Origin of the sequence: Paracoccus aerius, from assembly GCF_014656455.1 — a bacterium.
Classification (GTDB): domain Bacteria; phylum Pseudomonadota; class Alphaproteobacteria; order Rhodobacterales; family Rhodobacteraceae; genus Paracoccus; species Paracoccus aerius.
This window is the reverse complement of sequence record NZ_BNCL01000003.1, coordinates 1-54,788: the sequence shown is the minus strand read 5'-3', so window position 1 is coordinate 54,788 and position 54,788 is coordinate 1. Positions and strand designations below refer to the sequence as shown.

The 54,788-nt window shown below is 67.1% G+C and carries 60 protein-coding genes (1 of these 60 running past the window's edge); 25 read left to right on the top strand and 35 right to left on the bottom strand.

What is annotated here, in order from left to right:
• From ettA to IE224_RS04400, 10 genes are all read right to left on the bottom strand, one after another.
• Positions 1–479 carry the start of an energy-dependent translational throttle protein EttA gene (gene ettA / locus IE224_RS04445; RefSeq protein WP_167621131.1) on the bottom strand. It extends 1,177 nt beyond the left edge of the window, so only the first 479 of its 1,656 coding nucleotides appear in the window; it begins with the start codon at positions 477–479; its stop codon lies off the left edge, out of view.
• Between the two features lie 57 nt (positions 480–536).
• The gene (locus IE224_RS04440; RefSeq protein WP_229849243.1) at positions 537–1,403 is read right to left on the bottom strand and encodes a sulfotransferase family protein; all 867 of its coding nucleotides are present in this window, start codon (positions 1,401–1,403) and stop codon (positions 537–539) included.
• Positions 1,400–2,035 carry an MT-A70 family methyltransferase gene (locus IE224_RS04435; RefSeq protein ID WP_191308373.1) on the bottom strand — a complete coding sequence of 212 codons (636 nt, stop codon included), beginning with the start codon at positions 2,033–2,035 and terminating at the stop codon, positions 1,400–1,402. Before IE224_RS04435 ends, IE224_RS04440 begins: the two co-directional genes overlap by 4 nt.
• An 83-nt stretch (positions 2,036–2,118) precedes the next feature.
• Positions 2,119–3,495: a 30S ribosomal protein S12 methylthiotransferase RimO gene (rimO, locus tag IE224_RS04430; RefSeq protein WP_191308719.1), complete on the bottom strand. Its 1,377-nt coding sequence runs from the start codon at positions 3,493–3,495 to the stop codon at positions 2,119–2,121.
• Positions 3,496–4,256: 761 nt separating this feature from the next.
• The gene (locus tag IE224_RS04425) at positions 4,257–5,027 is read right to left on the bottom strand and encodes an ABC transporter permease (RefSeq protein WP_191308371.1); all 771 of its coding nucleotides are present in this window, start codon (positions 5,025–5,027) and stop codon (positions 4,257–4,259) included.
• Positions 5,024–5,965 (bottom strand): ABC transporter ATP-binding protein, encoded by a 942-nt coding sequence (locus IE224_RS04420; protein WP_167621127.1) that lies wholly within the window; start codon positions 5,963–5,965, stop codon positions 5,024–5,026. Before IE224_RS04420 ends, IE224_RS04425 begins: the two co-directional genes overlap by 4 nt.
• A complete protein-coding gene (locus IE224_RS04415) occupies positions 5,962–7,155 on the bottom strand; it encodes an MFS transporter (RefSeq protein WP_191308369.1) in 1,194 nt (397 codons plus the stop codon). Before IE224_RS04415 ends, IE224_RS04420 begins: the two co-directional genes overlap by 4 nt.
• Positions 7,155–7,739 (bottom strand): NADPH-dependent FMN reductase, encoded by a 585-nt coding sequence (locus tag IE224_RS04410; RefSeq protein ID WP_191308367.1) that lies wholly within the window; start codon positions 7,737–7,739, stop codon positions 7,155–7,157. The genes IE224_RS04415 and IE224_RS04410 overlap by 1 nt, the downstream gene beginning before the upstream one ends.
• Positions 7,740–7,917: 178 nt before the next feature.
• Positions 7,918–8,253 (bottom strand): hypothetical protein, encoded by a 336-nt coding sequence (locus IE224_RS04405; protein WP_191308365.1) that lies wholly within the window; start codon positions 8,251–8,253, stop codon positions 7,918–7,920.
• 14 nt (positions 8,254–8,267) lie between these two features.
• Positions 8,268–9,536, bottom strand: a complete 1,269-nt coding sequence (locus IE224_RS04400; protein ID WP_191308363.1) for a 4-aminobutyrate--2-oxoglutarate transaminase — start codon at positions 9,534–9,536, stop codon at positions 8,268–8,270.
• A gap of 120 nt (positions 9,537–9,656) precedes the next feature.
• Here IE224_RS04400 and IE224_RS04395 point away from each other — a divergent pair, with 120 nt between their 5' ends.
• Together IE224_RS04395 and IE224_RS04390 are read left to right on the top strand one after the other, a co-directional pair.
• Positions 9,657–10,076, top strand: a complete 420-nt coding sequence (locus IE224_RS04395; RefSeq protein WP_191308361.1) for an META domain-containing protein — start codon at positions 9,657–9,659, stop codon at positions 10,074–10,076.
• A 5-nt stretch (positions 10,077–10,081) separates the two neighbouring features.
• Positions 10,082–10,807: a rhomboid family intramembrane serine protease gene (locus tag IE224_RS04390; RefSeq protein ID WP_167621121.1), complete on the top strand. Its 726-nt coding sequence runs from the start codon at positions 10,082–10,084 to the stop codon at positions 10,805–10,807.
• Here the strand turns inward: IE224_RS04390 and mnmC2 are convergent.
• Positions 10,804–11,475 (bottom strand): tRNA (5-methylaminomethyl-2-thiouridine)(34)-methyltransferase MnmC2, encoded by a 672-nt coding sequence (mnmC2, locus tag IE224_RS04385; protein WP_191308359.1) that lies wholly within the window; start codon positions 11,473–11,475, stop codon positions 10,804–10,806. The genes IE224_RS04390 and mnmC2 overlap by 4 nt on opposite strands.
• On the opposite strand from mnmC2, the gene IE224_RS04380 reads away from it, so the two are divergent.
• Positions 11,474–12,532, top strand: coding sequence for an NAD(P)/FAD-dependent oxidoreductase (locus tag IE224_RS04380; protein WP_191308357.1), 1,059 nt, complete (start codon positions 11,474–11,476; stop codon positions 12,530–12,532). The genes mnmC2 and IE224_RS04380 overlap by 2 nt on opposite strands.
• A 126-nt stretch (positions 12,533–12,658) precedes the next feature.
• Here the strand turns inward: IE224_RS04380 and IE224_RS04375 are convergent, their stop codons facing one another.
• A complete protein-coding gene (locus IE224_RS04375) occupies positions 12,659–13,180 on the bottom strand; it encodes an NnrU family protein (RefSeq protein WP_167621118.1) in 522 nt (173 codons plus the stop codon).
• A 68-nt stretch (positions 13,181–13,248) separates the two neighbouring features.
• Between IE224_RS04375 and IE224_RS04370 the strand changes: the two genes are divergently transcribed.
• Complete coding sequence (locus IE224_RS04370; RefSeq protein WP_191308355.1) at positions 13,249–13,812, top strand: DUF4202 domain-containing protein; 564 nt, start codon at positions 13,249–13,251, stop codon at positions 13,810–13,812.
• Positions 13,813–13,820: 8 nt separating this feature from the next.
• Positions 13,821–14,504, top strand: coding sequence for a CbiX/SirB N-terminal domain-containing protein (locus IE224_RS04365; RefSeq protein WP_229849242.1), 684 nt, complete (start codon positions 13,821–13,823; stop codon positions 14,502–14,504).
• On the opposite strand, the gene IE224_RS04360 is transcribed toward IE224_RS04365, so the two are convergent.
• Positions 14,499–15,212 (bottom strand): GNAT family N-acetyltransferase, encoded by a 714-nt coding sequence (locus IE224_RS04360; protein ID WP_191308350.1) that lies wholly within the window; start codon positions 15,210–15,212, stop codon positions 14,499–14,501. The genes IE224_RS04365 and IE224_RS04360 overlap by 6 nt on opposite strands.
• Positions 15,212–15,952 (bottom strand): competence/damage-inducible protein A, encoded by a 741-nt coding sequence (locus tag IE224_RS04355; protein ID WP_191308348.1) that lies wholly within the window; start codon positions 15,950–15,952, stop codon positions 15,212–15,214. Before IE224_RS04355 ends, IE224_RS04360 begins: the two co-directional genes overlap by 1 nt.
• A 106-nt stretch (positions 15,953–16,058) precedes the next feature.
• On the opposite strand from IE224_RS04355, the gene map reads away from it, so the two are divergent.
• Positions 16,059–16,856, top strand: coding sequence for a type I methionyl aminopeptidase (map, locus tag IE224_RS04350; RefSeq protein ID WP_167621113.1), 798 nt, complete (start codon positions 16,059–16,061; stop codon positions 16,854–16,856).
• A gap of 13 nt (positions 16,857–16,869) precedes the next feature.
• Here map and IE224_RS04345 read toward each other — a convergent pair whose 3' ends face one another.
• Genes IE224_RS04345 through kynU form a run of 4 tightly spaced genes read right to left on the bottom strand, consistent with a single transcriptional unit; the run spans position 16,870 to position 23,328 of the window.
• A complete protein-coding gene (locus tag IE224_RS04345) occupies positions 16,870–19,920 on the bottom strand; it encodes an efflux RND transporter permease subunit (RefSeq protein WP_191308346.1) in 3,051 nt (1,016 codons plus the stop codon).
• Positions 19,917–21,017, bottom strand: a complete 1,101-nt coding sequence (locus IE224_RS04340; RefSeq protein WP_191308344.1) for an efflux RND transporter periplasmic adaptor subunit — start codon at positions 21,015–21,017, stop codon at positions 19,917–19,919. The genes IE224_RS04345 and IE224_RS04340 overlap by 4 nt, the downstream gene beginning before the upstream one ends.
• A complete protein-coding gene (locus IE224_RS04335) occupies positions 21,014–22,081 on the bottom strand; it encodes an efflux RND transporter periplasmic adaptor subunit (RefSeq protein WP_191308342.1) in 1,068 nt (355 codons plus the stop codon). Before IE224_RS04335 ends, IE224_RS04340 begins: the two co-directional genes overlap by 4 nt.
• Before the next feature lie 59 nt (positions 22,082–22,140).
• A complete protein-coding gene (kynU, locus tag IE224_RS04330; RefSeq protein ID WP_191308340.1) occupies positions 22,141–23,328 on the bottom strand; it encodes a kynureninase in 1,188 nt (395 codons plus the stop codon).
• Positions 23,329–23,389: 61 nt separating this feature from the next.
• Between kynU and IE224_RS04325 the strand changes: the two genes are divergently transcribed.
• Positions 23,390–24,181, top strand: coding sequence for a hormone-sensitive lipase (locus IE224_RS04325; RefSeq protein ID WP_191308338.1), 792 nt, complete (start codon positions 23,390–23,392; stop codon positions 24,179–24,181).
• On the opposite strand, the gene IE224_RS04320 is transcribed toward IE224_RS04325, so the two are convergent.
• Positions 24,171–24,641, bottom strand: a complete 471-nt coding sequence (locus tag IE224_RS04320; protein ID WP_191308336.1) for a YbaK/EbsC family protein — start codon at positions 24,639–24,641, stop codon at positions 24,171–24,173. The two genes, IE224_RS04325 and IE224_RS04320, sit on opposite strands and share 11 nt — an antisense overlap.
• Before the next feature lie 118 nt (positions 24,642–24,759).
• On the opposite strand from IE224_RS04320, the gene IE224_RS04315 reads away from it, so the two are divergent.
• From IE224_RS04315 to IE224_RS04305, 3 genes are all read left to right on the top strand, one after another.
• Positions 24,760–25,098 carry a DUF8846 family protein gene (locus IE224_RS04315; RefSeq protein ID WP_167621106.1) on the top strand — a complete coding sequence of 113 codons (339 nt, stop codon included), beginning with the start codon at positions 24,760–24,762 and terminating at the stop codon, positions 25,096–25,098.
• Positions 25,099–25,182: 84 nt separating this feature from the next.
• Positions 25,183–26,439 carry a lytic murein transglycosylase gene (locus tag IE224_RS04310; RefSeq protein ID WP_167621105.1) on the top strand — a complete coding sequence of 419 codons (1,257 nt, stop codon included), beginning with the start codon at positions 25,183–25,185 and terminating at the stop codon, positions 26,437–26,439.
• Between the two features lie 158 nt (positions 26,440–26,597).
• Complete coding sequence (locus tag IE224_RS04305) at positions 26,598–27,590, top strand: calcium/sodium antiporter (RefSeq protein ID WP_167621104.1); 993 nt, start codon at positions 26,598–26,600, stop codon at positions 27,588–27,590.
• Positions 27,591–27,656: 66 nt separating this feature from the next.
• On the opposite strand, the gene IE224_RS04300 is transcribed toward IE224_RS04305, so the two are convergent.
• The 6 genes from IE224_RS04300 to rsfS all read right to left on the bottom strand — a co-directional run bounded on the left by IE224_RS04300 (position 27,657) and on the right by rsfS (position 33,315).
• Entirely contained in the window at positions 27,657–28,148 is a 492-nt protein-coding gene (locus IE224_RS04300) for an RNA pyrophosphohydrolase (protein ID WP_229849241.1), read from the bottom strand.
• Positions 28,141–29,571 (bottom strand): S41 family peptidase, encoded by a 1,431-nt coding sequence (locus IE224_RS04295; RefSeq protein WP_167621102.1) that lies wholly within the window; start codon positions 29,569–29,571, stop codon positions 28,141–28,143. Before IE224_RS04295 ends, IE224_RS04300 begins: the two co-directional genes overlap by 8 nt.
• 17 nt (positions 29,572–29,588) lie before the next feature.
• Positions 29,589–30,761 (bottom strand): murein hydrolase activator EnvC family protein, encoded by a 1,173-nt coding sequence (locus IE224_RS04290; RefSeq protein ID WP_167621101.1) that lies wholly within the window; start codon positions 30,759–30,761, stop codon positions 29,589–29,591.
• Positions 30,758–32,275, bottom strand: coding sequence for a 2,3-bisphosphoglycerate-independent phosphoglycerate mutase (gpmI, locus tag IE224_RS04285; protein ID WP_191308334.1), 1,518 nt, complete (start codon positions 32,273–32,275; stop codon positions 30,758–30,760). The genes IE224_RS04290 and gpmI overlap by 4 nt, the downstream gene beginning before the upstream one ends.
• Before the next feature lie 193 nt (positions 32,276–32,468).
• Entirely contained in the window at positions 32,469–32,936 is a 468-nt protein-coding gene (gene rlmH / locus IE224_RS04280; protein ID WP_191308332.1) for a 23S rRNA (pseudouridine(1915)-N(3))-methyltransferase RlmH, read from the bottom strand.
• Between the two features lie 13 nt (positions 32,937–32,949).
• Positions 32,950–33,315 carry a ribosome silencing factor gene (rsfS, locus tag IE224_RS04275; protein ID WP_167623345.1) on the bottom strand — a complete coding sequence of 122 codons (366 nt, stop codon included), beginning with the start codon at positions 33,313–33,315 and terminating at the stop codon, positions 32,950–32,952.
• Positions 33,316–33,759: 444 nt separating this feature from the next.
• On the opposite strand from rsfS, the gene leuC reads away from it, so the two are divergent.
• On the top strand, positions 33,760–35,196 hold the full coding sequence (gene leuC, locus IE224_RS04270; RefSeq protein WP_191308330.1) for a 3-isopropylmalate dehydratase large subunit: 1,437 nt from the start codon (positions 33,760–33,762) through the stop codon (positions 35,194–35,196).
• Between the two features lie 40 nt (positions 35,197–35,236).
• Here leuC and IE224_RS04265 read toward each other — a convergent pair whose 3' ends face one another.
• Positions 35,237–35,839 (bottom strand): hypothetical protein, encoded by a 603-nt coding sequence (locus tag IE224_RS04265; protein WP_191308328.1) that lies wholly within the window; start codon positions 35,837–35,839, stop codon positions 35,237–35,239.
• Between the two features lie 71 nt (positions 35,840–35,910).
• Between IE224_RS04265 and leuD the strand changes: the two genes are divergently transcribed.
• On the top strand, positions 35,911–36,516 hold the full coding sequence (gene leuD / locus IE224_RS04260; protein ID WP_191308326.1) for a 3-isopropylmalate dehydratase small subunit: 606 nt from the start codon (positions 35,911–35,913) through the stop codon (positions 36,514–36,516).
• A gap of 95 nt (positions 36,517–36,611) precedes the next feature.
• Here leuD and IE224_RS04255 read toward each other — a convergent pair whose 3' ends face one another.
• From IE224_RS04255 to IE224_RS04235, 5 genes are all read right to left on the bottom strand, one after another.
• Positions 36,612–37,718: a site-specific DNA-methyltransferase gene (locus IE224_RS04255; protein WP_229849240.1), complete on the bottom strand. Its 1,107-nt coding sequence runs from the start codon at positions 37,716–37,718 to the stop codon at positions 36,612–36,614.
• A 117-nt stretch (positions 37,719–37,835) separates the two neighbouring features.
• Positions 37,836–38,468 (bottom strand): ribonuclease HII, encoded by a 633-nt coding sequence (gene rnhB, locus IE224_RS04250; RefSeq protein ID WP_167621094.1) that lies wholly within the window; start codon positions 38,466–38,468, stop codon positions 37,836–37,838.
• The gene (locus tag IE224_RS04245; RefSeq protein ID WP_191308322.1) at positions 38,465–38,944 is read right to left on the bottom strand and encodes an ureidoglycolate lyase; all 480 of its coding nucleotides are present in this window, start codon (positions 38,942–38,944) and stop codon (positions 38,465–38,467) included. Before IE224_RS04245 ends, rnhB begins: the two co-directional genes overlap by 4 nt.
• A 22-nt stretch (positions 38,945–38,966) precedes the next feature.
• Positions 38,967–40,676, bottom strand: a complete 1,710-nt coding sequence (locus IE224_RS04240; RefSeq protein WP_191308320.1) for a glycosyl transferase family 90 — start codon at positions 40,674–40,676, stop codon at positions 38,967–38,969.
• On the bottom strand, positions 40,673–41,878 hold the full coding sequence (locus IE224_RS04235) for an MFS transporter (RefSeq protein ID WP_229849239.1): 1,206 nt from the start codon (positions 41,876–41,878) through the stop codon (positions 40,673–40,675). The genes IE224_RS04240 and IE224_RS04235 overlap by 4 nt, the downstream gene beginning before the upstream one ends.
• 199 nt (positions 41,879–42,077) lie before the next feature.
• Here IE224_RS04235 and hutC point away from each other — a divergent pair, with 199 nt between their 5' ends.
• Positions 42,078–42,833: a histidine utilization transcriptional repressor HutC gene (gene hutC / locus IE224_RS04230; RefSeq protein WP_167621090.1), complete on the top strand. Its 756-nt coding sequence runs from the start codon at positions 42,078–42,080 to the stop codon at positions 42,831–42,833.
• Here hutC and IE224_RS04225 read toward each other — a convergent pair.
• Complete coding sequence (locus tag IE224_RS04225) at positions 42,830–44,077, bottom strand: TRAP transporter large permease subunit (RefSeq protein ID WP_202380104.1); 1,248 nt, start codon at positions 44,075–44,077, stop codon at positions 42,830–42,832. The genes hutC and IE224_RS04225 overlap by 4 nt on opposite strands.
• Before the next feature lie 186 nt (positions 44,078–44,263).
• On the opposite strand from IE224_RS04225, the gene IE224_RS04220 reads away from it, so the two are divergent.
• Together IE224_RS04220 and IE224_RS04215 are read left to right on the top strand one after the other, a co-directional pair.
• Complete coding sequence (locus IE224_RS04220) at positions 44,264–45,556, top strand: L,D-transpeptidase family protein (RefSeq protein WP_191308316.1); 1,293 nt, start codon at positions 44,264–44,266, stop codon at positions 45,554–45,556.
• A complete protein-coding gene (locus IE224_RS04215) occupies positions 45,553–46,386 on the top strand; it encodes an extensin-like domain-containing protein (RefSeq protein WP_191308314.1) in 834 nt (277 codons plus the stop codon). The genes IE224_RS04220 and IE224_RS04215 overlap by 4 nt, the downstream gene beginning before the upstream one ends.
• A gap of 10 nt (positions 46,387–46,396) precedes the next feature.
• Here the strand turns inward: IE224_RS04215 and IE224_RS04210 are convergent, their stop codons facing one another.
• Both IE224_RS04210 and IE224_RS04205 read right to left on the bottom strand, forming a co-directional pair.
• Positions 46,397–47,128, bottom strand: coding sequence for a Crp/Fnr family transcriptional regulator (locus tag IE224_RS04210; protein ID WP_167621086.1), 732 nt, complete (start codon positions 47,126–47,128; stop codon positions 46,397–46,399).
• A 110-nt stretch (positions 47,129–47,238) separates the two neighbouring features.
• Positions 47,239–48,573, bottom strand: coding sequence for a FliI/YscN family ATPase (locus IE224_RS04205; RefSeq protein WP_373305505.1), 1,335 nt, complete (start codon positions 48,571–48,573; stop codon positions 47,239–47,241).
• Between the two features lie 85 nt (positions 48,574–48,658).
• Between IE224_RS04205 and IE224_RS04200 the strand changes: the two genes are divergently transcribed.
• The 10 genes from IE224_RS04200 (at position 48,659) to IE224_RS04155 (ending at position 54,294) form a co-directional block, all read left to right on the top strand.
• Positions 48,659–49,045: a FlgB family protein gene (locus tag IE224_RS04200; protein WP_191308310.1), complete on the top strand. Its 387-nt coding sequence runs from the start codon at positions 48,659–48,661 to the stop codon at positions 49,043–49,045.
• Complete coding sequence (flgC, locus tag IE224_RS04195) at positions 49,045–49,437, top strand: flagellar basal body rod protein FlgC (RefSeq protein WP_167621083.1); 393 nt, start codon at positions 49,045–49,047, stop codon at positions 49,435–49,437. The genes IE224_RS04200 and flgC overlap by 1 nt, the downstream gene beginning before the upstream one ends.
• Positions 49,438–49,448: 11 nt before the next feature.
• The gene (gene fliE / locus IE224_RS04190) at positions 49,449–49,733 is read left to right on the top strand and encodes a flagellar hook-basal body complex protein FliE (RefSeq protein WP_167621082.1); all 285 of its coding nucleotides are present in this window, start codon (positions 49,449–49,451) and stop codon (positions 49,731–49,733) included.
• Between the two features lie 3 nt (positions 49,734–49,736).
• Positions 49,737–50,003: a flagellar biosynthetic protein FliQ gene (locus IE224_RS04185; RefSeq protein WP_167621081.1), complete on the top strand. Its 267-nt coding sequence runs from the start codon at positions 49,737–49,739 to the stop codon at positions 50,001–50,003.
• Between the two features lie 3 nt (positions 50,004–50,006).
• Positions 50,007–50,723 (top strand): flagellar hook-basal body complex protein, encoded by a 717-nt coding sequence (locus IE224_RS04180; protein ID WP_191308308.1) that lies wholly within the window; start codon positions 50,007–50,009, stop codon positions 50,721–50,723.
• 11 nt (positions 50,724–50,734) lie between these two features.
• Complete coding sequence (flgG, locus tag IE224_RS04175) at positions 50,735–51,520, top strand: flagellar basal-body rod protein FlgG (RefSeq protein WP_191308306.1); 786 nt, start codon at positions 50,735–50,737, stop codon at positions 51,518–51,520.
• Positions 51,520–51,933: a flagellar basal body P-ring formation chaperone FlgA gene (flgA, locus tag IE224_RS04170; protein ID WP_191308304.1), complete on the top strand. Its 414-nt coding sequence runs from the start codon at positions 51,520–51,522 to the stop codon at positions 51,931–51,933. The genes flgG and flgA overlap by 1 nt, the downstream gene beginning before the upstream one ends.
• Before the next feature lie 9 nt (positions 51,934–51,942).
• Complete coding sequence (gene flgH, locus IE224_RS04165; protein WP_191308302.1) at positions 51,943–52,668, top strand: flagellar basal body L-ring protein FlgH; 726 nt, start codon at positions 51,943–51,945, stop codon at positions 52,666–52,668.
• 8 nt (positions 52,669–52,676) lie between these two features.
• Entirely contained in the window at positions 52,677–53,258 is a 582-nt protein-coding gene (locus tag IE224_RS04160; RefSeq protein ID WP_191308300.1) for a hypothetical protein, read from the top strand.
• Between the two features lie 61 nt (positions 53,259–53,319).
• Complete coding sequence (locus IE224_RS04155; protein ID WP_191308298.1) at positions 53,320–54,294, top strand: glycosyltransferase; 975 nt, start codon at positions 53,320–53,322, stop codon at positions 54,292–54,294.
• On the opposite strand, the gene IE224_RS04150 is transcribed toward IE224_RS04155, so the two are convergent.
• Positions 54,264–54,788, bottom strand: a 525-nt coding sequence (locus tag IE224_RS04150) for a sugar nucleotidyltransferase (RefSeq protein WP_268246533.1), incomplete at its 5' end; no start/stop codon positions are given. The two genes, IE224_RS04155 and IE224_RS04150, sit on opposite strands and share 31 nt — an antisense overlap.

Here is a 54,788-nt window from a genome sequence, read left to right as displayed (position 1 = left end):
GACAGCGTTTCGACATCGGCGTCGTCGGGCGGGCAGCGCAGCGCCTCCATCGCGATATCGACCTGGTTGTCCAGTTCCCAAAGGTTCTCGGCGTCGATCTCGTCCTGGAGACGCGCCATCTCGTCGGCGGTCTCGTCGGAATAGTTCATCGCCAGTTCGTTATAGCGGTCCAGCTTGGCCTGCTTGGCCTTGACGCCCTCCATGACGTTGCCGCGCACGTTCAGCTGCGGATCCAGCCAGGGCTCCTGGGACAGATAGCCGACCTTGGCGCCCTTGGCAGCCCAGGCCTCGCCCTGGAAATCCTTGTCGAGGCCGGCCATCACCTTGAGAAGGGTGGATTTACCGGCGCCGTTCACGCCCACCACGCCGATCTTGACGCCCGGCAGGAAGTTCAGGTGGATGTTCTCGAACACCTTCTTGCCGCCGGGATAGGTCTTGGACACGCCGTCCATGTGGTAGACGAACTGATAGGACGCCATCGGAATCTCCTGCAAACTTTGGGTGCTATTTAGGGGAAAGCGCGGCGCTGCGAAAGGTCAGCGCGTCCGGGCCACGAAATCCGCGCCCAGGTGGTCGGCCAGAAAGGCCAGTTGCGGGGCCATGCGGTCCTCTAGCGCGGCAACAGCCTCGGGCGGCGGCTGGACGGGATTGCGGCTGGCGAAGACCTTTTCGGCGATGTTGGAATACAGCCAGGGCCCGATGCCCAGGTAAGCCTCGACCGTATCCATCACCCCTTGCGGGTCGCGGGCGATGCGGCCGAAGGGCAGGACCAGCATGTCAGGATATCGCGCCTGCCAGCGGGGAAGGTAGGTGGCGTAGTCGCCGCGGTCGTAAAGCACCGGGTTGTCGATTTCCGCCATCCAGTCGGCCAGCGTTTCTGGGCGGCGCCTCTCTCGCGCGAGGTTCATGCGCAGTTGCGACACGGCGCGGTCGACCGGGTGGCGGATCAGGTAGATGACACGGGCCTTGGGCAGGAAGCCCGCGACATGATCCACGCCCTCGTCCGGCAGGGTCGAATATTCCGGCGTGAAGTCCATCGGCATCGCGACAGGCGGCGCCGGGGCGAAGACGCGCTTGTACCACTGGTTGTGGAACATCTTCCCGCGCGTGACGCCGTTCAGATAGACATCCAGTTCCGGCGGAACCGGGATGCCGCGTTTCGCGTGGCGGTCGCGGATTTCCTGGGGCTTCTGGCGGTAATGCCAGTCGATCCATCTGCGATGCTCGGGGATGAACAGGTGGTTGAAATACTGCACCTCCTTGAACGGAGGGATCCAGATCTGCGGGTGCTGGCCCAGCATCTGCGCCAGCCAGCTTGTTCCCGCCTTTTGCGCGCCGATGCATAGCGCGCCCGGCTTGCGCGGCTGGCCCGCGGGATCCATGACTGTGCCCAGGCTGCTCACGGCGCCTTCACCAGGCTGCTTTGCGAGTGGTTGGAATAGGTGGGCCAGTCGGGCCGGTAATCCTCGGCCTGGTTGCCCCAGACAGTCCAGTTCTTGCGCGGCCCGCGGGCGAACATTTCAAGCCGGGGACCCCAGGAACAGGCCTCGATCAGGTCATATTGCTCATCCGGCTTGCGCGAGTGCTCGCGTTTGCGGGTGGCGATGATGTTTTCCTGGCTGCGGCCAGGATCCAGCGTGCGCACATCCTTGCCGCGCGTGCCGAACAGCAGGATCTCGGTCACGTTGCGGAAATAGAAGCCCACGCCGCGCCGGTCGGGGCCGCCGTCCTTGCGGGTCTTGTACCAGATCAGGTTCGACTTGTAGGTGAAGCCCCAGGCGTCCATCACCCTCAGCCCCTCGGGCAGCAGGGCGTTGGGAACCCAGAGGTACAGGTGGGCCCGGGCGTCGGCGACGGCCTTGACCGGCAGGTCGCAGATCTCGTCCAGGGTCATCGTCGGGTAACGCGACAGGCGCTTGTGCTCGGGGGCCATCTTGCCGGTGCGGTTCTGGAACTGCCAGGGCGGGTCGGCCAGGACCGTGCCGAACCGGGCCGCGCCTGCGGTCGCCAGAAGATCATCGGACGCGCTTGTCAAACCGGCCTCCGGTCAGGGTTTCGCTGTTCCCGATACCCTTTAGCGGACAGATCCGACCGCCGCCACCGCCAAGGTGGCAGCCTCTACAGGCGGCCCCACAGGTCGTATTCGCCCGCCTCGTCCACCGTCACCGTCACGATGTCGCCCGGCTTCAGGGTCTCGAAGCCTTCGTCGATGAACAGGTTGCCGTCGATTTCCGGCGCGTCGGCCTTGGTGCGGCAAGTGGCGCCGTCGCCGTCCACGCTGTCCACGATCACCTCTAGGCGCGTCCCGACCTTGGTGGCCAGCTTGGCTTCGGAAATGGCCTGGGCCTTTTCCATGAAGCGGTCGAAGCGGTCCTGCTTCACGTCCGCAGGCACATGGTCGGGCAGGTCGTTGGCCCGCGCGCCCTTGACGTTTTCATACTGGAAGGCACCGACGCGATCCAGTTGCGCCTCGTCCAGCCAGTCCAGCAGGGTCTGGAACTCGGCCTCGGTCTCGCCCGGATAGCCGACGATGAAGGTGGAGCGCAGGGTCATGTCGGGGCAGATCGCACGCCAGGCGGCGATTTCATCCAGGGTCCTGGCGGCGGCGGCGGGCCGGGCCATGCGGCGCAGCACATCCGGGTGGGCGTGCTGGAGGGGGATGTCCAGATAGGGCAGCACCAGCCCTTCCGCCATCAGCGGGATCAGGTCGCGCACATGGGGATAGGGATAGACATAATGCAGCCGCACCCAGGCCCCCAGCGATCCCAGATCGCGCGCCAGATCGGTGATATGGGCGCGGTGGCCCCGGTCCGTCGCGTGCCGCAGGTCAAGCCCATAGGCACTGGTGTCCTGCGAGATGACCAGCAACTCCCTGACGCCCGCCTGCACCAGCTTTTCCGCCTCGCGGACGATGGCATGGGCCGGGCGGCTGACCAGGCGGCCGCGCATGTCGGGGATGATGCAGAACTTGCACTTGTGGTTGCAGCCTTCCGAAATCTTCAGATAGCTGTAATGGCGCGGCGTCAGGCTGACGCCCGATGCGGGCAGCAGGTCGATGAAGGGATCGGGCTGCGGGGGCACGGCGGCATGGACCGCGTCCAGCACGGCCTCGTATTGGTGCGGCCCGGTGACGGCCAGCACCTTGGGATGGGCGCCGGTGATGTATTCGGGTTCCGCCCCCAGGCAGCCGGTGACCAGGACCTTGCCGTTCTCGCGCAGCGCCTCGCCGATGGCGTCCAGGCTTTCCGCCTTGGCGCTGTCCAGGAAGCCGCAGGTGTTCACGATCACCGCGTCCGCGCCCTTGTAGTCGGGGCTGATCGCATAGCCCTCGGCCCGCAGGCGGGTCAGGATGCGTTCGCTGTCCACAAGCGCCTTGGGGCAGCCGAGGCTGACCATGCCGATGGTCGGCTGGCCTTCGCGGCGCCCCAAAAGGCTGTCATCGGAAATGCGGGCGCGGGCCAGGTCGGGGCGCAGGTCGGGCGGGTTCATGTGCATCCGCCGCAAATAGGTGATTCGGTGCGATCAGAAAAGAGGAGAGACGGCCCCGTCCCCACAATCGCGCGATCAAGCAAGTCCGTGCTTTTCATGAACCCCGGCCGTCCCCATCATCAGGGCCATGAAGAAGATCGGCGGATGGATCGTGATCGGCTTGGTTCTGGGCTCGATGGTGCTGGCGGATATCGTGATGGCGCAACCCGCGGGCCTGGGCTGACGTTGGAAGGCCAGGCGGCGGATCGCACCGTCGCCTGAACGTGATTTTCCCCTGCGCGACCAATCGGCAAGATGGCCCCATGACACGATTTCGCCTGATCCTGACCCTTGCCGCGGCTCTGATGGCCGTGGCCCCCGCCGCCAGCCACGCCAATATCGTCGAGCGCGGGCGCTTCATCGATGTGGAAAACCACCGCGGCGGCAATGTGCTGCAGATGGTGCAGTTGCGCGAACGCCTTGCCCGGTCGGGCAAGACGGTCCGGATCCGGGGATACTGCCGGTCGGCCTGCACGATCCTGACGACCATGCCCAATGCCTGCTTGGGACCGAAGGCGCGCATCGGCTTCCACGCGCCGCGCCTGCCCAACACGCAGATCATCCCGCCCTATGTGGACCAGATCATGGGCAACTATTACCGGGGCGGGATCCGCGACCGCTGGTTCGGCGGCTGGAACCGGTCGATCGACATGAACATCATCAGCGCCCGCGAATATGTCCGGCTGGATCGCCAAGCCCGCATCTGCGACAGCCTGGTGCGGCAGGGTTCACTCGCGCAGCCGCCAGCCCGTCGCGAAGATCCAGCGGATCGCCGCGCAGCAGACCGCGATCATCAGCGCGACCGCGACCAGCGACACGCCGACCGGCACATCCGCAAGGCCGAAAAAGGACCAGCGAAAGCCCGACACAAGGTAAAGGACCGGGTTCAGCTTGGCGACGCCTTCCCAGAATGGCGGCAGCATGTCCGCCGAGTAGAACGCGCCGCCCAGAAACACCAGGGGCGTGATCACCATCATCGGCACGATCTGCAACTGCTCGAAGCTCTTCGCCCATAGCCCGATGATGAAGCCCAGAAGGCTGAAGCCCAGGGCGGTCAGGACCAGGAAGGCCAGCATCCAGAGCGGATGCAGGATATGGACGCCCACGAAGAAGAAGGAGGTCAGCAGGATCACCAGGGCGATCAGCACCGCCTTGGCCGCGGCCGCGCCCACGAAGCCCAGCGTCACCTCGATCCAGCCCACGGGCGAGACCAGGTATTCATAGATCGTGCCGCTGAACTTGGGGAAGTAGATGCCGAAGCTCGCGTTGCTGACCGATTGCTGCAGGATCGTCAGCATCATCAGGCCGGGCACGATGAAGGCGCCGTATTCCACGCCCTCGACCGACTGGATTCGTCCGCCGATGGCCGCGCCGAAGACCACGAAATACAGGACCGTGGACACGACCGGCGACAGCAGGGACTGCATGATCGTGCGGAAGAACCGCGTCATCTCGTGATGAAAGATCGCCCAGACTCCGGGCCAGTTGACACCGTTCATGCTGTCACCTCCTGACGCGGTTCGGCGACCAGCGTCATGAACACTTCCTCAAGGCTGGATTGCCGCGTGGACACGTCGCGCACCATGATCCCCTGCCCCGCCAGATCGCCCAGCAGCCGCGCGATGCCGGTCCGGTCGGCACGCGTGTCATATTCATAGGCCAGCGACCGCCCGTCCGCCGACAGCCGCAGCCCGCGATCGGACAGCGCGTCGGGAATGGCCGCCAGGGGCTCGATCAGTTCGACCGTCAGGGTCTTCTTGCCGAACTCGCCCATCAGGTCGGCCGTGGGCCTGACCAGCAGAAGCTGGCCCTTGTTGATGACGCCGACGCGGTCGGCCATTTCCTCGGCCTCTTCCAGGTAATGGGTGGTCAGGATGATGGTCACGCCCTCGCGGCGAAGCTGGTCCACGACCTCCCACATCTCGCGGCGCAGGGCAACATCGACCCCGGCGGTGGGTTCGTCCAGGAACAGCACCTTCGGCCGGTGCGACAGCGCCTTGGCGATCAGCACGCGCCGCTTCATGCCGCCCGACAATTCGCGCGTCATGGCGTCGCGCTTGTCCCACAGGGCAAGGCTGCGCAGCACCTGTTCGACATAGGCCTCGTCCGGCGCCTCGCCGTAAAGGCCGCGGGTGAAGCGGACGCAGTTGATGACCTTCTCGAAGGGCTCAAGCGCGATTTCCTGAGGGACAAGCCCGATCAGCTTACGGGCCGCGCGCCAGTCGGTGCGGATGTCGTGCCCGCCCACGCGGACCGTTCCGCCGGTCGGCACCACCAGTCCGCAGATGACCGAGATCAGCGTCGTCTTGCCCGCCCCGTTCGGTCCCAGAAGGGCGATGATTTCCCCTTCGTGGATATCCAGCGACACGTCGCTCAGGGCCTTGGTGCCGCTGTCATACTGCTTGGAGAGGTTCTCGATCTGGATGATCGCACTCATTCCGAAATCCTTTTCACTTGCAACGCCGGGGCTTGGCGCCGCAGCATCGCGACAAGCGCCAGGGCCAGGATGACGAAGCCCGCCGCCCCGGCCAGAAACGCCCCCGGATAACCCAGATGGGCCACCAGCGGCGTCGATGCCAGAGGCGACAGGAACTGCCCCAGAAAAATGGCCGAGGTGATCAGTCCCGACACCAGCCCGCGATAGCGCGCAGGCGACGCGTTCAGCGCGGCGGTGATGAAGGTGGGGATGCAGAAGCCCAGGCCCGCGCCGATCAGCGCGGCGCCCGCCATGGCGATCGCCAGCGACTGCGCCAGGGCGATGGCCGCAAAGCCAAGGGCCAGCAAGGCATAGCCCGTGACCGGCGTGGCGATCCGCCCCAGCCGGATCAGCCCCGACACGACCGACATCACCGCGGCCGAGGCCATCATCGCCCCCATCACCGCCCCCGCATGGCGCGGATCGTCTAGCCCGATGCCCCCCAGGTGATAGGGCAGTTGCGTGGGCACGGCATAGAAGATCACGAAGGTCAGACCGGCCGCGCCCGCCATGACGCCCGCGACCATCCGCCAGCCGGGATCGGCGGGCAGGTCCGGCAGCACACAATGCTCGCGCCCGCCCAAGCGCGGCGGCTCGGGCAGGATCCGCCACAGCAGCGGAAACAGCGGCACCGCAAGCGCATAGATCGCAAAGGGCAGCCGGGGATCGCTTGCCGCCAGGGCGCCTGCGGCCGTCACGAAAAGAAGACCGCCCAGATTGGTCGAGGCCATCTGGTATCCCATCAGGCGCCCGCGCGCCGGGCCGTCGAAGTAATCCCCGATCAGCGCCGCCTGCGCGGTCATGATCAGCGCAACCCCCAGGCCAAGCGCCAGGCGGCTGGCCAGGATCGCCTCGATCGTGGGCAGATACAGCCCCGCCGTTCCCGCCACGGCATAGATCACCAGCCCCCACAGAAGCGGGCGGCGGCGCCCCAGCCGGTCGGTCAGCACCCCCGCCAGCGGCGCGACAACGGCCACCAGCAGCGAAGGCGCCGTGATCAGCAGGCGGGTGATGGTCGGGGCCAGCGGGTCATCGGCGAAGGCGGCCTCCAGCCCCGGAAGCGAGGGGGTGATCGTTGCGTTCGACATCACCGTCAGCATCGCCGTCAGCATCAGCCCCCAGCTGCGCGGGTCGGACAGCAGCCGGTCCATCAGCCGTCATCCCGGGGATCATAGGGCTTGGCATGGCGCGCATGGGCCAGGGCATCGGCCCACCAGTCCAGCCGATGCGCAAAGACCGCCATCGCGGCTTCGGCGGCGGCCGCGTCATTGGCATCGGTGATATGGCCCAGTTCGTCGAACTTGCGCCAGGGCGAGGTGAAGCTGACCGTGTCGCGCAAGGCGACCGTGTGCAGTTCAGCCAGGATGATGCGCAATGCCTCGAGCGCGCGCAACCCGCCCGAGATGCCGCCATAGCCGATCAGCCCCACGGGCCGCGCCCACCATTCGGCAGTGACCGAATCGATCAGCGTCTTCAGGGGGCCCGGCTCGGCGTGATTGTATTCGGGCGTCACGATGACGAAGCCGTCGAGGTCCGCCATCCGGTCGCGCAGGCGCTGGATGGCCGCAGGATCGCCCGTCTGCACCGGCAGCAGGCCAGGATCGGCAGGGTCGATGGTGCGCGTGGCAAAGCCGTGGTGTTCCAGCTGGCGGATCACCCAGAAGGCCACGCGGTCGTTGATGCGCCCTTCCCGGATCGACCCCAGGATCACCCCGATGCATTTGCGTTCCGCCATAAAGCTGTTCCTTGCGTTCCTGATCGGGCTGCGCCCTAAAGACAATCGCCCTTGGTCAAGAACAAGGCGAAAATGCCTGCCCGCACTCTGGCAGGCAGGAGCGTTTGCATCGCCTGCTTGCCGGACCGCTGCGGTGGGTACAACCCCATCCTACAGATAGGACTTTGGATCAGAGTTCTTATGGCCACTCTCGGCGGTCGCGGCGAGAGAAAATCCAGATCCCAAGCCGCATGAATGCGGCACTCAGCCCGCCGATGACCAGAGGTGCAGAAAGGAACGTCATAAGAGCATAGCTGATGTCGCCAGCTGGGTCGTCACGTGATGCGTGCGCTGCCCAGATCAGTGCCAACCCCAACCCTAGTTGCACCACCGCCATGATTGACAACCATCCGCCGCAAAAGCGGTCGGGCAGGAACATCGCAACAACCCCCGTGAGCATCGTCAGACCCAAGGCAGCAACCACGATGAACATGATGTCCGGGTCTGCAAGCATATCCCGGATGATGCCCGCCATGCACCCGATCCCACCTACCCCCGCGCCGCCAGCAGGCTTTCGTCCAGGATGTCCAGCGCCTCCTCGAAGACCGCGTCCGGGATCGTCAGCGGCGCCAGGAAGCGAACCACGTTGCCGTAGACGCCGCAGGTCAGCAGGATCAGGCCGCGCTTCAGCGCCTCCTCGCACACCTTGTTGGTGAAGTCGGGGTTGGGGCTGTCGCTGCCGGGCAGGTTGAACTCGACCGCGTTCATGAAGCCGGGGCCGCGGATGTCGGCGATCTGGGGGATCTGGTCGCGCGCTGCCGCCAGCCGCTGCTTCAGCCGCTGGCCCAGGCGGGTGGCGCGGTCGCAAAGGCCTTCTTCCTCGATCACGTCCAGGACGGCATGGGCCGCCGCCACGCCCAGCGGGTTGCCGGCATAGGTGCCGCCGAGGCCGCCGGGATGGGGGCTGTCCATCACGGCGGCCCGGCCGGTCACGGCGCTGATGGGCAACCCGCCGCCAAGCCCCTTGGCCATCGTCACTAGGTCGGCGGCGACGCCGTGATGCTCCATCGCGAACAGCTTGCCGGTGCGGGCAAAGCCGGTCTGCACCTCGTCCGCGATCAAAAGCATCCCGTGGTGGTCGCACAGCGCACGCAGTTCCGCCATGAAGCCCTGCGGCACCTCGTAGAACCCGCCTTCGCCCTGCACGGGTTCCACGATGATGGCGGCCACGCGCGCCGGTTCCAGATCGGCCTTGAACAGTTGTTGCAGCGCCTTCAGCGCGTCTTCCTTGGACACGCCGTGCAAGGGGTTCGGGAAGGGCAGGTGCCAGACATCGGGCATCATCGGCCCGAAGCCCGCCTTGTAGGGCTGCACCTTGCCGGTCAGCGCCATGCCCATGAAGGTGCGCCCGTGAAACCCGCCCGCAAAGCTGACGATGCCGGGGCGGCCGGTATAATGGCGGGCGATCTTGATGGCGTTTTCCACCGCCTCGGCGCCGGTGGTGGCGAAGATCGTCTTCTTTTCGAAATCGCCCGGGACCAGGCTGTTCAGCCGTTCCGCAAGAGCGACATAGTTCTCGTATGGCACGACCTGGTGGCAGGTATGGGTGAAGCGGTCCAGCTGCGCCTTTACAGCCTCGACCACCTTGGGGTGGCGGTGGCCGGTGTTCACCACCGCGATCCCAGCGGCAAAGTCGATATAGCGGTTGCCGTCCTTGTCCCAGATCTCGGCGTTCTCGGCACGCTCGGCATAGATCTGCGTCGTCATGCCCACCCCGCGAGAGATCGCGGCATTCTTGCGGTCGGTCATGGTGGTCATCGGATTGGCTCTCCCCTTGATTCGGCAGGATGCTAGCGCAGCACCGATGCGCCGAACAGGTCCAGCCTTGCGCCGCCTGCCCCGCCGCGCGATGCTGCCCCACCGATCCAGGAGGTCCCGATGCTGTCCCGCACCCTTGCCGTTCTTGCCGCCACCGCCTCGCTTGCCGCCTGCCAGGACGCAGGCGAACGGTCGGTGTCCATGCTGCGGCCCGGCAGCAGCTTCACCGTGGCGCGCATCGATGGCACCCCCGCCCCCGCCGGCGTCACCCTGGACGTGGGCGAGAGCGGCCGCGTCACCGGCCGCGCGCCCTGCAACCGCTACAGCGGGCAGCTGACCCAAAGCGGCGGCGCGATGACCGTGAGCGGCACCGTGATGACCCGCATGGCCTGCGCAGAGCCTGACCGCATGATGGCCGAGACCCGCTTCGGCATGGCCCTGGGCAGCATCACCGCCGCCCGCCGCAGCGCCGACGGCATCGCCTTGATCGACCCCGAGGGGCGGGAACGCATCGGCCTGATCCCCAACGCGGGCGGCTGAGGCCCGTGTTCCCGATCCGCGATCACAACCCCTCGCAGCAGCGCCCCTTGGTCACCTATGGCCTGATCGCGGCCAATATCGCGATGTTCCTTCTGACCCTGCCGGTCGTGCAGGGCGGAGAATGGCTGTGGGTGCGGCTGGCGCTTTATCCGCTGGCGGTGGTCAACGGGGAACTGATGTGGGGGCTTCTGACCCACATGTTCCTGCATGGCGGGATCATGCATATCCTGGGCAACATGCTGTTCCTGTACATCTTCGGCGACAACCTCGAGGAACAACTGGGTCACATGGGCTTCCTGGTCTTCTACCTGGCCGCGGGACTGTTCGCCGCCGCGGCCCAGATCGTGGCCGAGCCGCTGTCCCCCATCCCGATGGTCGGCGCGTCCGGCGCAATCGCGGGCGTGATGGGGGGCTATCTGCTGCTGTTCCCGCGCGCCAAGGTCGATATCCTTGCGATCTTCATCGTCTTCTTCAAGATCTTCACCCTGCCCGCCTGGGTCGTGCTGGGGGTCTGGCTGGCGATCCAGCTGTTCGGCGGCTACACAACGCCCGGCGATACGGGCGGCGTGGCCTATTGGGCCCATGCGGGCGGCTTTCTGGCCGGCGCGATTCTGGCCCTGCCGCGCTTCCTGCACCTGGGCGGGCCCGGCTTCTGGGCGCGCACCCACGGCTGCCCCCCGCATCCCGAGGCCGTCTATGGCCCCAGCCGCATCCCGCGCGTGGGTCGCTAGGGCTTTCGCCCCAGGCTCATGTGCCGCTTGCGGCCAAAGCCGGGGCGGCGGCTGACCTCGAACCCGGCCTCGGCCAGGGCGCGGCGCACGCCGCCTGCGGCGGTATAGGTGGCGAATGTGCCCCCCGCAGCGGTGCAGCGCCCGACATGGGCCATGATCTCGTCCCGCCACATCTCGTGGTTCTTGGCGGGGGAAAAGCCGTCCAGGAACCAGGCATCCGCCCTGCCCTGCCAGTCCGGCAAGGTCTGCGCGACATCTCCGATCACCAGCCGCAGCCGGACCTGGCCCACCTGGATCTCATCGCCCCCCCAGCCTGCGCGAAGCCGGGCGGCAAGGTCCGCCAGTTCGGGAAAGGCGGCATGGGCCTGTTCAAGCTGCGCGTTGCTCATCGGCCAGGCCTCGAAGCTGGTCATCGTCACCGGAACCGCCGCCACCTGCGCCAGGGCCAGGCAGTTCAGCCCGGTCCCGAAGCCCAGTTCCGCCACGTGAAAGCCGGGCCGCAGCCGCCCGGGCAGGTCGTTGCCGTCAAGGAACACGTGGCGCGTCTCGGCCAGCCCGCCGCCCAGGCTGAAATAGGGATCGTCAAAGCGGGTGGACACGGGGACGCCACCCTCGCGCCATTCAAGCTGCGGGTGGCGGGCGGGGTCGGGATCGGGTAACGCGCTCATGCCCGCAGCTAGGGGAAAGGGACATGCCTTGACAAGCGTCACGATCATCGGCGGCGGCATCTTCGGCCTGAGCTGCGCGTGGGAGATGACCCGCCGCGGTGCGCGCGTCCGCCTGATCGAGGCGCGGCGGATCGGCGCCGGATCATCCGGCGGCCATGTCGGCGCGCTTGCCCCCCATGCGCCGGAAAACTGGAATCCCAAGAAGGCCTTCCAATTGGACAGCCTGCTGATGGCCTCCGGCTTCTGGGCAGGGGTCGAAGAGGCCGCGAACCTGCCCACCGGCTACGGACGCACGGGCCGGCTGCAACCCGTGGCCGATGCCGCTGCCGCGGACCGCCTGGCCGATCGCATCGCCGCCGCGGCGCAACGCTGGCCCGAAGACTGCGCCATGCGGCTGACCGACGCCCCGGTTGGCGCCCTCGTGCCAGACAGCCCCTCGGGCCTGTGGCTCTTCGACGGGCTGACCGCCCGCCTGGCGCCCCGAGCCGCTGGTGCGGCCCTTGCCCAAGCCATCCGCAACAGGGGCGGAGAGATCGTCGAGGGTCAGGCTCCAGGCGACCCCGCAGGCCCGGTCCTCTGGACGACCGGGACGGAGGGGCTTGCGGATCTGTCGCGCGATCTTGGGCAACCCATCGGAAAGGGCGTCAAGGGCCAGTCGGCGCTGCTGCGATACGCCGCGCCAGACGCGCCGCAAATCTTTGCCGAGGCGCTGCATATCGTGCCCCATGCCGACGGCACGGTGGCTGTCGGCTCGACCTCAGAGAACGTCTACGACCATCTCGACCCGGACGACCAGATCGACGGGCTGATCGCCAAGGCCCGCGCGATCTGCCCGCAACTGCGCGACGCCCCGGTGATCGACCGCTGGGCGGGCGCCCGGCCCCGCGCGCGCAGCCGCGCCCCGATCCTGGGGTCCTGGCCCGGCCGCCCGGGCCATTACGTCGCCAACGGCGGCTTCAAGATCGGCTTCGGCATGGCGCCCAAGATCGCGCAGGTAATGGCCGACCTGATCCTGGACGGCCAGGACGCAATCCCCGACGGATTCCGCCTGACCTGATTCACTTTGGTCCAAATATCCTCGGGGCTTCCGAGCGCCCGGAAAAAGGTCCAGTGGATCTTCTTCAGCAAGAAAGGGTCTGGCAGGCCGGGGTGCAGGCAAAGCGCCCCCGGTTATCGATTGCCGTCAGGCAGGCAACGGCGACACGCCGATCAGCAGCGGATGCAGATGCAGCAGCGCCGCCCAGACCAGCACCGCCAGCAGGATCCGCCGCCATGTGACCCGGAACACCTTTGGCAGCCCTGACCGCGCCAGCCCCGACACCGCAAAGACCCCCATCCCGCCGAAGAAGACCGCATGGGCCAGATCGCCATTGGCCACCAGATGCGCGCCGGCCCAAAGGGCGAAGGCCGTCACCAGCCCCGACATGCCGCGGGACAGCGCGGCAAGCAGGATCGCCGCCGGCATGGCCATGTTGACCAGCCAGCGGCTCCAGCCCGGCTGGTCCCACAGGTGGACGTAAGGCGCCCGCCCCGCCGCCAGGATCAGCCAGAACAAAAGCCCGATCGACAAAAGGCTGAATGCGGCCAGGTATCCCCGCCGCCCCAGCCGGGCCACCAGCCGGGCTCGCGGGCCGGGCAGCATGGGGACCAGGTGCGCGCCCAGAAAACAGGCCCATGCGGCCGCGTATTCGATCCATCCGGTCATGCAGGGCGATCTAGCCGCTTGCAGGCCGGTGCGCCAGCGGGTGAAACTGCGGCAAAAGGGACAACACCATGACCACACGCCTTGACCATGCCTTCCAGGCCATCGACGCCGCCAATGCCCGGGATCCGAACCTGGACGACGGGAAGCCTGCGAACCTGCTTTACGGGCAGCGGATGACGGAACAGCAGCAGCACCTTTTCCCCCAGGCCTCGGACGCGTTGCGCATCGCTTGCCGGGGCCAGCATATCGAACGCTGGCTTCTGCCGCGCGACGCCTATCCGATGGACCGGGCGGGCTATCTGCAATGGCGCCAGGAACAGGGCCGCCGCCATGCCGACCGCATTGCGGGGATCATGGCCTACGCGGGCTATGGCCAGGACGACATCGATCAGGCGCGCAGGATGCTGACCAAGCAGGGGCTCAAGCGCGACGATCAGGTGCAGGCCCTGGAAGACGTGATCTGCTTCACCTTCATCCGCTGGTACCTGGGCGACTTCATGGCCGCCATCCCCGACGAGAAGATGGACCGCATCATCCAGAAGACCGCCGCCAAGATGTCACCCGAAGGCCGCGCCCGGGCCTTGGAGGAGTTTCCCATGGCCGAGGCCCTGGCCCGGCATTTCCGCCAATGACGCGTCCCGTGACCAGCAGGGCCGTCATCGTGTCTCACGGCCAGCCCGGAGATCCCGGCCCCCAGCAGCAGGCCATCGAGGATCTGGCCGCCCGCGTCAGCGCCTGCGACCCCGGCTGCGCCGTCGCGGGCGCGACACTGGCCATGCCCGGCGCGCTTGCGGCGGTGGCCGGCGACGACAGCCTGATCTATCCGATGTTCATGGCCGAAGGCTGGTTCACGCGGTCCGAGTTGCCCCGCCGGCTGGCCCAGGCCGGCGCGGGCGGGGCGCGGGTGCTTCGGCCCTTCGGCACCGATCCCGCGCTGCCCGGTCTGATCGTGGCCCAGGCCCATGCGGCGGCGGCGGCGCAGGGCTGGGCGCCGGGGGACACGACGCTGCTGCTGTCGGCGCATGGGTCGCAGCGGTCGCAGGCGTCCTTTACCATCACCACCGCGCTTGCGGATCAGATCGCCCCGCATTTCGCGCGGGTGGTGACCGGCTTCGTGGAACAGGAACCCTTCTTGGCCGATGCCGCCCAGGGGCTGGACCATGCGGTCAGCCTGCCGTTCTTCGCGCTTCGGGCGGAACATGTGCTGGACGACCTGCCCCAGGCGCTGGATCAGGCGGGCTTTACCGGCCCGCGCCTGGACCCCATCGGCCTTGCGCCCGAGGTTCCCGCCCTGATCGCCGCCAGCATCCGCGCCGCGCTATAGGTCCTTGGCGTAATAGGCATATCCGGCGACCTCGGTGAACCCCAGCCGGTCATAGGTGGCCCTGGCACCGCCATTGGCCCGGCTGACGGCCAGGCCGATCCAGGTCGCCCCGTGGTCCGCTGCCCATTGGGCCGCCTGGCGCATCAGCCATCCGGCAAGTCCCCGGCGGCGGAAGGCGGGCAGCACCTCGACCGCATGGACCATCGCCACATCGCCCGCGATCGCCGCAAAGGCCGCGCCCGCGGCGCGGTCGTCGATGCGGCCCAGGATCGCGGTCTTTGGGGCGGGCACCCGATCCATCACCGCCTGCCGCATCGGACCGATGTTGCCCGCCGCCCAGATGTCCCGCTGGATCGCCAGGGGCGGCCAGATCGCGAAGGTGGTCAAATAGGGGATCGGCTGCCCGGTCAGGGCGGCGACAGGGGCCTGCATGATCGCGGTCGGTGTCTCGCGGCGGTAACCTGCGTCCTGAAGCGCGTCCGCCAGGCCGTCGTCGGTGTCTGGGACGCGGAACATCGGCTGCTGCCGCCAGCGGCGATGGATGGCCTCGACCGCCGGAATGTCGCCCTTGGTCCAGCGGCCAACGGCTCGCGCCGAACTGACCCGGCCGCCCGCCCCAAGCCCGCGCCCCACGCGAAATCCGCCTGCATCGGCATATTCGGCGGCGGGCCAGGTATCCTCGAAGGCCCGGGCCAGGGCGGCATCCATCACAGGGCCAGCCGCTGCTTCAACACCGTCATGGCCTGATCGACCCGCGCCGCATCCAGACCGCGCACCACAAGGTTCGTGCCCCAGCCGGTCGGATCCTGGAAGGGATAGGAGCCGAGCGACAGGTCGGGAAACTCAGCCGCGACCGCGCGCAGATCCTCGGCCACGTCGCTTTCGCCGCGCCGCACCTCGACGCTTTGGGATTGGACGGGGCGGCCTGCAGACAGGCGCGGGATCAGCCAGTCCACCATGCCCCGGAACACCTCGGGGACGCCCGCCATCACATGGGTATTGCCGATGGAAAAGCCCGGCGCGGCGGACACGGCATTCTGGATCAGCGTGGCGCCCAGGGGAACGCGAGCCATGCGCAGCCGGTTCTCGGTCAGCTCGACCCCCATGCGGTCGCAGCGGGCCTGCAGCAGGGCGCGCGCCTCGGGGTGGATCTCCAGCACCGTGCCATGCGCATCGGCCACCGCATCGGCGGTGATGTCGTCATGCGTCGGGCCGATCCCGCCCGAGGTGAACAGCAGATCGTAATCCCCGCCCAGGCTGCCATCAAGCGCCCGCACCGCCGCCACGATCCGGTCGTGATCGTCAGACACCACGCGGATTTCGCGCAGGTCGAAGCCGGTGGCGGACAGCACCTGCGCCAGGTGATGCGCGTTTCCTTCGCGCGTGCGGCCTGACAGGATTTCGTCCCCGATCACCAGGATCGCCGCCGTCGGATTGTCGGATTGCATTGCCCCGCCCCCTGAAACCTGTATTGCCACGCATCTATGCGCAGGTGCAGGGCTGGAACAAGGGACCGCGCGGGACTATCTATGCCCCCAGATGAAAGGATCACCGATGGACCAGAGCCACATCACCAAGGAAGGCATCCGCATCCACGCACGCGAGGATTTCGACGGGATGCACAAGGCAGGGGCCGTGGCATCGCAGATCCTGGACGAGGTAGGCCCGCTGGTCCAGCCGGGCGTCACCACCGGCGCCCTTGACGATTTCATCACCCGCCGGGTTGCGGAACTGGGCGCCACCTCGGCCACCATCGGCTATCGCGGCTACGAACATGCAAGCTGCATCAGCGTGAACCATGTCGTCTGCCACGGCATCCCGGGCGACAAGGTGCTGTCGAACGGCGACATCCTGAACATCGACGTGACGGTGATCCTGGATGGCTGGTATGGGGATACCAGCCGGATGTACGTGGCCGGCAAGGCATCGATCAAGGCCAAGCGGCTGATCCAGGTGACCCATGACGCGCTGATGAAGGGGATCGAGGCCGTGCGCCCCGGCGCGACCTTTGGCGATATCGGCGCGGCGATCCAGTCTTACGCCGAAGGGCGCGGGATGTCGGTGGTGCGCGACTTCTGCGGCCACGGGCTGGGCCGGGTCTTCCACGCGCCGCCCAACGTGCTGCATTTCGGCCGCCCCGGCAAAGGCCCGAAGCTCGAAGAAGGCATGTTCTTCACCATCGAGCCGATGATCAACCTGGGTCGGCCAGAAACCAAGGTCCTGGCCGACGACTGGACCGCGGTGACCCGCGACAAGTCGCTGTCGGCGCAGTTCGAACATTCCATCGGCGTGACGGCAGACGGGGCCGAGATCTTCACCCTCTCGGACAAGTTCTTCCCCGAATTGGACTGACCGGCCCTTCCGGTCAGCCCCGGCCGTCCGGCTCCGGCTTGACCCGCATTACCGCGCAATACAGCGCCGGCACGAAGACCAGCGTGATCAGCGTGCCTGCGATGATGCCGCCCATCATCGAGAATGCCATCGGCCCCCAGAACACCTGGCGCGAGATGGGGATCAGCGCCAGCGAGGCCGCCGCCGCCGTCAGCAGGATCGGACGGGCGCGGCTGTCCGACGCCTCGAACACGGCCTGCCACTGGCTGCGGCCCTTGTGCAGCAGTTCCTGGATCTCGTGGACCAGGATGACCGAGTTGCGGATCAGGATGCCGATCAGCGCCAGGATGCCCAGGATCGCGACAAAGCCCATCGGCACGCCGAAGGGCACCAGCACCGCGACCACGCCGATCAGGCCCAGGGGTGCTGCGGCAAAGACGATCAGCGACAAGCGGAAGCTTTGCATCTGCGCCATGACCAGGAAGGCCATGATCAGCAGCATGACCGGCACCACGGCCGCGATCGGTTCCTGGCTGTCGGCCGAAGTCTCGACCGTGCCGCCCACCGTGATCGTCACCTCCGAGGGCAGGCTCGCCTGGAACTCGGCCACCGCGGGGGCAAGCGCGCTGACCAAGGTGGCGGGCTGGTCCCTGGTCGCCACGTCGGCCTTGACGGTGACGGTGGGAAGTCCGTTGCGCTGCGCGATCAGCGGCTGTTCGGTCGCATAGTCCAGCGACACGACCGAGGACAGCGGCGTCCCCTCGCCATTCGGCAGCCGCAGTTCCAGGTTGCGGATCGATTCGATCGAGGTGCGGTCCTCGGCCTGCCCCCGCCCGACCACGTCGATCAGGAAGATGTCGTCGCGCAACTGGGTGATGACTTGGCCCGAGAACAGCGCCGACAGCGTGTCGGCCACGTCCTGGCTGGTCAGGCCCAGCCGCCGCACCTGGTCCTGGTCGATCTGCAGCCGCACCACGCGCGCAGGCTCGTTCCAGTCCATCGAGATGCCGCGCAGCCGGGGTTCGCGGGCCAGCACCGCCGCCAGGCGGCGGGCCGTGTCCCGCGCGACATCCGCATCAGGGGCGCTGACGCGGTATTGCACCGGCTTGCCGACCGGCGGCCCGATTTCCAGGTTCTTCACATAGATGTCCACGCCCGGAAACTCGCGCGCCGCCTTGTCCATCAGCAGCGCCTTAAGCCGGTCGCGCGCCGCAAGGTCGGGCGTCTGGATCACGATCTGGCCCATATAGGGTCCGGGCGTCGGCACATCCATCGCCAGCACGAAGCGCGGCGCGCCGGTGCCCACATAGGATGTCCAGAACAGCACGTCCTCGTTCCCTGCCAGGACCTGTTCCAGCCGGTCCATGTCCTCGCGGGTCCGGGCGATCGAGGTGTTCTGGCGTTCGACGATATCGACCAGAACCTCGGTCCGGTCCGATGTGGGGAAGAACTGCTGCTCGACGAAACGCATTCCCCAGACGGACAGCGCGAACAACGCCAGCGTGACGGCGATCACGATCCACTTGAAGCGCATCGACCACAGCAGCAGCCCGTGGAAGCGGCGGCGCAGCCAGCCAGGCTTGGGCTGATGGTGGGCGTCGTAGCGGCGCAGGAAGGTCACCCCCAGAAGCGGCGCGAACAGCACGGCCACAATCCAGGACACCACCAGCGACACGGCGATCACCACGAACAGCGAAAAGGTGAACTCGCCCGCGGCCGAGCTGTTCAACCCAATCGGGATGAAGCCCGCGACCGTCACCAGCGTCCCCGTCAGCATCGGGAATGCGATCGAGGTCCAGGCATAGCTGGCGGCCTTTTCCAGCGTTTCGCCGATCTCGAGCCGGGATATCATCGTCTCGATCGCGATCATCGCATCATCGACCAGCAGCCCAAGCGCGATGATCAGCGCCCCCAGCGAAATGCGCTGCAGGGTGATGCCGTAAAGATCCAGGATCACGAAGGTTATGGCCAGGCACAACGGGATGGTCATGGTCACCACCATGCCTGCGCGCAGGCCCAGGCTGATAAAGCTGACCACAAGGACGATGATCACGGCCTCGGCCAGGGCCGTGACGAAATGGCCCACGGCATCCTCGACGACATGAGGCTGGTCGGCAACCTTGGCCATCTCGATCCCCACGGGCAGTTCAGCGGCCACGCGCGACATCAGCGCGTCCAGATCCTTGCCGAATTCAAGGATATTCTCGCCTTCGCGCATCCCGACCTGAAGGCCGATGGCGGGCTTGCCGTTATATCGGAACAGCGATTGCGGCGGATCCTGATAGCCGCGCCGCACGCTTGCCACGTCGCCCAGGTTGAAGAACCGCTCGCCCACGCGCAGGTTCACGGCGGCGATGGATTCAGCGTCGTCGAACTGCCCGCCCACGCGGACCAGCACCTGTTCCGGCCCCGCCTGGATCACCCCCGACGGCACGATCGCGTTCTGCTGGGCCAGCGTCGCCACGACCTGCTGCTGGTTCAGCCCCAGGGCTGCCAGCCGCGCGGCCGAGAATTCAAGGTAGATCTGCTCGGACTGCTCTCCCAGAAGCTCGGTCCGGCCGGCGGCGTCCAGGGCGGCCACCTGCTTGCGGATGCGTTCGACCCGGTCGCGCAATTCGCGGGGGCTGTAGCCGTCGGCGGTGAAGGCATAGATGTTGCCGAAGACGTCGCCGAAATCGTCGTTGAACTGGAAGCCCGCGAATTCCTGCGGAAATTCGGGTCGAATATCCGACATCATCTCGCGCACGCGCCTCCAGATGTCGGGCACCTGCGGGCCGCGCGTGGTGGGCAGCAGTTCCAGATAGACGACCGCCTGCCCCGGCATGGTCACGGACCGGGTGAAGTAAAGCTCGTCCAGTTCCTCGAGCTTGGTTTCGATCCGGGTGGTGACCTGCTTCAGCGTTTCCTCGACCGTGGCGCCGGGCAGGGCCGCGCTGATCACCATGATCTTGATGGTGAAGTTCGGGTCCTCCTCGCGACCCAGGTTGTTATAGCTGATCGTTCCCGCCACCAGCGAGATGATCAGCAGGAACCACACGAAACTGCGGTGGTTCAGCGCCCAGTCCGACAGGTTGAAGCCCTTCAAGGCTGGACCCTTTCCCCGACGGCCTGGCCGTCGGACAGCGAATTGACGCCCCGGATCACGACCTCGTCGCCCGGGTTCAACCCCTGGGACACGAGGACGCGCCCGTCGAAATCGGCGGCGGGGGTGATCGGCACGGCCTCGACATGGGCCGCTTCGCCATTGCGCAGCACGCGCCAGACATGGGGGGCGCCGTCACGTTGGAAGATGGCCGATGACGACAGCATCAGCGCAGGCTCGCTGGCGGTCCCCAGCCGGGCACGGATCAGGGCGCCCAGCCGGAAGGGCGCGTCGGGCGGCAGCGTCAGGTAAAGCCGCCGGGTGCGGGTGGCGCTGTCGGCGGTGGGGTCGATCCGGTCCAGCGTGGCGCGGACCTGCCGGTTCGGGTCCGAAAGCTGCCAGATCGTGAAGACCGCGTCCGCCGGCAGCCCCGCAAGCGCGGGTTCGGGAAGGTCGATCAGCGCCTCCCGCTGGTCCTCGGCCGAAAGCTGCAGGACGGGCGTGCCCGCCCCCAGCACGCTGCCCGGCGCCTCGTAGACGGCGCTGACGACGCCCGCGAAGGGCGCGGTCATGCGGGCATAGCTTTGCGCATCACGGGCCTGGACCAGTTCCGACTGGGCCTGCTCGGCCCCTGCCTCGGCAGCTGCGGCGGCACGTTGGGCCTGTTCCAACTGGGCGGCCGTGGCGACGTTGCGGGCGGCAAGCGCCTGCGTGCGTTCCAGCGTCAGGCGCGCGGTGTCGCGCTGAACCTCGGCCGCAGCCAGGGCGGCCTCGGCGGCGCGGGTGGTGGCGGCCAGATCCTCGGACGCGAGGTTGGCCAGCACGTCGCCCCGTTCGACCCGGTCGCCCAGGTCGACAGGGCGCGAGACCATCCGGCCCAGCGTCTGGAAGGCCATCGTCACCTGCGTCTTCGACGCAACCACCCCCGGCACCCACCGCGCGTCCTGTCCGCGATCCTCGACGATCTCGGACACGATGGGGCGGACGGGTCCGCCTTCCTCGGCGTGGCCTTCGAGACCAAGCCAATCAGGCAGGCTCAGTGACTGCGCCTGCAAGGGCAGGACCAGCACCGGAAGGATCAGGGCAAGGGCGCGGATCACGGCAGCACCTCGGCCCGCTGGACCTGGCGGCCGGGATAAAGAAGCTGGGATCCCGCCCCGACCACCACGTCGCCGGCCTCGATCCCCTTGGACAGATAGACCACGCCGTTCGAGAAATGCGCGATGCCCACCGGCACCAGGCTGACCCGGTTGTCCCCATCCACGCGCCACACCGCCGGCTGGTCGCCGTCGCGCATCAGCGCCGTCCAGGGCACCGCGATGCCCCGATCGACCGACAGGTCCACATGACCCCGCACCGCCGCACCCAGCAAGGCGGTATCGGCGGGCACGTCGGCGATCGCGACGCGCAAGGTGACCGTGCCCGTCGCGGGATCCACGAGGGGCGAGATTTCGGTGACCGTGCCCTGCATCTCGGGCCGGTCGATGTCGATGGTTTCCAGCCGCACGGCCTGGCCCATCGCGCTGTGCAGCCGGGGGTGGTCGGGCGCGTCGAACACGGCCTCCAGCCCGTCAAGCGCGGCCAGCGTCAGCACCACCTGCGCCGCGCCGACCACCTGCCCCGGAGCCATGTCGCGAGAGGTCACGACCCCATCCTCGGGCGCGCGCAGAACGGTGTCCTGGACCGCACGGCGGGCCTGTTCAAGCCCGCTTTCCGCACGCTCGACAGTGCCCTGCGCTTCGGACAAGGCCCGCAGGGCATCATCCCGCGCGGCGCGGGTGCCGACGCCCCGTGACAACAGCGCCTCGGCCCGGTCGCTGGCCTGCCGGGCCTGCGAAAGACCCGCCTGTGCCGCGGCCAGCCCCGCCTCGGCCACCCGCAGCGCCTGGTCCTGCTGGACCGAATCCAGCCGCGCCAATTCCTGGCCCTGGCGGACCCGGTCGCCCCTGTCGACCAGCACGCCGGTCACGCGCCCGGGCTGGCGAAAGCTCATCTGCACGCTGTCTGTCGCGGTGATGCTGCCCGACAGTTGCAGGTCAAGCGCGACGGGCCTTTCCTCGGCCGATACCATCTCGACGCGCAGCAGGTCATCCTGCGCGGCCGCGGGGGGGACCGGCAGACAGGCAAGAAGGAACCAGGAAAGCAGCCGCACGCGCATCGTCATGACCCAACCGGACGCAATATATCTGGTTCACAACAGTCCATGATGGAAGCCCCATCTCCCTACGTCACGGCGGCTCTTTGATGAAACCTTTCGTCATTCCAGCTGCCGTCGCGCAGAATCCGGGCCAGCCCGTCCACCGCCCGCTCGACATCGTCCAGGTCGTTGTAAAGGGGTGCAAAGCCGAAGCGCAGCACGTCGGGGGCGCGGAAATCGCCAACGATCCCCGCGGCGATCAGCGCCTGCATCACCGCATAGCCCTGCGGATGGCAGAAGCTGACCTGCGACCCGCGCAGGGCCGGATCGCGCGGGGAATTGAGCGTCACGTCGGGGCAGCTTGCCTCGACCCCGGCGATGAAGGCCTGGGTCAGCACGATCGACCGGGCGCGCAGGTCCGCCAGGCTGACATCGTCCCAGACATCCAGGGCCGCGTCGAGCGCGGCCAGCGCGATCACCGGCGGCGTGCCCACCCGCATCCGCTCCACCCCGGTAGCGGGGCGATAGTCGGGATCAAAGGCGAAGGGCGCGTCATGGCCCATCCAGCCCTGCAGGATCGGCTGGGCCGCATCGGCATGGCGGGGATGGGTCCAGATGAAGGCCGGCGCACCCGGCCCGCCATTCAGGTATTTATAGGTGCAGCCCACCGCGAAATCGGCATCGGCCGCGGTCAGGTCCACATCGACCGCCCCCGCCGAATGGGCCAGATCCCACAGCGCCAGGGCGCCCGCGTCATGCGCCCTGGCGGTCAGCGCGTCCATGTCGTGGCGGCGACCGGTGCGGTAATCGACCTCGGTCAGCATCAGCACGGCCAGGTCGTCGGTGATGGCGGCCTCGACGGCCTCGGGCGCGACCACGCGCAACTCGGCCCCCAAGGAATGGGCAAGGCCTTGCGCCACATAAAGGTCGGACGGGAAATTGCCGCTGTCGGACAGGATCACCCGCCGGCCGGGACGCAGCGCCAGGGCCGCGCTGAGGGCCTGGAACACCTTGATCGACAGCGTGTCCCCCATCACCACCTGCCCCGGCCCCGCGCCGATCAGCCGCGCGATCCGGTCGCCGACCTTGCGCGGCTGGACATACCAGCCCGCCTTGTTCCAGCCGGTGATCAGCATCTCGGACCATTCATCCGCCATCATCCGGGCCACCCGGTCGCGCGCGGCGACCGGCATCGGCCCCAGCGAATTGCCGTCCAGGTAGGTGATCCCCTGGGGCAGGTGGAAGGCGCGGCGGGTGGCGGTAAAATCGGTCATGGCTCTCTCCATCTTGACCGCAGGCTAGCAGCAGCCTTTTCTGCCCGAAAGAGAGGGCAGCATGATCTATCACGTCACCGACTGGGACGACGCTTATGCCAATGGCGCGCATATCCCGCAGGCCGAAGGCTTCGTGCCCCGCTGGCAGTCCGCCGCGGCAGCGTTCAGGGAAGCATACCCGCCCAAGCCGCTGCGACGCGGGCATGTGTTTCACCCTGACGGCACGCCGGAAGGGCTGATGGTCTTCATCCACGGCGGATACTGGATGCGCTTCGACCCCGGAATGTGGTCGCATCTGGCGGCGGGTGCCCTTGCGCGTGGCTGGGCGGTGGCGATGCCGGCCTATACCCTGGCACCACAAGCACGCATCCGGCAGATGGTGGGCGAGGTGGCAGAGGCGATCACGCAGGCGGCCGCACAGGTGGACGGTCCCATTGCCTTGACCGGCCATTCGGCGGGCGGGCATCTGGCGGCCCGAATGATTTGCGACGACGGCACGCTGCCTGACCCGGTGGCCGCGCGGGTGACATCCTGCATCCCGATCTCTCCTTTGACCGACCTGCGCCCGCTGATGCGGACCACGATGAACGAGACGCTGCACCTCGACGCGGCCGAGGCCGTGGCCGAAAGCCCCGCCCTGCTGGTCCCGCGCCAGGGGATCCCAGTCACCACCTGGGTCGGCGGCATGGAACGCCCCGAGTTCATCCGCCAGGCCCGCCTGCTGGCAAATATCTGGGCGGGCATGGGCGCCCCCACCGATTGCGTAACCGACCCCGGCCTGCACCATTTCGATGTGATCGACCGGCTGGAGCAGCCAAGCAGCCCATTGCTGGAAAGCCTGCTCAGCCGGTGAAATCCGCCAGACTGCCCCCGGTCAACTCAAGCAGTTGGTTGGGCGCGATTGCGAAGACATGGCGCGGCGTTCCCGCCGCCGCCCAGACGATGTTGAAATCCAGAAGGCGCGGATCGAAGAAGGCCGTCACCGGCTTCAGATGCCCCACCGGGGCCACGCCGCCGATCGCGAAGCCGGTTTCCTTGCGGATCAGGGCGGCGTCCGCCTTGCCTAGGGACTGCCCGGCGACCGTCGTGGCCCTTGCCGGATCGACACGGTTGCCGCCTGCGGTCAGGAACAGGACGACATGGCCCGTGGCCTCGCCCCGGAAGATGATCGACTTGGCGATCTGGTCCACCGCGCAGCCCGCTGCCCGCGCAGCATCCTCGGCGGTGCGGGTCGTTTCGGACATCTCGCGAATCTCGGCGTCGACGCCGGCCGCTTCCAGGGCCGCGCGGACCCGTGCCAGGCTCTTGCTCATTCCCGTTCCCCTTTTCGCGCGACCCTAGCGGCGGTGAAGGGGCGCGAAAAGCCCGCCCTTTATCTTGCGTCCCCGCATCAGGCATGATGTTGCAAGCCATCGCAGCAGAGAGGTCGCCATGAACGTCTATACCCTTCTGGTCGAGGTGGGCCGCAGCAAGGACGACGGCCTGCCGGAAGGCGCCACCGGGGCCGCGCTGATCTGCTATTCCGCCGGCCGGGACGAAGCCGAGGCGGTGCGCGAGACCGTGGCGATCCTGAAGCAGGCCGACCTGTCGCCCCTGGACGTGACCGGCTATGGCAGCCTGGAGGAACGGCTGGCCGAGGGTCACGAAATCGATCAGGACGAACGCGCCTTGATGCAGCGTGCCCTGGACGAAAACTCGGTCATCATCGCGCAGATGCAGCCCTTCTTCAAAGGCGAGGGCGCGTCGGACGAGGGCGAGACGCTGCACTGACGGGCGACGCGGCCCTATTCAACCGGAAGTGTCTTCGCTAGACTGCCGTTAACAATAATAGCAGCAGTTACGGACAGGCGATTCATGACACTTTCCCGCATCTTCCTGACCACCGCATTGGTGGGCGTTCTGGCATCCTGCGCAGGCCCGATGAACCGCGCGCCCGGCGGCATGTCCGGCAGCGCCCCGGTCACGCCCGCGCCGATCCCCGCGGCATCCGCGGGCGACGAGGCGGGATTGCAGAACTTCGTCCAATCCTTCCGGTCCCGCGCGGTGGCCTCGGGCGTTTCGCCCGCCACCTATGACCGCGCCATGCGGATCGCCCGCTATAACCCCGAGGTGATCCGCCTGGACCGCAAGCAGGCCGAGTTCAGCCGCCCTGTCTGGCTGTACCTGGACAGCGCGGTGTCGGACGTGCGCGTCACCACCGGCCGCCAGAAGGCCGCGCAACTGTCGGGCACCCTGTCCCAGATCGAGGCCCGCTACGGCGTCCCGCGCGAGATCGTGCTGGCCGTCTGGGGCATGGAATCGAACTTCGGCGCCAATCGCGGCAAGATGCAGATCATCCCGTCCTTGGCGACGCTGGCCTATGACGGCCGGCGCGGAGAAATGTTCCAGAACCAGCTGATCGCCGCGCTGCGCATCCTGCAGGCAGGTGACACCGATCCCGAACACATGCTGGGAAGCTGGGCCGGGGCGATGGGCCACACGCAGTTCATGCCCACGTCCTATCTGGACTATGCTGTCGACTTCACCGGCGACGGCCGCCGCGACATCTGGTCCGAGGATCCGACCGACTCGCTGGCCTCGACCGCGAACTACCTGCGCCGCAACGGCTGGGTGCCGGGCCAGGCCTGGGGGGCCGAGGTGCAACTGCCGCCGGGCTTCAACATGGGCCTGGTGGGCAAGGGCACGCGGCGGTCGGACTGGGCCGCGCAGGGCGTGCGCCGCATCGGCGGCGGCGCGCTGCCTTCGGGCAACGGGTCCATCATCATGCCGGCGGGGGCGAACGGCCCGGCCTTCCTGATCCTCGACAACTTCCGGTCCATCCTGCGCTACAACAACTCGGACAACTACGCGCTTGGCGTGGCTTTCCTGGGCGAACGCATCGCGGGCCGTCCGGGCATCCAGGGATCCTGGCCGCGCAACGACCGCCCGCTGTCCACCAGCGAGCGGCAGGAGATCCAGCAGCGCCTGCGCGCCAAGGGCTTCTACCAAGGCGAGATCGACGGGCTGTTCGGGTCCGCCACGATGGAATCGGTCGCGGCCTATCAGCGGTCCATCGGCGTGACGCCGGATGGCTATCCGACCTCGATCCTGCTGGGTCAATTGCGGCGGTAAGCAAAGGGGGCGTCCGGTTCGGGCGCCCTTTCCGTTCGGGCATCTAGGCCCGACGGACCGAGGCAGGTCACCTCTCCCTCTACCCAATCTCTCCCGAGGTTGAACGGCTTTATTTCTCGCGGCAGTTTGGTGCGAAAGATCAGCCCGGAGGATCATCCATGCAGATAGCACTTCAGCTTGTCGGGGGCTTGATCCTGCTGATGCTGGGAGGGGAGATGCTGGTCCGCGGGGCCGTGCAGGTGGCGAACCGGCTTGGTGTCTCGCCCCTTGTCATCGGCCTTACACTGGTCGGTTTCGGAACCTCGACGCCCGAGCTTGTTACCTCGGTTCAGGCGGCACTCAGCGGGTCGCCCGGGATTGCCTATGGCAACATCGTCGGCTCCAACATTGCCAACATCCTTCTGATCCTCGGGATCGCCGCGATCATCACGCCGATCGCCGTATCCTCGAACGCACTGAAGCGGGACAGCACGATCATGGTCCTGGTCACGGTCGTCTTCGCGATCGTTGCCGCGCTTGTGCCGATGGGGCTGCTGGCCGGTCTGGTCTTCGTGCTTGCCCTTGCAGGCTACATCTTCGCAGCCTTCTGGCAGGAGCGCGGCCTGGCTGCCGGCGCCCTGGACGATGCGCATGGCGCAGCCTTCGACAAGTCGCTGGCCCTGCAAGAGGCAGATCCCGCCCTCAAGGCCCCAAGTGAAATCGGCAGGTCCGCATTCCTCTCGATCCTGATCGCGATTGCCGGATTGGCCTTGGTCGTGCTGGGAGGCAATTTCCTGGTAAGCGGTGCCGTTGGCCTGGCTCGCTCGTTCTCGATATCGGAAACGATCATCGGCCTGACGATTGTCGCCATCGGAACCTCGATGCCCGAACTTGTGACATCCGTCATGGCCGCACTCCGCAAGCAGACCGAGGTGGCATTCGGAAACGTCGTCGGGTCCAACATCTACAACATCCTGGGTATCGGCGGCTTCACGGCTCTGATCTCGCCCACGAACGTGCCGAGCGAGATCGTCCGCTTCGACAACCTGATCATGATCGGGGCGTCGCTGGTGCTGGTGGCATTCGCATTCACCGGCAGGCGTATAAGCCGCAGGGAGGGGGCCGTCCTTGTCGCAGGATACGCGGCCTATGTGGCGCTGATCTGGCCGTGAAGGAACCGCCATAGGCGAAGCGGTCGGCAGGTCTCACCGCATGGCGATCACTGCCCTGTCGCGCTCCTACCGCAGCCACCCCTGAAACGCCGCCAGCACCTCCTCGTAGACGCCGCGCTTGAAGGGCACGATGTTTTCCAGCAGCGCCGTGGGGGGCATCCACCGCCATTCCTGGAACTCGGGGTGGTCGGTGTCGATGCGGATGTCGGCATCTTCGCCCAGGAACCGCATCAGCACCCATTTCTGGCGCTGGCCGCCATAGCGGCCCTTCCAGACCTTGCCCAGAAGTTCGGGCGGCAGGTCGTAATAGACCCAGCCGGGCGTTTCGGCCAGCACCTCGACCTTGTCGGGGGAGACGCCAGTTTCCTCGGTCAGTTCGCGCAAGGCGGCGTCGCGCGGGGTTTCATCCCCGTCGATACCGCCCTGTGGCATCTGCCAGGCGCCCGGCATGTCGATCCGCTGGCCTGCAAAGACCAGCCCCTCGGCGTTCATCAGCACGACGCCCGCGCAGGGCCGATAGGGAAGCCCCCCTGGCCCCATCCGATCCGATTCAGCCATTCGTGTTGGCCGCACCCGATCCGGGGGTTCCCGATCCCTCGCCCGTCACGGCAGGGGTGGCGGCGGCAGGCACCTGGCCCGCCTGGAAATCGACAGCCGCCAGGCCCTTGAGGATATCGACCGCATAGGCCAGCTGGTAATCCTCCTCGCGCAGCTTGGCGGTGGCCTCGACCGCGGCGGCCTCGTCCTCGATCTGCTTCTTCTCGTCGTCGCTGACCGAATCGTTGTTCAGCGCGCCGCGAAGGTCGGCCTCGGACCGGCCGAAGTTCGACTGGCTGCGGGGGCCTTCCTCCTCGTCCTCAGAGGCGGGCGGGCGGGCGGGCTGTGCCACCAGGATGTCGGGCTGGATGCCCAGCGACTGGATCGACCGTCCCGACGGGGTGTAATAGCGCGCGGTGGTCAGGCGGATCGCGCTGTCGGCGGTCACCGGCATCACTGTCTGGACCGAGCCCTTGCCGAAGGTCTTTTCGCCCACGACGATGGCGCGGCGGTGGTCCTGCAGCGCCCCCGCGACGATTTCGGATGCACTGGCCGAACCGCCATTGGTCAGCACGACCATCGGCTTGCCCTGCGCCAGATCGCCCGCTTCCGCGTTCCAGCGTTCGCTTTCCTCGGGGTTGCGGCCGCGGGTCGAAACGATCTCGCCCGCGTCCAGGAAGGCGTCGGACACGCTGATCGCCTGGTTCAGAAGGCCGCCGGGGTTGTTGCGCAGATCCAGCACGAAGCCCGTGACCTTGTCGATGCCGCCGGCTTCCGCGACGGCCTTGTCCAGTTCGGATTTCAGCGTGTCAAAGGTTTCGTCGTTGAAGGTCGACACGCGCAGCACGACCGACTTGCCCTCGATCCGGGTCTTGACCACGGTCAGCTTGATCGTGTCGCGGGTCATGGTCAGGTCGAAGGGCTCGGTCTCGCCCTCGCGCAGGATCGTCACGGTGATTTCCGATCCGATCGGGCCGCGCATCATGTCCACCGCCTGGTCCAGCGTCAGGCCCATCAGCGATTCGCCGTTCACATGGGTGATGAAGTCGCCCGACTTCACGCCCGCCTCGGCGGCAGGGGTGTCGTCGATGGGCGAGACGACCTTGACCAGGCCCTCTTCCTGGCTGACCTCGATCCCAAGGCCGCCGAAGCTGCCGCGGGTCTGGGTCTGCATGTCCTCGTAGTCGTTGGCCGACAGGAAGGACGAATGCGGATCCAGCGAGGTCAGCATCCCGTTGATCGCGGCCTCGATCAGTTCCTTGTCGTCGGGTGCCTCGACATAGTCGGCCCGGACGCGTTCGAACACATTGCCGAACAGTTCAAGCTGTTCATAGATCGAGGCGTTGCTGCCGGTTTCCTGTGCGACCAGCGGCCCGGCGATCTGGGTGGTCAGAAGCGCACCGGCCAGAACACCGCCCACGCCTGCGATCAGATAATGTTTCATGACGGCCTTTCCTGCCTTCAATCCTGTTCAGGCTCCACGACGGGATTCAGCACGAACCATTCCGCCGGGTCCAGAGTTTCCTGTCCCTTGCGCAATTCAAGATACAGGGATTCGGTCTGCCCTGCATTTCCGCCGATGGCGGCATCGGTCACGAATTGCGCACCGAATTCCTGCGCCGGCGCCTCGGTCCCGCCCATCAGGCCGATCGGGTCGCCCGCCTGCAGCACATCGCCCACCTCTCCGAAGACCTGCGACATGCCCGCGAAGACCAGAAGATAACCGCGCGCGGGCTCGACGATCATCACATTGCCGTAATCCAGCAAAGGGCCACGATAGCGGATGGTGGCGGACCACGGTGTGGTGACCAGGGCCGCAGGGGGGGTTGCGATGACCCAGCCGGGCCGTTCGACGCCCGCGGCGTCGGGCTGGCCGTAAAGGCGCAGGATGGTGCCGACGGCGGGCAGCGGAAGGGTGCCCTGGGCGCCCTCGAAATCCTCCATCGGCGGGCCGACATCCAGTTGCAGCCGGGAAACCCCTGCCGCGAATTCGTCCAGCGACTGCGCGGCGTCGCGCAATTGCTGCAATTCGGCGGGGGCATCGGCATAGCGCACCGGCAGGCTTGATCGGTCGGTGACGGCGCTTGCCAGCAGGCGGCGCGCTTCCTGCACCGAGGCAAGCCCCGTGCCCAGCATCTGCGCCGCGCCTGCCTGCAGGTCGCGCACGGTGGCGATTTCAGCCAGGTCGTCCTGCAGCCGCTCGGCCTCGGCCCGCAGGCCGGGGGTGACATCCGACAGCACCATTCCCGAACGCGCATTGGCAAGCGCGCCTGCCGGATGCAGCAGCATGGTGGTTTCGGGCGCCTGCTGCAACGCGGTCATGGCGCCCAGAACCGAGGCCAGCCTGCCCCGCTGCGATTCGAAGCGGGCGCGCAACTCGGCTTCGCGCGCGCTGGCCTGGCGCAAGCCGTCGCGCAGGGCGGAAAGGCCCTGTTCATAGCCCCGGATCACCTCGGTCAGGGCCGTCACCTGGTCGTCTGCGGACACCGCATCGGCCAACTTGGCCACGGCCGCGCGCAACTGGGCGGCGGCGTCCTGCGCCTCGGACACGGCGGCGGTGACCGAGGGTTCCTGCGCCGGAACGGGCGCGGCGAGGACAAGGGCTGCCAGGGCCAGGGGGATCAGGAACCTCATGCGGTCACGATCAGGCTTTTGCCCGTCATCTCGACCGGCAGGTCCAGGCCCATCAGGTCCAGCACTGTGGGCGCAAGATCGGCCAGGCGCCCGTCGCGCAGCCGCGCGCCAGCAGGTCCGCCATAGACGATCACAGGCACGGGATTGGTGGTATGGGCGGTATGCGGCCCGCCGGAAACGGGATCGACCATCGTCTCGCAGTTGCCGTGATCGGCGCAGACCACTGCCGCCCCGCCCACGCGCTCAAGCGCCTCCAGCATCCGGCCCAGGCCGCGGTCCACGGCCTCGCAGGCCAGGACGGCGGCGGGCAGGCTGCCGGTATGGCCCACCATGTCTGGATTGGCGAAGTTGACGACGATCAGGTCGTAGCCTGCGCCGATCACCTCGACCAGCTTGTCGGCCACCTGGTCCGCCGCCATCTCGGGGGCCAGGTCATAGGTCGCGACCTTCGGGCTCGAGGGCATGAAGCGGTCCTCGCCCGGCTCGGGCGCCTCCTTGCCGCCGTTCAGGAAGAAGGTGACATGGGGATATTTCTCGGTCTCGGCCAGACGGAACTGGCGCAGGCCCTTGGCAGCGACCCAAGCGCCCAGCGTGTTGACGACCTGCCGCTTGGGATAGGCGGTGGTCATGAACTCGTTGTGGCGGGTGCTGTAGTCGACCATCCCCAGAAGCGCCGCCCATTCCGGACGGTCGCCCGTGTCGAAATGGTCGAAGGTCGGATCGGCAAGCGCCGTCAGGATTTCCCGCGCGCGGTCGGCCCGGAAGTTCAGGCAGAAGAACCCGTCCCCGTCCATCGCGCCGTTATAGCCGTCGACGATGAAGGGCTGGATGAATTCGTCCGTCTCGCCCCGCGCATAGGCGTCCGTCACGGCCAGGTCCGCCGACAGCGCGGGTTCGCCCTGCCCCGCGACGATGGCGCGATAGGCGCGTTCCACCCGTTCCCAGCGGTTGTCGCGGTCCATCGCGTAATAGCGGCCGATGACCGTGCCGATCCGCGCGCCTTCGGGCATCGACCCTTGCAGTTCGGTGACAAAGCCCATCGCGGATTGCGGAGGCACGTCGCGGCCGTCGGTGATCGCGTGCAGGACGACCGGCACGCCTGCCCCGGCGATGGCGCGAACGGCGGCCTGGACATGGACCACATGGCCATGCACGCCTCCGTCGGACACCACGCCCATCAGATGCGCCGTCCCGCCCGTGGCACGCAGCCGCTCGACAAACCGCACAAGGCTTTCGTTGCCCACGAAGCTGCCGTCCTCGATCGCAAGGTCGATCTGGCCCAGATCCATCGCGACGACGCGGCCCGCGCCGATATTGGTATGGCCCACCTCGGAATTGCCCATCTGCCCGCGCGGCAGTCCGACGTCGGGGCCGAAGGTGGTCAGGGTTGCGTGCGGACAATCGCGCATCAGCCGGTCGAAGTTCGGCGTCGCGGCCTGATCCGGCGCGCTTTGTTCGGGCCGGTCGGACAGGCCCCAGCCGTCAAGAATGCACAAGACCACAGGTTTCGTCATGTCGCCCCTCGGGATGTTTGGGCCTTGTTACGCTTGCGGCGCCCCAGCGGCAACCGCAAGGCCGGGGGCCAGCCCCCGGACCCCCGGGATATTTGGACCAAGATGAAGGCCCGCCGCTTCACCTTTGCGCAAGGATCCTCGGGGGAATCGCCGCAGGAGATGGGGGCAGACAGCCCCCGCCCCACTTTTCCCTTCATTCCCGGTGATAGGGGGATCCGGCCAGGATCGTGGCCGCGCGGTAAAGCTGTTCGGCCAGCATCACGCGCACCAGCATATGCGGCCAGACCATGCGACCAAGGCTGATCTGCCAATCTGCCCGCGCCCGCAGCGACGGGTCGATCCCGTCCGCGCCGCCGATCACGAAGCAGAGATCGCGCGCCCCGTCCCGGTAAGCCGCCAGCCGCCGCGCGAACTCGGGCGAGGTGGGCTGGTCACCGCGTTCGTCCATGCAGACCAGTGCCGCCCCCGGAGGGATGGCGCGGCCCAGCAGTTCGGCCTCGGCAGCCATGCCGCCGCCGCGCTTGTCCTCGACTTCGGTGAGGGTGATGGAGGGAAGGCCAAGGCTGCGGCCGGCCTTGGCGAATCGGTCCAGGTAATCGGCCACCATCGCGGCCTCTGGACCCTTGCGCAGCCGCCCGACGGCGGCGATGTCGATGCGCATGAACCCGCCCGGCTTAATGCGCGGGGCGGGCCTGGTCGCGGACGCGGCTGAGGGCGTCGGCGGGCATCCACATCTTCTCCAGCTGGTAGAACTCTCGGACCTCGGGGCGGAAGACGTGGACGATCACGTCGTCCGTGTCGATCAGCACCCAGTCGCCAGTGTCCTTGCCCTCGATGCGGGGGGTGCGGCCGGTCAGCTGCTTGATGCGGTCGGCAAGCTTTTCGGCGATGGCGCCCACCTGGCGGGAACTGCGGCCCGATGCGATCACCATGTGATCCGCCATGGCCGACCGTCCACGCAGGTCGATCGTGACGATGTCCTCGGCCTTGTCGTCGTCAAGCGAGGACAGGACGCGGGCAAGGATCTGGTCGCTGGTCAGATCATGCCCGGCGGCGGCGGTCGCTGCCGGCCCCGTGGCCGGCGAGACGTCTTGTGACAGGGTTGTATCCTCCGGTCAGCGCGCCGATCGCCCCCGGCGCAGGGGATGGATCAAAGATAGCAACTTTTCGGACCATCTCAATGTTCCCGGCCCGATTCCGCTTTCTGGGATGTGCGATGGGACGCTTTGGACCGCCCCGACCGGGATGGCAAGGCGGAACAGGGCCGCCGGTGCCGCGGCTCAAGAATATTGCGTGGCGCGGGAAAGCGGCCTAGAACATCGGCCATGTCCGGGTTCATCTATTTCGACATCCATGACCGCGCGCGCCTGCCTTCGCGGTTCTTTGGCGAAACGCGCGGCGTGACGGCGCGACTGTGACGGGCTGCGGTCCTGCCGCAGCCGATCCGTCCGCCACGATCCCATCACAGCCGAAAGCCATCAGCCATGACCCTTGAGCCCAAATCCGCCTCCGCGCGGACGCTTTATGACAAGATCTGGGACGCCCATGTCGTCGACCGCCAGGATGACGGCACCTGCCTTCTCTATATCGACCGCCACCTGGTCCACGAGGTGACCAGCCCGCAGGCCTTCGAAGGACTGCGCATGACCGGCCGCACCGTCCGCGCCCCCGAGCGCACGATTGCCGTGCCCGATCATAACGTTCCGACCACCTGGGACCGCGAGAAAGGCATCGACAACGAGGAATCGCGCATCCAGGTCGACGCGCTTGACCGCAATGCGCGCGATTTCGGCGTGGTCTACTACCCGGTCAACGACATCCGCCAGGGCATCGTGCATATCGTCGGCCCCGAACAGGGCTGGACCCTGCCCGGCATGACCGTTGTCTGCGGCGACAGCCATACCGCGACGCACGGCGCCTTCGGGGCGCTTGCCCACGGCATCGGCACCAGCGAGGTCGAGCATGTGCTGGCCACCCAGACGCTGATCCAGAAGAAGTCGAAGAACATGAAGGTCGAGGTGACCGGCCGGCTGGCCCCCGGCGTCACCGCCAAGGACGTGGTGCTGGCGATCATCGGCAAGACCGGCACCGGCGGCGGCACCGGCCATGTCATCGAATACTGCGGCGAGGCGATCCGCAACCTGTCGATGGAGGGCCGCATGACGATCTGCAACATGGCGATCGAGGGCGGCGCCCGCGCGGGCCTGATCGCGCCCGACCAGACCACCTTTGATTACGTCAAGGGCCGCCCCCATGCGCCCAAGGGCGCCCAGTGGGAAGCGGCGGTTGCCTGGTGGAAGACGTTGTTTTCCGACAACGACGCCCATTGGGACAAGGTCGTAACCCTTCGCGGCGAGGATATCGCCCCCACCGTCACCTGGGGCACCAGCCCCGAGGACGCGCTGCCCATCACCGCCACCGTCCCCTCCCCCGAGGATTTCACCGGCGGCAAGGTCGAGGCTGCCAGGCGCAGCCTGGACTACATGGGCCTGACGGCTGGCACCCGGCTGACCGACATTGCCATCGACGCGGTCTTCATCGGGTCCTGCACCAATGGCCGGATCGAGGATCTGCGTGCCGCCGCCGACATCCTGCGCGGGCGCAGGCTGGCGCCCGGTGTGCGCGGCATGGTCGTACCGGGATCCGGCCTTGTCCGCGCCCAGGCCGAAGAAGAAGGCTTGGACGCGGTCTTCAAGGAGGCGGGCTTCGAATGGCGCCTTGCAGGCTGTTCGATGTGCCTGGGCATGAACCCCGACCAGTTGGCCCCCGGCGAACGCTGCGCCGCGACCAGCAACCGCAACTTCGAAGGCCGCCAGGGCTACAAGGGCCGCACCCATCTGATGTCGCCAGCGATGGCGGCGGCGGCGGGCGTGGCCGGGCATCTGGTCGACGTGCGGGAGTTGTCGCGGGAACTGGCCTGACATGGCCAGCCCCTGCATGGCGGGGCGCCGGTTGACCCGATCAGCCGGCCCGCGCGGCCGGACTGCGCCGGGACGGAACGCGCTTGCGCGCCAAAAGCCAGGTTGCGTTGACGGCGATCAGGACCAGCCCGGCATTCTCGAACAGGAAATTGTTCGTCACGCCGAAGTTCGTCGTGCCGATCAGGCGGTCGAAATGGTGGAAGCTCAGGGCGCGGACCAGCACGAAGCAAAGCACGAGGGTCAGGCCGATCGCAGCCATCAGGTTGTAACGAAGCCTGCCCCACAGGCTGGCGGTCATGCTGACCAGCAGCACAAGCGCAGCGGCAACCACCGCGCCGATGAACAGCACCTGCATTACGCGGCGCTGGTCATACCAGCCCTGCGCGCGGGCAAGGCATTTTCCCGCCGCCGTGACCGCCGATTGCAGATCCAGTTGCTTGTTGACCGCCAAAGCCGCAAGCAGCAGCGACAGGACCACCCAGAAGGCGCGGCCGCGTTGGCCCTTCAGCCGCCGCCACACGGCCAGGGCCAGCAGCGTGCAGGCCGCATAGGCCAGCACCGTCAGCCAGCCGGTCAACCCCGGATCACCGATCTGGGGCGACCACCGCTGCAACACGCAGCCCTGCAATTCACTTACCGTCACGCCAACATTCTCCCCTGCCGGACGCGGGCACAGTAGCCCGGGGCAAGGGAAAGCAGAAGCCAAGAGGACACATGGACAAGTTCACAACCCTGACCGGCATCGCGGCGCCCATGCCGCTGGTCAACATCGACACCGACATGATCATCCCCAAGCAGTTCCTGAAGACGATCCAGCGGTCAGGGCTGGGGGTGAACCTGTTCGACGAGATGCGCTATGACCGAGACGGGAACGAGATCCCCGATTTCGTGCTGAACCAGCCTGCCTACAGGCAGGCCCAGATCATCGTGGCCGGGGACAATTTCGGCTGCGGATCCTCGCGCGAACATGCGCCCTGGGCGCTGCTGGACTTCGGGATACGCTGCGTGATCTCGACCAGCTTTGCCGACATCTTCTTCAACAACTGCTTCAAGAACGGCATCCTGCCCATTGTCCTGCCGCAGGACGCGGTGGACGTGCTGATGGAAGATGCGCGCAAGGGCGCCAATGCCCGCATGACGGTGGATCTGGAAAACCAGACCGTCACCTCATCGGACGGGGTGGTCTTCAGCTTCGAGATGGACCCGTTCCGCAAGCATTGCCTGCTGAACGGGCTGGACGACATCGGCCTGACCATGGAAAAGGCGCCGCGCATCGAAAGCTTCGAAACGCAGATGGCGCAGGCCCGGCCCTGGGTCTGAGCACGCCGCGGCGAAAAAAGCCCCGCCAGCAATCGTGGCGGGGCTAGGCGGTTCTCCCCTGGCGGCAGCCGGGGGAACCAGGCGAACCATGGATCTCAGTTCGGGCGGGAAACCTCGCCTTCCATCTCGGCGCGGATCTGCTGGCGCAGGATGTCGATGGGGATCATCCGGCCTTCGCGGCGGTAATGCCAATATGTCCAGCCATTGCAGGATGGCGCGCCTTCCAGGGCGGCGCCGACCTGGTGGATCGATCCCTTCACGTCATTGCCGATCAGGCTGCCGTCGGCGCGGACCTTGGCCTTGTGGCGGTTGTTCATCGAATAAAGCTCCTCGCCCGGGCGCAGCATCCCGCGCTCGATCACCTGGCCGAAGGGGATGCGCGGTTCGGACCGCTTGGCGCGGGTGGTGGCCAAGGCATCGGCATCCAGGCGGCGGATGCGGCTGATGCGGCGTTCGGCCACGGTGCGATAGGCTCCCTCGCGCTCGATCCCGATGAAGTCGCGGCCCAGCATCTTGGCGACCGCGCCGGTGGTGCCGGTGCCGAAGAACGGGTCCAGCACCACGTCGCCGGGATTGGTCGTGCCGATGATGACGCGGTGCAGCAGCGCCTCGGGCTTTTGGGTCGGATGGGCCTTGTCGCCCGCCGCGTCCTTCAGGCGTTCCCCGCCGTTGCAGATCGGGATCACCCAGTCCGACCGCATCTGCGTGCCTTCGTTCAGCGACTTCAGCGCCTCGTAGTTGAAGGTGTATTTGGACGATTCCGATTTCGCGGCCCATATCAGCGTTTCATGCGCGTTCGTCAGCCGCTTGCCGCGAAAGTTCGGCATGGGGTTCGACTTGCGCCAGATCACGTCGTTCATGATCCAGAAGCCCTGGTTCTGGATTTCGGCCCCCACGCGGAAGATGTTGTGATAGCTGCCGACCACCCAGATCGCGCCGTTGGGCTTCAGCAACCGGCGCGCGGCGGCCAGCCAGTCGCGGGTAAAGGCGTCATAGCTGGCGAAGCTGGAAAACTGGTCCCAGTGATCGTCCACCGCATCGACCTTGGAATTGTCGGGCCGGTGCAGGTCGCCCCGCAATTGCAGGTTATAGGGCGGGTCGGCAAAGATCAGGTCCATGCTGGCTTCGGGAAGCGCGTTCATCACCGCAATACAATCGCCGGCCAGAATCTGGTTCAGGGGTAACGGTCGCGCGGCTGCCATGCGCTGATCCTTGGTCTTTATCATCTTCGCCTCAGGGGGGGATTTGCCGGCTTTTTGCCGGTCTGGTATCCGCACAAGATGATTCAGACCCGAATCGGCGTCAATTTCTTTTTTGAATCAACAGCTTGCCTCTAGGGCTTTACACAAGATGTTGTGGACCGGCTGGAACGAACGCCTATGATAGGGGGTGACGCCCAAATCTAGCAGAGCCTGCTTGTGCGCGGGCGTCCCGTATCCTGCATTTGATTCCCAGCCGTATCCGGGATGTTGTTGCGCCAAATCCACCATCAGCCGGTCGCGCGCCACCTTGGCCAGGATCGAGGCGGCGGCAATCGTCACGCAACGCGCGTCGCCTGCGACGATTGCCTCGCCCGGGCAGGACAGGTCGCGGGGCACGCGGTTCCCGTCCACAAGCACCATGCAAGGCCGGGTGCGCAGACCTGCCACCGCCTTGCACATCGCCAGATGCGAGGCATGGTAGATGTTCAGGCGGTCGATCTCGTCGACGCCGATGTGGATGACGCAATGGTCGCAGTTGGCTGCAAGCCATTCCGCCAGGGTCTCGCGCCGCTTGGCCGTCAGTTTCTTTGAATCGTTCAGCCCGTCGGGGATGTTGTCCGGGTCCAGCACCACGGCGGCGGCGGTGACGGGACCGGCCAAGGGACCGCGGCCGACCTCGTCCACGCCGGCCACGTGTCGGGCTCCGCGCGACAGGGCGGCCAGTTCAAGGCTGAAATCGGGCAGAATCATGGGGTGATGGTTACAGGGGCGATGGTGACCTCTTCAAGGTTCACGCCTTCGCCTTCGCGGTCCACGACCAGGAAATCGGCGGGCCTGTCCAGCGGCGTCAGCACGCCATGCCAAACGCCCGCCCGCAGGTTCACGCCCATGCCGGCAGACACAAGGAAAGCGCGCGGCGCGCCGGGCCTGCCGCCTTCGTCCGGGGCCACGACCGACAGCCAGGCATCCGGCCCCAGCGGCATGAAGGCCTGGCTGCCCAGCGGGTGGCGTTCCAGCAGCGTGCAGTCATAGGGCAGGCTGACCGCTTCCGACCGGAAGATCGAGATGATCGCCTCGCCCCCTGCGCGTTCCACCGTGGCAAGCGCGTGGTGGCGTTCGCAGCGGCCCGCGTTGATCATGCGGTCCGGCGTGGCGCGGGGTGTCAGCAGATCGCCGAAGGGGGCGAAGGCTTCGGCGGTGATGGGTTCGATGCGGATGGTGGTCATGGCTTCCTCCTGCACGCAAGACTTAGCCTGCGGCGGCCAGCCCGTCGAGGATGCGGGCCATGATCGCCCGTCGCGTGGCAGGCTTGCGCAGCAGCGCGGCTTCATGGCGCGCGGCGGCGGACATGGCCTTGCATTGCTGGGGATTCCTGCGTGCCCAAACCAGCTTTTCTTCGATGTCGCCGCAATAGCGTTCCAGCGGGATATAGTGTTTCCACGGCTGGAAGCGGCCGGAATAGAACACCTCCCACCCGTCGTCCTCGGCCAGCAGCACCGACTGGGCATCAATCGCGCCCATGAAGTTCGACCCGTGATCATAGCCCGACAGGCACAGCTGATACCGGAAGCGGTGGAAGAAGGCCCTGTCCTGGCGGGGCGTGCAATAGGGCGCAATCAGCGGGTCGCGGGCAAAGTCGCGAAAGCGCCATGCCATCACCACCCCCAGGTCGAAGTCGGGATGCCCCCACCACTGCCGCACGAAGGCCAGCCGGTTGGTGTTGCACAGCCGGCCCCAGGCGGCCTGCCGCCGTTCCGGGTCATCGCCCGCCGCTGCCAAGTCCCGCAGAATCGCGTGCGAGGCCGCGCCCGGCCTGATGCCGCCCCTCATCTCACTGCCCGAGATCATGCCGCGCCAGACGACTTGGTCCAGCTTCTCCTCCCACGGGACCGGGTCGGGGGCGGCATCGGGATCGAAGCCCGGCAGTCCGATGCTGTGCTGGTCGGGCAGCGGCCACAGGACCGCGTTCTGTGCCCCAGCCCGGCGGTTGTGGCACAATGTCGGCGCGGCCAGCGGCTGGCCCTGGGGGCTGCCGAACCAGCGGGAATCCTCCATGTCGATGCGCAGGGGCATGGCGCGGCCTAGGCGCAGGGCGTCGTTGACGACGCCTTCGGCCCGGATCAGCTTGAAATGCCGGTCGGGGGCCGAAACCGCGCCCGTTCCCGGCAGGACGCAGATGCGGCGGCGGCTGCCGTGGCGGTTAGCGACCGTCGCCTCGCCATCCCACGTGGAAAAATATTCCGAAACCTCGGCATCCCCTCCCTCCCCCTGCCCCACGCCCCGCAGGCAAAAGGACGCCACATCCCTAACATAGTCCTGATCGATTTCCTCGGCAGGGGGCTGGGCCAGCAAGGAGAGCACGTCGGCAGGCGCCGGACGCGTGGGGGGAAACCAGGCCTGTTGGTCGCCCGGATCGTCCAGCCGAAGCAGGGGCGCCAACCGCGTTGCAAGATCGGCCGGGATTTCCTTGTCCAGATCGACGCGGATCAGCCGGGGATCCGTGCCGAAGAAAACATCGACGGCGGCCAAGTGGGCGTGCCAGTCAGCCTCCCACAGGTCGGGCAGGTCGGCGGTGGTGCAGCCGCGATGATGGGCATGGCAACGCGCCACTGCGCCGCCGTCGCGCGTCAGGCGGTCGAGGATCCAGCTTTCGGGATCGCGCAGCGCCAGGATGAAGCGCGCCTGCGGGAAACGGTCCGCCAGCCAGCTGAACTGCCGCCACGCTTCCAACGGCGGACGCCAATGGGGGGCGTGGCGGTAAAGACCCGAAAACAGCACCGCATCAGGCCAGGGCTGAAGCGGATCGCCGCCTGTGGCGCGGGCGAACAGGATGTCCTCGGCCAGCCGCCCGTTGTCATGGCAGACGGCGGCATGGCCGTTGCGGCGGAACAGCCGGGCAAGGCGCGCATCTCCACAGCCGTCGGGGCTGATGTGGAAGAACAGCGGCCCTTCGGTCATCCGCCGATCAGGCGACCGGGCCGCGGCAGGAAGATCGTCAGGACGCCGAGGATCGGCAGGAACGAGCAGAGCAGGAACACCGTCTCGATCCCCCGCGCGTCTGCCAGCACGCCAAGGGCGGCGGCGGCGATGCCGCCCATGCCGAAGGAAAAGCCGAAGAACAGGCCAGCGATCGTGCCGGTGCGGCCCGGCACCAGTTCCTGTGCGAAGACCACGATGGCCGGGAAGGCCGATGCCAGGATCAGCCCGATGATGACCGCCAGGATCCCGGTTGCCGCCAGCCCCACATGGGGCAGCAGCAGCGTGAAGGGCAGGACGCCCAGGATGGAAAACCAGATGACCCGCAAGGGCCCGATCCGGTCGCCCACGATGCCGCCCAGGATCACGCCCCCGGCCATGCCGCCCAGGAACAGGAACAGCATGATCTGCGCGCCCTGCGGGCCCAGGCCGAACTTCTCGATGGTGAAGAAGGTGAAATAGCTGCTCATCGAGGCGGTGTAGATGTTCTTGGTGAAGGTCAGGACCGCAAGCACGGCAATGGCCCGGATCACCAGGTTGCGCGGGTAACGCAGGGTGGTGTCGGGCCGCGCAGTTGCGGCGCGGCGGCGGCCTTCGGCCCAGCTGCCCACATGCCACAGCAGCGCCCCGCCGAGGGCTGCGGCCACGGCGAACCAGGCGACCGCCGGGCGACCCAGCGGCACGACGATAAAGGCCGCCAGCAGCGGGCCCAGCGACTGCCCGAAATTGCCGCCCATCTGGAACAGCGACTGCGCCGTCCCGAAGCGCCCGCCGGATGCCAGCCGCGCCACGCGCGAGCTTTCGGGATGAAACACGGCCGAGCCGACGCCGATCAGCATCGCCCCGGCCAGCAGCATCCCGTAATGATGCGCGAATGCCAGAAGCAGCACCCCGCAAAAGGTCGAGGCCATGCCGAAGGGCAGCGAACGGGGCTGCGGGTGCCTGTCTGTCGCCATCCCGATCAGCGGTTGCAGCAGCGATGCCGTCACCTGGAAGGCGAAGGTCATCACCCCGATCTGGGCATAGGTCAGCGAGAACTCGACCTGCAGCAGCGGATAGATCGCGGCCAGCATCGACTGCATCACGTCGTTGATCATGTGGCACAGGCTGATCGCCGTCAGGATGCCCCAGGCCGTGCCGGTCGCAAGTGTCGGATTGGCTGTCGGGACTTCGGCGCGCATCATGACCCCCCGCGTATCTGCATATGATGCAATACCAGCCGCAACGGCGGGCGCAAGCGGATGCAGGCCCGGTTCTGCGTCGATCTGCGGCAAAACAACGCGGATCCGGCAGATCTCGCCGACTGACGATTTGGACAGCTTCCCTTACCGGGGACCAGACCCGACATTGGGAAGGATTGTGTTTCGAGTAACAAAGTTAACTATGGCAAAGATTCCCGGCAACCTCGTCCGGTCGCTGCGTGCTTCGGGCGCGGCGGGGGGCGGAAGACGCATGAACACCTGGCAGTCCGTCAGGGCTGACGTGCTCGACCGGATCCGGTCCCGCGAATGGCCGCCCGGCGAACTGATTCCGACCGAACAGGAACTTGCGCGAAGCCTGGGCTGCGCACGGGCGACCGTGAACCGCGCCCTGCGCGAATTGGCCGACAGCGGCATCATCGAGCGCAGGCGCAAGGTCGGCACCCGTGTCGCGGCGACTTCGGCCCGCAAGACGGTCCTGGACATGCCGGCCGTGCGGACCGAGATCGAGGGGATAGGCGCGGCCTATTCCTATGAACTGACGGGCTTCGGGTCGCAGCTTCCGACGCCCCTGGCCGCACGCGCGCTTCAGGTTCCCCCCACGCAGCCGCTGCTGCTGATCAAGGCCAAGTATGCAGCCGACGGCGTTCCGCATTGCTGCGAGGCGATCTGGCTTAACCCTGCGCTGTTGCCAGCCATGACCCGTGACGATGTCGAAGGGCAGTCCGCGCATGAATGGCTGGCCGCGAAGGTGGCCCTGACGCATGGACGGTTCTCGATCCTGGCAGATGCCGCCACGGGCGATTGCGCACGCAATCTCAGCATCGCCGAAGGCACGGCGGTGCTGACCATCGAACGCACGAATTGGTCCGACACGACCCCTGTTTCCTTTGCGCGCCAGTTCTATCCGCCGCAGCACCGCCTTGTATCCGAGGACTAGGCCAGCGCCGGGAACATCACCAGGGCGGTCAGGACCAGAAGGTCCAGGAACAGGAACCGGCCAAGACCCGCGAAAACCGCCTGGGGATGGATGCGGGCGGCCGTCGCGACAACCACCGCGTTCAGCCCCAGGGGCGGCAGGATCAAGGCAATCTCGACCAGCTTGATCAGCACGATGCCGGACCAGACCGGCCCCGGCCCATGCGCCGCGCCGATCCCCAGGGCAAAGGGCAGCGCCAGGATCAGGATCAGCGCCGGTTCGGCCAGAAGGCCCAGGACAACGCAAGCCAGGCCCAGCAGCATGACCGCGGCCAGCAGGGGCAAGGCGCCTGCCTCCACCGCCAGCATCCCCGGCAGTCCCGACAGATCCATGGCCGTAAGGACCAGGCGCGCGCCTGCCAGCATCAGCAGGGTGATCGCCGCCTGCAGGATGGAATCGCGCAGCACCGACAGCAGCGCCTCGCCCGTCAGGCGACCATTGCCCAGCGCAAGGGCCAGCATCACCCCGGCGCAAAGACCCAGTGCGGCGACAGGGGACAGAAGCCCGAAGCCGATCCCGCCCAGCAGGATCGCCAGCAGCACCGGCGCAGGCCATGCCGCACGGATCGCCGCGCCGCGCGGCACCTGGAGAATCTGCGCAGCCGGTCCGGCCTCCAAGTCGCGCTGGACCCACCACAGCACCGTTGCAACCATTCCCGCCAACGACAAGGCGGCCGGCAGCAGGGCGCCCATGAACATCTGCGCCAAAGGCGTGCCGGTCAGCAGCGCCCACAGGATCAGCAGCATGGATGGCGGCAGCAGCGCCCCCAGCGTGCTGCCGATGGCCACCGAGGATCCGGCCAGGCGCGGATCATATTCCGCCTGCCCCATCGCTGGCACGGCGATCCGCCCCATCGTGGCCGCGCAAGCGACCGAGGATCCGCTGGTCGCGGCAAAGCCCGCGCAGCCAAGGATCGACGCCAAGGCCAGGCCGCCGCGCCGGCCTTGCAGCAGAACCGCCGCGGCGTCATGCAGTTGCGTGGCATAGCCCCCATGGAAGGCAATGTTTCCCAGCAACAGGACCAACGGGACCGCCGCCAGATCGGGGGCCGCCAGCAGGGCCCATAGCTGGTCCGGGATCTGCCCGCCCGCACCCAGGACGGCCAGGCCGATGGCACCGGACAGGATCAGCGACAGCGCCACAGGCATGTGCAGGGCGACCAGAACGGCGACCGCGGCCAGGACGGCAAGCCCCATCATCTCCATGCGGTGCCCGCCTGGCCTGCCGCCTTGTCTCGCCCCATCCCATGCCCCCGGACCTGCTGCCGAGCCGGCAGGCTAGTGCCGGCCCCAGGCAAACTCAAACTGGAATTGACCGAAATGTGACTGCCGGTCTATCTGGCGATTTCGCGCAAGACCCTGAATGCTGCGCCTATCCCGACGGAGAGTTTCATGCCGCGATTCACCCTTCGAATCCCGCTCGCCCTTGTTCTTGCGGCGCTGTCAGCCGCGCCCGCGGCCGCGCAGACAGACACGCCCTTCACCGCGGCCCAGATCGAGGCCGCGACCTATGACGGGGGCGACCTGCCCAAGGGGCGGTCGGCGCTGACGACAAAGGTGCAGGTCCTTCTGGATCGGTCGGGGATTTCGCCCGGGGTGATCGACGGCTTCAAGGGCGGCATGAGCCAGAGCGCGATCATGGCCTTCGAACGACGCTCGGGTCTGCCCATCGACGGGGTGATGGATCCGCATGTCTGGAACCTTCTGCAATCCTTTGCGGCCCTGCCCGCCACCAAGGACTATACCATCACCGCCGAGGATGCCGAGGGCCTGGTCGATGCGATCCCGACCGATTACGCCGAAAAGGCGCAGATGCCTGCCATGGCCCATACCAGCGTCGCCGAACGCCTGGGCGAGCGGTTCCACATGGACGAGAAGTTCATCGGCTTTCTCAATCCCGGAGTGGATCTGGTGCCCGGCAACACGATTAGGGTCGTCGATACGGGCAACCGGATGCGCGGCAGCGTCGCCAGGATCCTGGTCGACGTGAACACGCGCCGGGTGGCCGGATATGATGCGAACGGCCGGCTGCTGGTCGATTATCCGGCGACTATCGGATCCTCGGCCACGCCCTCGCCCTCGGGGACGCACAGCGTGAAGACGGTCGCGCTGAACCCCAATTATACCTATGATCCGAAGAAGAACTTCCAGCAGGGCGACAATGACAAGGTGCTGGTGGTCCCGCCAGGCCCGAACGCCCCGGTGGGCACGGTCTGGATCGGGCTGTCCAAGCCCACCTACGGGATCCACGGCACGCCGACCCCGTCGCAACTGTTCAGCAACCAGTCGATGGGCTGCGTCCGGCTGACCAACTGGGACGCCGAGGAACTGGCCCGCATGGTCAGCACAGGCAGCACCGTGGTCGAGTTCCTGCCCCAGGGCGTGACCATTGCCCAGGCGACAGGTGCGGCCCCCGCTGCCGCCCCTGCGGAACCGGCAACGCCCGCAGAACCGGCGGCGCCTGCAACAGCCGTGGCCGAACCTGCCCAGACCGCCCCCGCCGCCGCGCCCCTGGATTATACGGACCCCCTGGCCGCCAAACGCGCCCCGGCCGAGCCTGTCTATGAAAACACCTCCGAGGAGGAGGCCGATGCCCTGGCGCCCGCCGCGGATCCCTTGACGGACGCCCTGACCGGCGCCCTGCCCAGCGGATTCGTGGTTCCCCCCGTGGACGAACAACCGTGATCCGCTGGGGGCCGGCCCTGGGCGTCCTGGCCCTGTGCCACCTGGCCCCGGCCCAGGCACAGGACCGCCCGCCGGAGCGGCCGGAAGGGATCGAAACGCAGCCCCTTCCCGCCGCGCCGCCGGCCCGTCCCGAAGTCGAGGACGAGGACGAGGACGAGACATCGGCGGCGGACGCACCCAAACCACAAGGCGACCCGCCCCCCGAGCAGGCCGAGGCCTTTGGCCCCCCTGCCCCTCCCCGCTGGTTCACCCTGCGTGAAAGCGATGCGGACTATGCTGCCTGCAAGCTCGCGCTGTCCTACCTGGGCGCTGCCTATTCCGAGGAACCTGCCCTTTCCGACCCCCAGGATGCCGACTGCGGCATTGCCCGACCCATCCGGGTAGAACGGATCCTGCCGGACCTGACCCTTGAAGGGGGTGCGGTGATGCGCTGCGATACCGCCCGTGCGCTTGGATTCTGGGCGCGCGACTTCCTGCGCCCGGCATCCGCCATGCTGCCTGGTGCGCCCCGGGTCGTGGCGCTGCAGTTGGGCACCACCTATGACTGCCGCCCGCGCATCGGCACTGGCGCCGAGAAGCCCAAGCTGTCGGAACACGCCCTAGGGAATGCCATCGACATCGCGGCTTTCGTCTTTGACGGACAAGAGCCGCTGGCAATCCAGCCACGCACGGAATCAGGCGATCTGCCCGAGGCGTTCCAGCGCGCCGTTCGTGCGGCGGGGTGCCTGTTCTTCACGACGGTTCTCGGCCCCGGCTCGAACGAGGCCCATGACGACCACCTGCATTTCGATGTCGCGGTCCGGCGTGGTGGTTGGCGGCTTTGCCAGTGACGGCGATCGATCAGCGCCTGACGCGTTCCAGGTCCAGATAGGACGGGTCGAACCGCGCCAATGACGACAACCCCTTCCAGTCGGTGATGGTGATGTCCGATCCCGTCCAGCGGATCAACTGGCGATCCCGCAGATCGCGGACGGCCCGATTCACGTGGATCGGGGAATATCCAAGAATGTCGGCCAGTTCGCGTTGCAGCAGCGGCAGCTGGAACTGGCCATCCGAGGCCGCGCCGACGGCATTCAGCCTCGTGTAGATCTCGCACAAGAGATGCGCCAGATGCGCGCTTGACCGCAGGGATGCGGCAGCCACCAGCCATTGCCGATGGATCGCCGAATCGATCAGCGTCGCCATCCACAAGAGCCTGCTCAGATGCGGGAAGTTCCGGGAAATCTCCAGCAATTCGGCGTGGTCGATGAACTCGACCTCGACCGGGCCGACGGCGATGATGGAATGATCCAGCTTCGACAGCACGAATGCGTGCAGGTCCACGAAATCGCCGGGCACCTGAAGGGCCGTGATGACCCGGTGATCCGGCCGCCCGACCAGCCGGTTCGACCGCGCCGAAATCCCGCGCAGCATCATGCAACTGCGCGACGGGACGCTGCCTGCCGGAACAATCACCTCTCCGGCAGCGAAGCTGGCATGTTCGGTCCGGATTGCCCTGAGCCGCGCCAGATCCTGGGGAGAGAGTTCGTCTCGCTGTTCAAGATAGCGGACAAAATACTCGGTGATCGCCAATTCCGTCCCCTTGCTAAGGCACGGGACAGTTGCAAATCGTGCTGCGCTACGCAATGGCCGACATCCCGGTCTAACATTCATTAAGCGAACTCAGCCGCTTGCGCGACAAGTCACCCCCGTCCGGTCTGGCGAGAGTGGCCCTGAACCCGCAACGAAGCCGCAAGTTCCTGAAAACTTTCAGCGACGCCCGGGGTGCGGCGGGTGACGAGATCGTCCAACTGCGGGAACAGCTTGACCGCCTCGTCCAGCTTGGGATCGGCCCCTGGTGCATAAAGACCCGCGCGAATCATAAGCTCGGATTCCGCATAGGCGCCAAGTGCCGCCCGGGCCTTGGCAATCATCCGGTTCTCCTCCGCCGTGGCCGCATCGGGAAGTGACCGGGACACGGACCTGACCACGTCGATGGCCGGAAAGCGGCCGCGTTCCGCAATGGTGCGGTCCAGCACCACATGGCCGTCCAGCGTGCCGCGCAGGATGTCGGCCACCGGCTCCTCCATGTCAGACCCGGCGACAAGCACGCTGAAGATGCCGGTGATGTCGCCCGCCCCCTCCAACCCCGGACCCGAGCGCTCGGCAAGCGCCATGATCAGGTTCGAAACCGAGGGCGGAAAGCCCCGATAGCTGGGCGGCTCGCCCGCTGCCAAGGCAATCTCGCGGTGCGCCTCGGCGAAGCGGGTGATCGAATCGGCCAGGAACAGGACATGGCGCCCCTGGTCGCGGAAATGCTCGGCCACCGCCATCGCGGCCCAGGCGCAGCGCCGCCGGATCAACGGCGAGCGGTCGGATGTCGCGGCCACGATCACCGACCGGGCCATGCCGTCCGGCCCCAGGGTCTTCTCGACAAATTCGCGCAGCTCGCGCCCGCGTTCGCCGATCATGGCAATGACCACGACATCAGCCTGAACGCCCTTGGCAAGACCCGACAGCAGCGTGGACTTTCCCACGCCCGATCCCGCGAAAAGCCCGATCCGCTGGCCCTTCACCAAGGGCAGAAGCGTATCGAAGACCGCAAACCCCGTGGGCAGCCGCGCGCCCAGACGCTTGCGGCGCACGGCGGGCGGGGCCTCGCGGCGGAAGGGCAGCGGCGCCAGCCCCGACGGCAGCGGGCGGCCATCCAGGGGCTGGCCCAGCGGGTCGATGATTCGGCCGATCCAGGCGTCGGATGGGGCGATGGTGGGCGCGAACAGCAACTCGGCCTCGTTCCCCACTGACAGCCCTTCGGCATCGCCCTCGGGCAGCACATCCGCATGGCGCGGCGCAAGCCCGACGATCTCGCCCGCGACCTGGCCCTTTTGCAGCGAAATCAGCACCCTGTCCCCGACCGAGGCATGGCTGTTCAGCCCCTCGACCCGGATCAATCCCGCCTGCATCGAATGCACCCGGCCAAAGTGGCGCGTCATGCGCAGATCGCCGATCCGTGCCGCGATCGAAGTCAGGTGATCCATGTCCGCCATCCGTTTTTTCCAGCCGCAAACGGTTTCTAAACGAATCGGGGTTAAGACCGGGTTATCGCCAATGAGGAGAAGCCTCATGTTTGAAAAGATCGAAATGATGCGCATGGCCCGTGCCCTGGGTGCCCATGCCAGCCAGCGGCACCTTGTCGTGGCCCGCAATATCGCCAATGCCGATACGCCCGGCTTCAAGGCAGCCGACACGGCCAGCTTTGCCGACAGCTACCGCAGCGCGGAAACCACCCCGCTGCGAACCACCAATGCGCGCCACCTGGCCCTTCCGGAATGGTCGCCCGTCACCCGTCAGACGGGCGACGAAACCGGCGTCTCGCCCAACGGCAACTCGGTCTCGCTGGAGGAGGAGATGCTGAAGGCGGCCGAGGTGAAGCGCGGCCATGATCTGTCGCTGGGCATCTACAGTTCCGCGCTGGACCTGATGCGCACCAGCATCGGGCGGAGGGCGTGATGGATCGTCCCGTTTCCGCCCTGCACCTGGCCGCCTCCGGGATGCGCGCGCAAAGCGAACGCCTGCGCCACACGGCCGAGAACATCGCCAATGCAGACACGCCCGGCTACCGCCGCAAGCTGGTCACCTTCGAGGAGGCCGTCCGCTTCGGCCGCCCCAGCGGAGAGGTCGAGGCATCGAAGGTGCGGCTGGACCAGGGCGAGCTGCCGCGCCTTTACGACCCCTCGCATCCCCTGGCGGACGAGGACGGCTATTACCTGGGCTCCAACGTGGATCTGGTGATCGAGATCGCCGATTCGCGCGAGGCGGGCCGCAGCTATGAAGCCAACCTGAAAATGTTCGAGCAGACGCGCCAGATGGGCGCGTCCCTTCTGGAACTTCTGCGCCGCTAGAAAGGTCGCCCATGTTCACCAGTTTGAATGCAGCCACTGCCTATTCCGCCGCCCGCACCGCCGTGGCACCCGGCCAGCCCGGCCCCGCCGTCCAAGCCCTTTCCAACGCGGCCGAGGATTTCGCAGCCCAGATGGGCAAGGTGGATCAGGTCGCGACCGGCGCCATGACCGGCCAGGTGGAAACACACCGCCTGGTCCAGACCATCGCCGAGGCCGAAATGGCGATGGAGACGGTGGTCGCCATCCGCGACAAGGTCGTCGAGGCCTATCAGGAAATCCTGCGGATGCCGGTGTGATCCATGGATGAAACGCTGCTGTTCGACATGCTGCGCCAGGCGCTGCTGATCTCGGTCCGCATTTCCGCGCCAATGCTGGCGGTGGCGCTGATCGCGGGCGTCGTGATCGGCCTGTTCCAGGCGCTGACCTCGGTCCAGGAAATGACGCTGACCTTTGTGCCCAAGGTCGGGCTGATGCTTGGGGTCTTCTGGGTCTCGATGAGCTTCATGACCACCGCCCTGTCCGATTTCTATCTGGGGCAGATCATCCCCCTAATCGCGGGAAGCTGACCCATGGACAACGCGATCTACGCGACTCTGACCCGCCAGGCCGGGCTGATGGCCGAGATGCGGGTGGTGGCCAACAACATCGCCAACGCGAACACCACCGGCTTTCGCCGGGAAGGGGTGATCTTCGCCGAGCATCTGTCGGCGCTGGACCGCAGCGGCGACACGCTGTCGATGGCCCATGCCCGCGGCCGCACGCTGGATCTGGACCAGGGCGTGCTGACCCAGACAAACGGAAACTATGACCTTGCCATCGAAGGCGAGGGCTTCTTCCTGGTCGAAACCCCGGACGGCAACCGCCTGACCCGCGCCGGGGCCTTCCTGCCCTCGGCCGGAGGCGAATTGATGACCGCCGACGGCTTTCGCCTGCTGGACGAGGGGATGGCGCCCATCGTGGTCCCGGCGGGCGCCAGTGGCGTCGCAGTGGGCGCGGACGGCACCATGTCCGCGAATGGCGTGGCCTTCGGAAAGATCGGCATCTTCACCGCCCCCCAGGACGCGCAACTGACCCACAAGGGCGGCACCGCCTTCACCACCGACCAGCAGCCAGAGCCTGTCGATGACGCCCGCATCCGCCAGGGTTTCCTCGAGGAATCGAATGTCGATTCTGTCTTCGAGATCACCCGCATGATCGAGGTCCAGCGCGCCTACGAACTGGGCCAATCCTTCCTTGACCGCGAAGATCAGCGCATCCGCAGCGCGATCTCCGGCATGACCCGCTGAAAGGACCAGCCATGAGAGCCCTGCAGATCGCCGCCACCGGCATGAGCGCGCAGCAGACCCGGGTCGAGGTCATCTCGAACAACCTCGCCAACATGTCCACCACCGGCTATAACGCCCGCCGCGCGGAATTCGCGGACCTGCATTACCAGCAGGCAACCCGCCCCGGCACCGTGACCGCCGCCGACGGCACCGTCATCCCCGCCGGCGTCCAGCTGGGCCTGGGGGTGCGGCCCACGGCCGTCAGCATCAACCTGCAGCAGGGTGCGCTGACCCAGACCGGGGGCGACCTGGATCTGGCCATCGACGGCGACGGCTATATCGAGGTGACGCTGCCCTCGGGCATCTCGGCCTATACGCGCGACGGCGGGCTGAAACGCTCGCCCGACGGGTTGATCGTGACCTCGGACGGCTATGCGGTCGCACCGGGGATCACCATCCCGGACGATGCACGCTCGATCTCGATCAATGCGGCGGGAGAAGTCTTCGCCTATTTCAGCGACCAGGTCGAACCGGAACTGCTGGGGCAGCTGACCCTTGCGGGCTTTTCCAACGAAAAGGGGCTCGAGGCGGTCGGATCGAACCTGTTCCTGGAAACCGCGGCATCCGGCACGCCGCAGGTGACCACGCCAGGCCAGGAAGGCCTGGGCACGCTGCGGCAGGGTTACCTTGAGGATAGCTCGGTCGATTCCGTGCGCGAGATCACCGAGCTGATCAAGGCGCAGCGTGGATACGAGCTGAACGCCAAGGTCATCACCGCCGCCGACCAGATGCTGGCGGCCACCACGCAGGTGCGCTGATGCGGTGGCTGGTTCTTCTTCTGGCCTTGGTGCCCCTGCCCGCATCCGCAGCGGTTCTGGCGGCAGCGCGGACCCTTCCCGCGGGCACCATCATCACCCCGGCCGACATCCGCGCCATCGACGGCGACCGGCCGGGCCTGTCCGATCCCTCGCAGGCGATCGGGTTGCAGACCCGCATCACGATCCACGAAGGCCGCCCGTTGCAGGCGTCGTTGCTGCAAGCGCCCAAGCTGATCGCGCGCAACCAGATGCATCCCTTGGTCTTCCAGCGGGGCAGCCTGCGCATCGTCACCACTGCGCGGACCCTGGCGGACGGCGCGGCGGGCGATGTGATCCGCGTCATGAACCTCGAATCCCGTGCCACGATCAGCGCCGTCGTCCAGCCGGACGGCAGCCTTGTGGCGATGAAGTAAGGACCACCGATGAAACCCATTCCCCTTCTCTGCCTTGTCATTGCCGCCTCGGCCTGCGCGCGGGCCGATCACATGGGCAAGCCGCCCAGCCTGACCTCTCCGCGCAACAGCGAGGAGTTCATCGCCATGACCAATCCGCCGCTGGAGATCCCGGTGGATTCGGGCCGACCCGAGGCCGCGGCGTCGCTGTGGGCCGGAACCACCTCGTCCCTGATCAGCGACAGGCGGGCGGCAACGCGTGGCGACATCCTGACGGTGGTGATCGAGATCGACGACGAGGCGCAGATGACCAACACTTCGGGGCGCAGCCGCCAGTCGGGCGAAAGCGTCTCGATCCCGCAGATGATCGGCATCCCGCAGCGCCTGAACCGGGAACTTCCCGATGGCGCCAGCTTCGACAACCTGGCCGAGGCCGAGTCGTCTTCGACCTACAAGGGCAGCGGCAACATCACCCGGCGCGACAAGCTGACCCTGCGGGTCGCTGCCACCGTCATCGACACGTTGCCCAACGGCACCCTGCAGATCGAAGGCACGCAAGAGGTGCGCGTGAATTATGAACTGCGCGAACTGACCGTCAGCGGCTTTGTCCGCCCCGCCGACATCGACCGCAGCAACGAGATCGCCTATGACCGCATTGCAGGCGCGCGCATCAGCTATGGCGGGCGCGGGCAGATCACCGATGTGCAGCAACCCCGCTTCGGCCAGCAGATCGCCGACGTGATCCTGCCCTACTGAGGTCGTTCATGAAGAAGTTCCTGCCGATGCTGATCCCGGTCGTGGCGCTGGCCGGGGGGGTCGCCGCCGGCGACATGCTGCGTCCCGCGCCCCAAGCGGCCGACCATGCCGCCCAATCCCCCGTGGATGACGGGCACGGCGCCGCAAAAGCCGAAGATCATGGCGCCGAAGGCTCCTCGGACCATGCCGCGCCCGCCGCGGCAGAAGGCCACGCGGCTGCCGGGGATCATGGCGGTGGCGACGGACATGGCGATGCCCCGGTGTCCGCGGAAGGCTGGTTCACCTTCCCGACTCAGTTCTTCGTGCCCCTGATGCGCAATGGCGACATGGGCGCGGTGATGATCCTGACCCTGACGATCGAGACGGGCGGCGCCGAGCTTGCCGCGATGAAGCAGCAGGAACATCGCCTGCGGGATGCACTGCTGCGCGAGCTGCTGATCCACGCCAATACCGGCGGCTTCGACGGCAATTTCACCGCCGAGGCCCGGCTGGCACCCTTGCGGGAACGTCTGCAAAAGGCAGCCCAGGCCGCCACCAGCCTGCCGGTCAAGGCCATCCTGATCGAGGATATCGCACGCCAGGCGGGCTGATGGTTGCATCCGCAGGGGCGGCAGGGCAGAAACCGGCCCTGCCCATTTCAAGGACATGCCGGTGGACCGCCAGACCCGAACCGATCCCGACGCGCCCGTGACGATCCTGCTGGCCAGCTATCGCGGCGCGCGGTTCATCGGCGCGCAATTGGACAGCATCGCGGCGCAGACTCACCGGGACTGGCAGCTGATCGTGTCGGACGACGGATCGGATGACGGGACGCCGAAGATCATCGCGGATTTCGCGGCGTCACGTCCTGCCGGCCAGGTCCGGATCGTTCGCGGCCCCAGCCGGGGGGCGACGCAGAACTTCCTGCATCTGCTGTCGATCGCGCCCGATGGCCCAATCGCCTTTTCCGATCAGGACGATGTCTGGTTCCCCGACAAGCTGGCCCGCGCCCTGGCCGCGCTGTCTCATCACCAAGGCCCTGCGCATTACGCCGCGCGCACCGTGATCGCCGACCATGACCTGCGGCCCCTGGCCCCATCGCGGCATTTCCGCCGCCCCCTCGGTTTCCGGAACGCCTTGGTTCAGGCGATCATGGCGGGCAATACATCGGTCTTCAATGCCCCGGCGGCCGCGATCCTGCGCCGCTGCGTGGGCCCTGCGCAGCAGCACGACCTGGAGGCGCATGACTGGTGGGCCTATCAGGTCACCGCAGGTGCGGGTGCTGCACTGATCCATGACGCAGTCCCGGCCCTGCTTTATCGCCAGCACCCCCAAAGCGTCATGGGGCGCAACGATACTGTCAAGGCCTTGTCGCAACGCGTCGGGATGCTGCTGGCCGGAGAGTACGGCGCCTGGCTTGCGGCCAATCACGCTGCCCTGCAGGTCGTCCGATCGGAACTCCTGCCGGAGAACCGGCGGATCCTGGATAGGTTCGGGGCACTGCTGCAAAGACCGGGGCCGGTCGCGGCAAAGGAATTGGCCCGTCTTGGGCTTTACCGTCAGACGGGGACGGGAACTGCTGCCTTGTATGCGGCGGCGCTTGCGGGACGGCTGCGTCAGTGCGGGCCCAGCAGCCCCATCAGGTAGCGGCCATAGGCGTTCTTGGAGAAGCGTTGCGCTTGTTCGCGCAGGGCATCCTCGGTGATCCAGCCGGCCTCGAAGGCGATCTCCTCGGGGCAGCCGGTTTGCAGGCCCTGGCGCTTTTCCAGGGTACGCACGAAGTTGCCGGCATCCAGAAGGCTGCCATGGGTGCCGGTGTCCAGCCAGGCAAAGCCGCGGCCCATCTTTTCCACCGTCAGGCTGCCGTCATGGAGATAGCTTTCCAGAAGCGTGGTGATCTCCAGCTCCCCCCTTTCAGAGGGCTGGACCTGGCGCGCGCGCTCGGGCGCGGTGCCGTCCAGGAAGTAAAGCCCCGTCACGGCAAAGTTCGAGGGCGGCAGGTCCGGCTTCTCGATAATCGCCCGCACCCGGCCGTCGCTCTGGAAGTCCACCACCCCGTAGCGTTCCGGATCGGCCACGCGATAGCCGAAGACCGTGCCGCCGCTGTCACGCCCGCCTGCCGCCTTCAGCAGTTCGGGCAA

Excerpts from the sequence above, each read along its gene's own strand:
- rimO (WP_191308719.1), bottom strand. The coding sequence starts at position 3,495 with ATGCACATGAACCCGCCCGACCTGCGCCCCGACCTGGCCCGCGCCCGC.
- IE224_RS04425 (WP_191308371.1), bottom strand. The coding sequence starts at position 5,027 with ATGAACGGTGTCAACTGGCCCGGAGTCTGGGCGATCTTTCATCACGAG.
- IE224_RS04420 (WP_167621127.1), bottom strand. The coding sequence starts at position 5,965 with ATGAGTGCGATCATCCAGATCGAGAACCTCTCCAAGCAGTATGACAGC.
- IE224_RS04415 (WP_191308369.1), bottom strand. The coding sequence starts at position 7,155 with ATGGACCGGCTGCTGTCCGACCCGCGCAGCTGGGGGCTGATGCTGACG.
- IE224_RS04410 (WP_191308367.1), bottom strand. The coding sequence starts at position 7,739 with ATGGCGGAACGCAAATGCATCGGGGTGATCCTGGGGTCGATCCGGGAA.
- IE224_RS04405 (WP_191308365.1), bottom strand. The coding sequence starts at position 8,253 with ATGGCGGGCATCATCCGGGATATGCTTGCAGACCCGGACATCATGTTC.
- IE224_RS04400 (WP_191308363.1), bottom strand. The coding sequence starts at position 9,536 with ATGACCACCATGACCGACCGCAAGAATGCCGCGATCTCTCGCGGGGTG.
- IE224_RS04395 (WP_191308361.1), top strand. The coding sequence starts at position 9,657 with ATGCTGTCCCGCACCCTTGCCGTTCTTGCCGCCACCGCCTCGCTTGCC.
- IE224_RS04380 (WP_191308357.1), top strand. The coding sequence starts at position 11,474 with ATGCCCGCAGCTAGGGGAAAGGGACATGCCTTGACAAGCGTCACGATC.
- mnmC2 (WP_191308359.1), bottom strand. The coding sequence starts at position 11,475 with ATGAGCGCGTTACCCGATCCCGACCCCGCCCGCCACCCGCAGCTTGAA.
- IE224_RS04375 (WP_167621118.1), bottom strand. The coding sequence starts at position 13,180 with ATGACCGGATGGATCGAATACGCGGCCGCATGGGCCTGTTTTCTGGGC.
- IE224_RS04370 (WP_191308355.1), top strand. The coding sequence starts at position 13,249 with ATGACCACACGCCTTGACCATGCCTTCCAGGCCATCGACGCCGCCAAT.
- IE224_RS04360 (WP_191308350.1), bottom strand. The coding sequence starts at position 15,212 with ATGGATGCCGCCCTGGCCCGGGCCTTCGAGGATACCTGGCCCGCCGCC.
- IE224_RS04355 (WP_191308348.1), bottom strand. The coding sequence starts at position 15,952 with ATGCAATCCGACAATCCGACGGCGGCGATCCTGGTGATCGGGGACGAA.
- map (WP_167621113.1), top strand. The coding sequence starts at position 16,059 with ATGGACCAGAGCCACATCACCAAGGAAGGCATCCGCATCCACGCACGC.
- IE224_RS04335 (WP_191308342.1), bottom strand. The coding sequence starts at position 22,081 with ATGACGATGCGCGTGCGGCTGCTTTCCTGGTTCCTTCTTGCCTGTCTG.
- kynU (WP_191308340.1), bottom strand. The coding sequence starts at position 23,328 with ATGACCGATTTTACCGCCACCCGCCGCGCCTTCCACCTGCCCCAGGGG.
- IE224_RS04325 (WP_191308338.1), top strand. The coding sequence starts at position 23,390 with ATGATCTATCACGTCACCGACTGGGACGACGCTTATGCCAATGGCGCG.
- IE224_RS04320 (WP_191308336.1), bottom strand. The coding sequence starts at position 24,641 with ATGAGCAAGAGCCTGGCACGGGTCCGCGCGGCCCTGGAAGCGGCCGGC.
- IE224_RS04315 (WP_167621106.1), top strand. The coding sequence starts at position 24,760 with ATGAACGTCTATACCCTTCTGGTCGAGGTGGGCCGCAGCAAGGACGAC.
- IE224_RS04310 (WP_167621105.1), top strand. The coding sequence starts at position 25,183 with ATGACACTTTCCCGCATCTTCCTGACCACCGCATTGGTGGGCGTTCTG.
- IE224_RS04305 (WP_167621104.1), top strand. The coding sequence starts at position 26,598 with ATGCAGATAGCACTTCAGCTTGTCGGGGGCTTGATCCTGCTGATGCTG.
- IE224_RS04300 (WP_229849241.1), bottom strand. The coding sequence starts at position 28,148 with ATGGCTGAATCGGATCGGATGGGGCCAGGGGGGCTTCCCTATCGGCCC.
- IE224_RS04295 (WP_167621102.1), bottom strand. The coding sequence starts at position 29,571 with ATGAAACATTATCTGATCGCAGGCGTGGGCGGTGTTCTGGCCGGTGCG.
- IE224_RS04290 (WP_167621101.1), bottom strand. The coding sequence starts at position 30,761 with ATGAGGTTCCTGATCCCCCTGGCCCTGGCAGCCCTTGTCCTCGCCGCG.
- gpmI (WP_191308334.1), bottom strand. The coding sequence starts at position 32,275 with ATGACGAAACCTGTGGTCTTGTGCATTCTTGACGGCTGGGGCCTGTCC.
- rlmH (WP_191308332.1), bottom strand. The coding sequence starts at position 32,936 with ATGCGCATCGACATCGCCGCCGTCGGGCGGCTGCGCAAGGGTCCAGAG.
- leuC (WP_191308330.1), top strand. The coding sequence starts at position 33,760 with ATGACCCTTGAGCCCAAATCCGCCTCCGCGCGGACGCTTTATGACAAG.
- leuD (WP_191308326.1), top strand. The coding sequence starts at position 35,911 with ATGGACAAGTTCACAACCCTGACCGGCATCGCGGCGCCCATGCCGCTG.
- IE224_RS04255 (WP_229849240.1), bottom strand. The coding sequence starts at position 37,718 with ATGGCAGCCGCGCGACCGTTACCCCTGAACCAGATTCTGGCCGGCGAT.
- rnhB (WP_167621094.1), bottom strand. The coding sequence starts at position 38,468 with ATGATTCTGCCCGATTTCAGCCTTGAACTGGCCGCCCTGTCGCGCGGA.
- IE224_RS04245 (WP_191308322.1), bottom strand. The coding sequence starts at position 38,944 with ATGACCACCATCCGCATCGAACCCATCACCGCCGAAGCCTTCGCCCCC.
- IE224_RS04240 (WP_191308320.1), bottom strand. The coding sequence starts at position 40,676 with ATGACCGAAGGGCCGCTGTTCTTCCACATCAGCCCCGACGGCTGTGGA.
- IE224_RS04235 (WP_229849239.1), bottom strand. The coding sequence starts at position 41,878 with ATGATGCGCGCCGAAGTCCCGACAGCCAATCCGACACTTGCGACCGGC.
- hutC (WP_167621090.1), top strand. The coding sequence starts at position 42,078 with ATGGCAAAGATTCCCGGCAACCTCGTCCGGTCGCTGCGTGCTTCGGGC.
- IE224_RS04225 (WP_202380104.1), bottom strand. The coding sequence starts at position 44,077 with ATGGAGATGATGGGGCTTGCCGTCCTGGCCGCGGTCGCCGTTCTGGTC.
- IE224_RS04220 (WP_191308316.1), top strand. The coding sequence starts at position 44,264 with ATGCCGCGATTCACCCTTCGAATCCCGCTCGCCCTTGTTCTTGCGGCG.
- IE224_RS04205 (WP_373305505.1), bottom strand. The coding sequence starts at position 48,573 with ATGGATCACCTGACTTCGATCGCGGCACGGATCGGCGATCTGCGCATG.
- IE224_RS04200 (WP_191308310.1), top strand. The coding sequence starts at position 48,659 with ATGTTTGAAAAGATCGAAATGATGCGCATGGCCCGTGCCCTGGGTGCC.
- flgC (WP_167621083.1), top strand. The coding sequence starts at position 49,045 with ATGGATCGTCCCGTTTCCGCCCTGCACCTGGCCGCCTCCGGGATGCGC.
- fliE (WP_167621082.1), top strand. The coding sequence starts at position 49,449 with ATGTTCACCAGTTTGAATGCAGCCACTGCCTATTCCGCCGCCCGCACC.
- IE224_RS04185 (WP_167621081.1), top strand. The coding sequence starts at position 49,737 with ATGGATGAAACGCTGCTGTTCGACATGCTGCGCCAGGCGCTGCTGATC.
- IE224_RS04180 (WP_191308308.1), top strand. The coding sequence starts at position 50,007 with ATGGACAACGCGATCTACGCGACTCTGACCCGCCAGGCCGGGCTGATG.
- flgG (WP_191308306.1), top strand. The coding sequence starts at position 50,735 with ATGAGAGCCCTGCAGATCGCCGCCACCGGCATGAGCGCGCAGCAGACC.
- flgA (WP_191308304.1), top strand. The coding sequence starts at position 51,520 with ATGCGGTGGCTGGTTCTTCTTCTGGCCTTGGTGCCCCTGCCCGCATCC.
- flgH (WP_191308302.1), top strand. The coding sequence starts at position 51,943 with ATGAAACCCATTCCCCTTCTCTGCCTTGTCATTGCCGCCTCGGCCTGC.
- IE224_RS04160 (WP_191308300.1), top strand. The coding sequence starts at position 52,677 with ATGAAGAAGTTCCTGCCGATGCTGATCCCGGTCGTGGCGCTGGCCGGG.